Genomic DNA, 55,204 nt, shown 5'->3' on the forward strand with positions numbered 1-55,204 from the left:
AGTGGGAGCAGGACTGGTTTGCTGCGGTTGACACCTTGGTTGGCTGCGATTTCAGCCGAACCGGACTCACGCCGGAGCATTCAGCACAACTTCTTTCTGCAGCCACTGGATGGGACATCAGTGCTGACGAATTCCTGAGAATTGGTGAGCGAGTTTGGAACTTAACACGAATGTTTAATGTCCGCGAGGGCTTCACACGGAAGGATGATGACCTGCCTAGACGATTTAAGGAGGAGCCGCTACCCTTCGGACCAGCAAAAGGGCACATGGTCAGTTCCAGCGATCTGAACCGGATGCTTGATGATTATTACAAGTTAAGGAAATGGGACTCGAACGGAGTGCCGACAAAGGAGAAGCTGGCGGAGCTGGGCCTTGAGGAGTTCCTGTGAGGTAGGTCCTATGCCAATCAAGCTGGAAATTCACCCGGAAAAATGCGTTGGCTGCAGGTCATGTGAGCTGGCTTGTTCCTTCAAAAAGACCGGCGTGTTTAGCCCGAGTCAGTCGCGGATATCGGTCACGATCAGCAACCCTCGGACAATAATGTATCCTGTGGCCTGCATCCAGTGCGTCGAGCAGTCATGCGTCAAGGCCTGTCCGGTTGGGGCGCTAAGAAAAGACGAGGTCACCAACGCCATTGTCTTTGACCGCGATATCTGTACGGGCTGCGGCCTGTGTGTGAAAAGCTGTCCGTATTCAGCGATAAGGATGGATGAAAGGAGCAGAAAGCCCCTGATTTGCGATCTTTGCGGCGGTGATCCCGAGTGTGTAAAGTGGTGCCCCACTGCCGCTCTTGAAGCCAAAAGAGTTTGAAGTTCTAGTTGTTCGCTCAGTCTAGTTCAGATATTTCCTTCCCAAATATCTCTTAGCAATGCCTTGATATTTTCTAGCGTAATTACTGCAGGATTGATATCGGGCAGTCCGTAGTTGTACTGTTGTTCCTTGGCGATGAAAGCGGCCAGTTCATCCAAGTCTTCACGTGGGACGTTTAACTCCTTCAGACTGATGGGCATGTTGAGGTCTAGGAGCAGCTCCTTGAGTCCCTCGACCACTTGAAGCGCTCTTTTTTTCACATCTTTCGCCGGTTCATCGGTGAAGAATTGTGCCAGCGAGGCGACCCTCTCCGGCCAAGCGGCGATATTGAATTTAGTTATATAAGGCAGAACCAAGCCGCAGGCGGCTCCATGAGGTATGTGGTAACGGGGACCAATGGTTTCACCAAGACAGTGGCCAATGTTGACGGCAGCAGGTGTGGTTATCGCGATGCCTCCGTAGGTGGCTGCCAAGGCCATGCCTGCTCTCGCGACCAGATCTTTTCCGTGATGATAGGCCCTTCTCAGATGCCTAGCGGCGAGTTCCACAGCCCGGTAGGCGTAGGTGTCTGAGAACATGTTAGCCGTGAATGAAAGAACGGCCTCAACTCCATGGGAGAGGGCATCAAGTCCGGTGTGCGCAGTCAGTTTCGGTGGCATCGACTGAGAAAGAGTTGGGTCAACAATGGCTACTTCCGAGACGATTTTTGGACTCATCACGAAACCCTTGTAGCCCTTCTCTTCAATAACCACCGCGTAACCCGAGGCCTCGCTGCCGGTACCGGCGGTGGTGGGGATGAGTATCTTGGGGACTGGTTGCACCTTTATGCTGTCCTGAAGGTAGGTGATGTAGTCTTTCATTGGTCCCGGGTTGGTGACGGCAGCGGAGGCAAATTTAGCCATATCTAGAGCACTGCCGCCTCCAAAGCCGATGACCAAGGCTGGCTTTTCGGCTCTAGCCTTTTCAGCAACCTTCTCCACCATGCTTATGGTGGGTTCTTGCGTGGCTTGGTCATAAACGGTCAGGGTGTATTTTTCTTCCTCCAGTGGTTTTAGGATCCTGTTCACCAGCCCTATGTTGATTAGGTTCTTGTCGGTTACGATCAGGATTTTAGAACCCTTCAGAGCTAAGGGCTCTATTTCGCGGCAAATGTTATCAACCGCATTTGGTCCAAAGATATACTTTTTTGGGTAATTGAACTCCACATATCCAATATTTGAGATTTCCTCAGACATGGGTGAAGTTCACACGTTAGTAAATAAAAATGTTTTGTCCAAATTTTTTGAAATTTTTAATCGGACTAAATAAGAACAGGCACGCCTAGATCTATTATTTTCTTTTTCACGTTATTATACAGTTCAGTGTATTCTTTAGTTGGTACCACACGCTTGATGTCGTAACATTCTTGGAATTTTTTACCCAGCGGGGCGTCTTTGATCTTCCCCTCGTATTCTTTCAAGAGTTTCTTAGCTAACTCGTTTGTCTCATCCCTCTTTAATCCCGCCTTGGCTGCAGCGCGGCCTACCTCACAGGCCATTCTTGCTTCCACAGGGGTGGTCCTATCTTTGTATTTATTCCTTGCTGCAAAAAATTCCCAGAGGTTAGCACCGGAGACGGTGCTTACTAAACCATGGGTGGCGGCCTCAAGGAGTACCATCTCTGTGCATGGTCCAGCAGCGCCGATACCGTTTGACATGCTAAGGAAGGGAGAATTTCTTGCTAAAGCTTGATAGACCAAGCTGATCATCCAAAGAAGATTTCTTGAGGTATTATTGAGTTGATTTATATCAAAGGGGAAAAACGTGTCGAGGTGTCCTTGATTCACCATTAATCCCTGTAAATGAGTCGCCACGCTAACTATTGCTGTGCCTTCTACACCACCGGCATATCCGCCAACCATCGGACCAAATAATGACATGATGATGTATCCGCATTTGTGGAAGTTGACCATTCTGTTAAGACCTCCCCAGTCGATCTTCAGTTCTGATATCGTTCCGACCATTCTGCCATCGGTAGTCCTAACGCCCCATTCGGGATTGCTCACAGAGATTTGGGCGGTGTCCGACAGCGCGGTTTGAACATCCGCCAAGTATATGTTTGGCCTGCCCACTCGCCTCACCGCTTCCCTTATCATCAAGGCATGTGCTCCAGCTCCAGCAACATCAGTTGGTGCTTTTGACCTTACCTTTTCACCCCACAGTTCATCAAGCACTCCCGCCCCGACGCCATCCGCAAGCGGTTCCAGCGCGTAGGCCATTTCAACGATGGCGAAAAGTTCCTCGGAAAAAGGCAGGCTCGGGCTGAACACGCAAAAAGGTCTTCTTCTGTCTTCAATATCCCTGTGATATACTTCCCTTCTTTCCGTTCCAGATCCGACCACAATTTTTTCCGGAAAGCTGATCAAGGCTTCCTTTATCTCTTCTTCGGTAAACATGATTCTTCTGGAGGTCTCGAGGCACAGGGTCCCCGTGTGCAGGTAGAGTTCTAAGCCTGCCTTCCAGAGATCGTCTGCCAAGCTGTTGTCCGATGGAATAATGGTTTCACCATCGAACTTTATATCATACTCCTTTATCAACTCCTTAATCTTTGGAAACAGTATTTTTGTATCGAAGTCTTTTTCCATACACAAGGGGCCGTTTTCAGATCTTCTTAAAACTTCAGGTATTCTCCAGGGTGGTGCCATTTCACGCTCCTCCTTTTAACATTAGTTCTTTAGCTATATTCACACCCTTAACGGCAGAATCCGCCCATCCATCAGCACCTATCTCCTCCGCCCACTCCTTAGTTACAGGTGCGCCCCCAATCAGAACGAGGAATTTCTCCTTCTGCGAGATGCCCTTTAAGATTTCGATGACCTCCCTTTGGGAGGGCATGGATGTCGTCATTAGTGCCGATAGAGCGATGATGTCTGCTTTTGTTTCGTTTGCCCTTTTGACCACTTCTAGAGAGGGCACATCTCTTCCGAGATCGTAAACCTCAAATCCGTTTACTTTAAGGAGAAAAGCCACAATGTTTTTCCCAATATCGTGGATGTCACCAGCAACTGTAGCGATTACCACCTTTCCGAATTTTCTTTCCGCGGCCATCAATTTTCTCTTTTCAATTTCTGACATTATCACGTCAGACGCAGCTTTCATGACATCCGCGATTAGCATTAGCTCAGGTAAAAATAGCTCTCCGTTTTCATATTTCTCTCCCAAAGTTTTCGCTATGGAAGCAAACTCATCAAAAATTTTAGTTGGCTCAATATTTTTGTTTAAAATCTCTACAACAACAGACTTAGCGACATCTTCATTATACTCAAAGATACTTTGTCTCAGTTTTTCGAACAGTTCATCATTACTCATTTCTTTCCCTTTGCGCCTGCTTTCTCAAGTTTACTGATTCCAACGTATAGAACGACAGATATTGCCATTCCTATTACTGCATTTTCAATCCAGTTGAATATGTAGATATATTCCAAATAGATGTAGATGATATAGGTTACTATAATCGAGATCAGCGCCCCGTTTCTCGTACCTCCCTCCTTCCAAAATAGTCTCAAAAATAGCGGCCCGGTTAGAACCGCAGCCAAGCCTGTTGAGCCAATGATCGCCAGATATGCAAGCAGCTCCGGTGGCCTAGTAATCACCCAAGTGAGGCTGCACAGAGCGAGAATTATCACCAATAATCTTGACACCCAGAACCGTGTACGGTCAGAAACTTTGTATTTTTCCCACACTGGTTTTAGCGCCGTTTCAAAATTTGCGCATGAAGCTATCAGATAGGAGTCCACGCTTGAAATTATTGCGTTTACAATACCAAGGGAGCCAAAGACCATAAGAGCCTCTGGCAAGTAGCGGCTAAACATTTCCGGCAAGGCTGTATCTGGATCGGCTAGTCCAGGTAAAACCACTCTTGCCGTTAGACCAACCAATACCGGAAAAGAGGTTAATAGTGTTAGCAAGGAAACAATTGTCGCTACGGTCGCTCTTCTTGTTGCAGGCATCTCGGCAACGGAGATATATTTCTGTGAGAATGACGGCGCAAATTGGAAGGCCGTATATGCGATCACGATAGCTACAAAGGTCCAAGGAACGGTGCTTGCATATGGCACTCCGGTTGTTGGATAGACCAGTTCAGGATCTATAGCAGCAGCTCTTTCAAAAAGAGGGCCGAAACCGCCGACTGCGGCAAAGATTATGTATATGCATAAAAAGCAAGCAGCAATCATCCATACTATTGAAACTACATCGGTGTACATGACTGCTCTGAGACCGCCTTGCGTCACGTAGATTATGGTAATAATCATAAACACTAAAATGGCAAACAGAGTCGGAATTCCAAGCATTCTGGACAAAATTGCACCTGCGGCTTTAAATTGTGCAGTGACGAACATCATGTACATTATGAAAATAAGTGCAGCAACTAAAGCTCTTAAGGCGTTGCTATCTCCATGAGTGTAACCAATTAGGTCGCCGATTGACGTGGCTTTATATTTTGCGATCCAGCTCTTGTAATACGGCACGGCAAAATAGACGACTAAAAATATTCCCGGAATCCACGCTATTGGTGTGGATAATAGTTCGATGACTCCGTAAGAATATCCGACGCCAGGGGCCCCTATATAAGCCCACCCACTTGCGGAGGCAGCGGCAAGAGAGCAGGCAAACAAATAGGGTGATAATCTCCAGCCACCGGTAAAAAACTCCTCCCTCGTCATCGTTCTTCGCATCGCCAAAGTTCCCAGACCTATCATCAATATTATGAACGCTATTAAACCGATCCAAGCAATCATATCAATTCACCCTTATTTTTTGCCTTCCTCCTGTTTTCTTGCGATGAGATAGCAGATAACCCCCACCAAAAACCATACTGGAAAAGAGACCCAAATCGAAGCACCTATGGAAACAAAACTTGCGGTGACAAACACAATTATTATACCGATCAACGTAACAAGAAAGTACAACATTTCTTCTTTCATCACTATCAATAAAAAAATTGAAAATCGATTTTTATAAAAAGTTTGGAATCACAGGTACTAAATTTTAATTCTAACCTGAAATTCAAAAACGATTTTATTGATTCAAGAGAGGAAATTCGATGTCAAAATTGGATGATATCCTTAGTGTATTTGATGATGGTAAAGTGCATGGAGTAGAGGAGATCATCAAAAGATTTTCACTACCCGGTGATGTGGTTTTAAAGGTGCTTTATTTTTTAGCCGAGTTTGGGTTCATTAATTTTGATGGAACCCAAGGAAAAAGTACGGACTTTTCTAAAAAATGATTTCTATTAAAGCTGAAGAAGATTCTGAATTTCATTATATTTTTTCAAAAACTCATTTCCCTTCTCAGTGACCGACCATTTAATCGGGTGGGTTTTTTCAATCTTTATCAGCCCCATCCTAAGTAACTCATCCAGATATTTTTGGCATCGGTTGAAGTTCAGATTGGCGCGGTAGACAATGTGGCTTTTTCTTGAGCAAGTTCCTATGGCATTTAAAATATCTACATATAAGGTGATTATATTTCTCCTTTTCCTATCGGAGTTGACCTCCTTCAATTTGCCCGCCTTCTCAGATGTGTTTCTGCTGGCACACATCCATGGTTGAGTTTACTTAGTGGTGTATAAAAAGGTAACAATCGACTGGCCCATTTGCAATTGGCCAATGCCTGAAGAAAAGAATTAACTTGGGTTCACCTGTGGTCGGAATCTAAATCTTTTTCAGGATTTGGTTTTAATTCAGACCCTTCTCCATGGACAACGATCTGCAGCTTTTTCTTCAGCTGCTCCCGGATCTGATCCATGATTAAAAAATCCGTCTCAATCCTCTTTTTCAGGGCTTGCATTTTTTTCTCCAGTCTTTCAAGTTCTTCCATTTCACGTTGAAGATTTTCTAAAGTTGAGCCCAGCCTTGCTAAGACATGTAACTGTTCGTAGGCGTCGCTAGGGTTGTTCAACATTCCACGTTTCGATGCATCCGCCATGTTGTCTTTTATCTGATTTAACAGTTTTTCCATCTTGGTTAGCTTTTCTTTGGGGATTATCATTGAGTCTAGCGTTGTCGTAATCTCTGCCCACAGTTTAGCGATTTCCTCAGTGCCCAACCGTGCACCCGAGAAGAAGACCCTAGGGCCCGAAAAAATGCTTTTCTTATTTTTAATCTATCTAATTTCGACACAAAAATTGATATATTTAGAAGGATGTTGATAGTACAGTGGTAAAGATGTCAGAGAGTTCTGGAAGAAAAGATGGCGCCGGTAGCAGCTTAGTTCATAAACTGGTCAAAAGTGAGCTGGAGTACCTCTTTTTGGCTTTGCTAATGAGGCGGCCGATGTGCGGCACCGACATCATTAAGGAAATCCATGTAAAGTTCGGTCTGTTGCTCAGCCCAGGCACGGTTTATCCATTGTTACATGATTTGGAGACAAGAGGATTGATACAACATGAGCCGGGGACGAAGATAAAGATCTATAGTACGGTCAAAGGGATGAGGCAGAAAATCAAAGACATGTTGGAACAGCGAATCAGTGACCTGAAGCAGGTTATTGAATTTCTCCTGCAGGGCGAATGAGATCAGGCATTTAGTCAATCAGGTCCTTTGGATGGACTCAAGAAGATATCTCTGGGCGGCGATGAAATCATTTATCCTGCTCTCCGCCAGCGCTCGACCCTGCTCGGTGAGGACATAAATCTTGGACCGCATTGATTCTCCCTTCATTATCGTGACCAGACCCCGGGCCTCAAGTGAATAGAGAAGGGAGTAAACAGTTCCTTGGCTAAGCGAGGTGTAGTAGCGCTGGTAGATGGTCTTGATGACGTCATAGCCGCACATAGGGCGCTCGCTCAGCATAGAGAGTACAATGGTTTCCAGATGCCGCTTGACGAAGTGCTCTAGGGATTCCTTCGGGGCCAGCTCGAGTTCGGGGATTTCTCTTCGGGACCTGAAGTTCAGCGCTAGGGTGTTTGTTCCATCAACTGTGGAGATCATTACGTTCCTGTTAATTTCAAGCAGCGTTTTGATTTCCTCCTCATTTAGTGATTCTAGATTGAACGCTACTATTGCCGTGCGCAAAATTGGCTGTCTTTTTCTCTCCTGCGGCGGCGTGAAGAACTCTTCCTTCCTAGCCATCAGTTCCTTCAGAAAAGTGAACGCTTTACCGAAACTGTGTCGGGTGAGAAGGGCACCGAAATCTACCAAGACTCTGGCTGCGCATTTTTCGGAGCGGGACCTAGCGCACAGCTCTTTCAGCTTTTCACCCAGCTCCTCGATTTCCTTGGGAAGATATCCCTTGCCCAATGGGAACTTCAACAGCCTGCCACTGGACAGGGCCTCGCCGAAGATCGTCTCCAGCTGCAGCTTATTGTTTGACTCGTCGTACGCGTAGAGGCAGGTTTCGCCATTAGCTAGGCCGCTGTCAATGAAGGAGCCAAAAGACCGCCAGACATCCACCCCTGGGCTGTAAAGGAGCAGCGAGCATTCGTTGACCAAGAGTTCGTTGACTAGTAGCACCTTTTTATCGAGCGGAATCGTGGCTGCGTTCCTAGGTATCGCCATAACCACCCACCTGCCTTTTCCGATTGGTCATCGTGATTTTCCCTTCCTTATTAAACCCAGTCTCTGTCTTGACGTTTAAGCTGTTTGAAAGTCTCATTAAATCTCCTCCTCGACTTGAATTACCTCCATGAAGCGTCTCATCATCTCCAGCTGCTTGGGCTCGAGGGCCAGCGGCGACACGGGGACGATGAGCCTAGCGCGATTAACTACGGTGATTTCCCTAATGTCGTGCATCATCTTCAGCGTCAGATCAAAGCCATTAGTGGTAATCAGGTATTCTAGGCCCTCGAGCATGACGACCGCATTCTCCTTTTTAGAGACAAATGCCGAGATCCGGTCCCTGATGATTCCGAGGTTCGATGGGGAAATCGCGTCTTCCACCTCCACTTTGGAAAGCCAGAGTATGGTGATGCGTTCAGGAATGTTGTGTTCTCTCCTAGCGTGTGCTGGATGTGATGTAGTTATGATGAGCCCTGGGTTTCCAAAACGCACCAAATCGAAGAACATCCTGAAGGCGTGTTTTGAACTCTTTCCTTCCACAAGATAGCACTTTCCCGCAATTAGGGGAAGATAGGTACCTGAAATTTGAACACCTTTAGGAATAGCTTCGATGATCCCATAGTGCTGCAGAAAACCGCCGTACCTGCGCAGCAGTTCGGAGAAAATCTCCGATCCTATCTCCGAGGCTTTTTTTATACCCAGATCGCTTTTGGCAGCATCATAACAGATGTTAGCAGCGATCGAAAATGCTCTCACAATTTCTTGCATGCCCTCTTTGAACTTTGCTTTAGATAGATATCGGTAAAGTTTGCTCAGGTCGAACTTTCCCTCATCAGAAAGTATAATTCTGCCTAGAACCGGGTTCTTGCTCGCCAGTTCACTTAACTTCTTTTTCATCTCAATTTTCGACGACTTCTTGCATTTGCTCAACAACAATTCCAGATAGCGTTTGAATAGGATGTAGGCGAAGTTGCTGGCTTTGTCCGCGTCAGCTACCCCTTCAGGCAGCCCGATGACTAAATCCCTTTCGTAAACAGCCTCGTTGTATTTACCCAGAGGAACTCCCGCCTTCCAGAGTGCTATATCGTCCCGGTATAGTTCCGCCTCGGTGGCCACCAGGTAGTTCGCTTGATTCGGTGAGGTGAGCACTGCGTAGAGGTCTATAATGGTGGTATTTAGGTCGGAAAAAGCGTTGAAAAGTTCTTGGGTTCTTTCGCTCTCGTGAATTCGTTTGCTGTTTTTTATTAACTGGTCTACGTTGAGCAATCCACTCTCGATAATTTTGTCCCCGAAAAGTATGGGGTGTTCTTCAATGCACTGAGATATGGTATCCTCGACACCAGAGGCGCCGATGACAGGTATAATGTGCGCCAGAAATCTGTTCGTTAGGTTTGAATAAGCCACTAAGGTTTGGATGTCGTTCTGGACCATTTTAGCTTCTAGGATTTTCAGAGATGGAGTACTCGAAACTAGGAAGAGTTTCCTTTCCGCGATGACTAAGCAAACAAACACAACTATCCAAATAGTCTCGCTTCCGACGCTGTACCAGTTGAACCCCTCAGTAACCGTTTGAAAGAAAAATAGCAGATAAATGGGTATTCCTAAGAGCAGTACAACCGTTCCAATTAAAGACCACTTGGAACTCGATAGACTTAGCACATTCCGCAGAGAGCCGTAGATTTTTTTAAATGAATTGATTTTCCAAGCTTGGCCCATTGAAATTAAGACCGTTCCGGCCACCCAAAGTAGTGCCGCCGTGTAAGCTAGTTCGTTGATGTAATTTAAAAAAATGACCACGGCCATGGACGCCATTGAAAGCAAGAAACAGGTTGCCCCTACAGTGGTCATGATCAGGGCCGCGGAATATCTGGTCCTCTTCATGTTTTCAATGGAGTAGATTACAAAGACTAGCGCTAGGATTAAGAGTACCATACCGAGGAACAGAGCAAAAAATTCTGGGGGGCTCATTTCTCGCGAACCTCCATTACCCTCTCAAGCGCAAGAGCTTGCTCCTCGGTAAGCTTTTTTGGGTCAATTGAGAGTATCAGGATCAACCTCTTTTTAACGCACAGGTCTTTTAGTTCCCTGAGGAATTCAAGAGCTACCTTAAAACTATTGACCAGCTTTATCTCGTTGAAACAGTCAAACATCACCACCGAGCCAAGGTCAATCTTTGAGACCAAGAACTTCAGCCCCTCTAAATCATCAGGCAGTATCGATTTTTCCTTAGTTTTGCTGAAAGTCAGCCAGACGATTTGGACGTTTTTCACCCTGTATCTATGTTTTACCTTGTTCGGTTCGAGTTTGCTCACCCAGAGGACCTTAAATGAGTATTGAACCGCTTCCCTTATCATCGCATAGCTTTTTTCCGGTTTTTCCTCTTGCAGAAGATGCACCGAACCCGGACGCATCATTTCAAAAATTGGCGGCAGTTTGGTATTTTTAGATAGTTTCCCAATAACGCTGTAAGCGGAGAGAAGACCGCCGTGATCTCGTAGCATCTGGCGCAACCAAATATCTGCGGCCGGTGAACTTGATTTGAATTCCAGATAGGTTTCGACGAACAAATCCTTGTAAGGCTCAGAAAGATTAGGTTCCATCTGATCGCCGAGATAAACGAGAATTTTTCTTACAGTTTCGGGCAGATTTAGAGAGCTTAGAGTAGATGTGTTCAATAAAATATTTCCCTTTTCGTCCAAGTGAACTGTATCACTGAGGTCAACGTTTTTAAGAAATTTTTGGAATTCTATAACATTTTCTCCCAGCTCCTTTCCAGGTAGGCTCAGCAGTAACTCTCGCAGGAACGATTTCAAAGTTGATATGGATGGTACTTCGGAAGTAGGTTTCTCCATATCTGTCCCTCGCCAATTATCGAGAGCAGTCTTTTTTTCTAAAGTGAGGCCTTGCCATAGATTCTTTCGCCCTCGCTACTTGTGGGTAGGGATTTTTCCTTTGTCTCTCCCTCGAATTTTAGTGATAAGGCCCATGCAATGGCAATGAAGGCAAGGGTACTTATTATCCCGCCTAGAGGCGGATAGTTAACATACTGGACTAAAAGCATGTTAGTAATCGAGACGGCGACGACATAGAAGACAAAGTAACTGATCAGCAGAAGCCTGTATTTTTTTCTCAGCAGTTCTGTCGTGGCGGCTCTAATTAAATTGATCCCCACGATCAAATTTGCCAAAATGTAGATCAAATTGAAAAAGACAGCGATTGCGAAATACCAAGTTGTGGCATACCCGTAGCTCCAGCCAAATTCAGTCCAAAAAATTTTGAAAGGCATGGTTGAAAGGGTAATTACGTCCATAATTAAGGCCGGGGTCAATACTAACAGGTTTTTCCAGGTTTGTTTTTTTAGCATAAGGAAAGTGATTAGTAAAAAGGCTGGAAAAGTGAAGCCAAAAACAGCGCCTAGGGTGATGAAATCAGCGGACAGCTCGGCAGTAGGGGCATTTCTATGTAAAAAAGCCATCAGAATCCATAGCCCGGCGAAGAGCCCGTAAAGAAAGAAAGATCGGTAGATCCAACTTTTTGGATTCCTCATGATTAGGAAAAATGAAACCACGAAAATCAGACCGCTACCGATTAGGTATTGGAGGGTGATTGGAATGAAATACCAGTCAGCCAAGTTTACACGCTCCTAAGCATTTCGATGTCATCGCTTTTATCGCTACTGGCTATTTTTGGTGGCTTTATATTTCCGATTGGGACTCCCTCCTTCATTTTTTTCATAGAATACCTCATGAAGGCGCCCTTTTTAAGGTACTGAACTTCGATTATTTCATGAGGTTCCTTAATCCCGAAATCATCCACGTAATTTTTAAACTCTGGATTTATCCGGTAAAGGGCATTGAATAAGGCCTCCGCGGTTTTTTTCTCAGAGTAATCCCAATCCGGCTCCATCAAAAGGAGCAGGTGTTCCTTCGGGTCGGTCGCCTTTGCCAAGCACCACCTGTCGGTTTCCTTAAGGCCGGCCTCAAAGAGGGCTTTGACCGCAATGGCCTGCGAGACCCTGAAGTAACCATAGATATCGATGACCTCGTTTTTTCTGCCCTCAAATTCAAAGATGGGCAGACCGTCGTCCCTAAAGTCCACGACCTTGAATTTATCCTCGATATTGTACCTCATCAGCATGGTTCCGAAAGGCGTGCCGACGAGTTCGTATATTTCTCCCTTTTTCAGTTCGTCGATCTTTTTTATCTCCCCTGATTCGGTTAAAAACTCAAAATACATGTTGCGCAGGTCAGGAATCAAGTCCAGCTTTCTGTCGGCATGTCCGTACATTACCATCCCGAATTCCGTACTGCCATAGGCGTTGGTGGGGATGACCCCAAATTCCTCCTTGATATGGTCGAGATACAGTCGCGTGTCATATCCACCTAGACCGATTCCCTTTACTGGCAGCACCTCTCTCGCTTTGTTGTATTTTTTCCCCTTAATTTTGCACTGGAGATACTTCAAAAAGAGCAGGAATTTTGTTACCCCCAAGTTCATCGATTGGTAATAGTCCTTGAAAAATTCATCGGGTTTAGTGAAATATTGTGCCATCATGTAGAAGGTGGAGGCAATTCCCCCGGCGATGTCGATTCTGGCCCCCTTTTCAATTTCCTTGATGATGATCCACATCTTCTTCCGCATGTTGCTGATGTTGTCGGTAACTGTGCGAGGCGGAATCGGCCTGAGTAGCTTTTCAATTGGATGCATCTGATAGCCTGAAGCGTAAGGCGCCGGCGCTACTATGTTAAGATAAGTGTCCCCCCTGCGTAGCTTGGTGTCACCAGGTTTCTCGCTACAAGTTATTATTAGGTAAGTGGTTAGGCTTTCCCATTCTCCGCGGAAGCTCTTTCCATAGGCCAACCATTTGCTTTTTCCGCTACTACCAGAGGTCTTGGCGCAGAAGTCGAACTCTTCAGGCAACCACCCGTCGAGCATTGGGGCAACCATCCGGCTTATTCGCTGATAGTAGTCCCACCAGAGTTCCCCATTCTGCCTAGGTACGGTCCTGCTGAGCAGCTCCACCTTTTCACCGAACTCATGTAGAATGGGATAATCCTCATAGGTCGTCAGCGGTACCTCTTCAAAGCTCTTGACACCCTGAGGACAAAGCTTCGCGGCCATTTTTGTCTGCTGCCATCTTTTAAAGTATTCATCCCGGGCTTGGAGATTGAATTCCAGCTGTTCGGAAAATGATTTTTCAAGGAAAGAGCAATGCTCCTTCCACAGCTCCTCGCCTTCCCCCATAGAGACCATATCTCCCGAAAGTCCGGGCGTTATTTAAGGTAATGTTTTAGTTTCTGAAACTTCCCCTTTATAAATCGCTGTGGGCGCTGAAAAATTGCCTTATCTATCAAAGTTTTCCAAAAATCATTTTGAAATTCGGGACTACTCATAAACCGGTCCGAGGACTTCTAATCCACCCTCATTGACCAAAAGCTGGTGCTTCTTCATGGAGTGCCTGCAGGCGCGCATCTTCCTGATCTGAATGTATCTGGTGACGAGTTCCGGGGTCTCAATCACACCCAGTTCGATGACCCCATCAGCGAGATAGGATTCCGGAATATGTCTTCTTCCCTCACCCACAACCTGAGCCTCTTGAATGATGAATGAGGTCAAGCCGCTGTCCCTAAGCAGGTTGAAAAAGTGGTAACTTTCTCTCCTCAGGTTATCCGTCTTAGCTAGGGTCTGCAGGGCATTCAGGGAGTCAAGGCAGAAGACGGTGAACTTTTCCTTCATCTCCTCCTTGTAGAACTTGATCACGTCTTCAGTGATGCTCAGCATATTTAGCGACGGTTCTTCTTCCCGCCACTCCTTACGGATGTCTTGATAGTCAAAGATCTGAAGATGATCCGGTTTCTTGATTCCCAAGCTTTCCATGTTTCTCAGGTGACTTTCCTTCGACTCTTCAAGTGTAACATATACTCCGAACTCATCCCTGTGTTTATTCAGGTAGTTAGAGAGAACGTTGTAAACAAAGCTGGATTTCATCGATCCCACTCCACCGGTCACCAGTATCACGTAGCCCTTGGGTATATCATTCCTCAAGACGTTATCCAGCCCTTTTACAGTGTCACGGAGCATGGGTTCGCCACTAATGGCTTTTCAATGTGATTATAAACCCTTTTCTTTCAGCCCTTGCAACAAATCCGGTGGTTCAGAACTCGCCATGTGGATAGCGGCCGGATTTTCGACGCTTTTTCAGCTTTGCCCGAACAGGCAGTATCAGCAGGGCGCCGGCAACGAACCCACCTATGTGTGCCCAGTAGGCGACGCCCTCTGAGATTCCGGTTAACCAAGTCACCGAGGCTGAGAACACCTGTAGCAGGAACCAGAATCCTAGGAAGAAAATCGCCGGGACCATGATTATCCTCCAGAAAAGATAGATTCCTACCGCCGTGTAGACCCGGGCTCTGGGGTAGAGCACGAGATAGGCTCCCAGCACCCCTGAAATGGCCCCCGAGGCGCCTATAGTGGGTATCTCTGAGCTAGGGTCGGTCAGAGCGTGAATGAGGCTTGCAATTACACCCGTTCCCAGATAGAAAGCCAGAAATTTGCCGTGGCCTAGGGCATCCTCAACGTTATCGCCGAAGATGTAGAGGTAAAGCATGTTCCCCAAGATGTGTAGGATTCCGCCGTGGAGAAACATCGAGATGAACAGCGTTTCAAGCCTTTTGCCCGCGAGCACCTCGGTTGGTCTCATCCCATAGAGCTCAATAGTGCTTTCAAACGTCCCGGTGAGCAGCGTGAGCACGAATATGGCAATGTTGATTACAATCAGCGCGATATTAACGTAGGGAAACCGCGAGCTGGGATTTTCATCCTTAAGGGGAAACACCGCAATTCACCGCTGCTTTCTCCCAGGGTTCACCACGATGACGGCCTCCCTAAATTTCTGATTGGGCACGATGATTAGTCTGCCGTCCGGGATCCTTAGCTTTGTGACCGTCAGCGAGATTTCCACGACCGTTCCCCGTTTCCCCTCTATTTCAACTTCAGTCCCCACTTTGATGTTTTTATCCCCTATCAGCGAGATTCCGGCGAGGATGTTGGATATCCACACATCCTTAACGGCGAAAAGTAGAACGGCGCTGATGGTGCTGAAGGCTAGGAATAGCTCTACTATCGCTTGAATTACCCCCCAGACGTTGAGGAGGTAAAGAAAGACCACGATGGTGAAGATCATTGATAGGGAATTTGACAACCGCTGGTGCCCCACCATTATCTTTAGCTTTCTCCGGAATAGGCTACCCAGAACTGCCCAGAATATAACGATGATAGCGACAACAATGAGAGTGGTCAGAATCTGTGACTCCCACATGCTCTCCCAGTGTTTATTGTTAGGTTAAATATAAATCGGTGAAAGTCTTTCTGGATTTCCATGTTGAATTTGATCGTCGCGGACGCCGAGGTTGAAACGGTTCCAGAGGAGATCGCCAATCATCGCGTTATCAGGTGGTACGCTAGGCAGAAGGGAAGACGGCCAGTTGAAATTATTCTCAACTCTGGGTTACATCATGCGGCGATGAGGAAGCTTGCTGATGGCGACCGGCGCGGCAGGCCTGACATCGCCCACATGTGTCTGTTGTTGGCCTTGGACGCGCCGCTGAACCGTGAGGGACTTCTCCGCGTTTACGTCCACACGAGGCAAAATATGGTTATTACCGTTGATCCGTCCACTCGGTTACCTAGGATGCTCAACCGCTTTGAAGGCCTCCTCGAGCAGCTCTTTCTTACTGGTGAGGCCCCACCGGGAAAACCGCTGCTGAGGTTGGAAAGAGCAACGCTGGGGGGACTGGTGAGCAGATTACGGCCTAAGAAGACCATTACCTTCAGTGACAAGGGCCAAATGAAACCGCTGGCTGAGGTTTTTTCTGGGCTTTGCATAAAGGACAATATCTGTGTTTTGGTCGGAGGATTCCCCAGCGGTGATTTTATCTCAGATATAGGCTCGATTTCCGATGAGCAGGTTTGTATAGACCCTGACCTCCTCACGGCCCCCACAGTAGTTTCCCGGGCAATTTATGCCTATGAAGAGGCGTTGGGAATCGTTAGGTCTAGATTGGGTAGATGAAGATGCCGCATCGAAAGAAACGCCGTGGTCAAAATAACGAATTCAGGGGACTGGCATTAGAGCGCGTGTCCCGCCTGTTTGACCACGCGGAAAGTATTTTCGCGAAGAACCCTGAGCTAGCCGACCGTTACATCAGGGCCGCGTGGAAGCTCAAGACGCGTTACAATTTGAGGTTGCCCCGGGACATCCGTTTAAAATTTTGTAGAAAGTGTTTGTGCTTTTGGAAGCCCGGGGTGACCTGTCGGGTTAGAGTTAAGCCCAAGATGATTGTTATTACCTGTTTGAGGTGCGGGCGGGTCAAACGGTTGCCCTATGGTTCAAAGAGGGGCTCTGTAACGGCCGCCGGGGCCTTGGGAAAAACGTTAATACTGCCTGCGACCAAAAAGTAGAGGATTAAATCAGGTTGGAATGGAAATGTCTGTCAGAGAAGTACAACCAACTGCACTGGTGAAGCGGCTGAGCGAGGAACTCAAAAAAATCGAGGCGATAAAGCCGCCCCAGTGGAGCATATTCGTCAAGACGGGCGTTCACAAGGAGAGACCGCCGGAGCAGGCTGACTGGTGGTACACTCGGGCGGCTTCACTGTTGCGGCGCCTCTACGTTGACGGCCCGGTAGGAGTTTCCAGATTGCGCACCTACTACGGGGGCCGGCAGAACCGGGGTCAGCCTCCGGAGCACTTTAGGAAAGCCGGGGGTAAGATCATCCGCGTTGCTTTGCAGCAGCTTGAGAAGGCCGGCTTAGTGACCAAGGCTGAGCGCAAGGGCAGGAAGCTCACCAGCAAGGGCGTGAGCATGGTGGAATCTCTTGCCCAGCAACTGAAGAATGAAATGAAGGCCTGATTTTATGGAGGAAGAAAGTGAGCTGGAAGCTTTGCGCAGGAAGAAGGCTCTAGAGCTACAGGCCCAGTATGAGGAGCAGCAGCGCCAAGCTGAGCTGAGGCGGCAGTTTGAGATCCAGAAGAAGGCGATACTCTCGCAGATATTGACCCCCGAGGCCCGGAGCCGGCTGGCCAACATCCGAGCGGTAAAGCCCGAGTTTGCCGAGCAGCTGGAGATTCAGCTGATGCAACTGGCTCAGGCGGGCAGAATTGGCGCCAAGATAACCGACTCCCAGCTTAAGGAGATACTTGATAAATTGCAGTCACGAAAGCGCGATATCAAAATAAGGAGGATTTGACATGGCAAGGAACAAGAGATTCCCAGTGAAAAAAAGGCTGGCTCGGGCGGCGAGAAAAACCAGAAGGGCCCCAGTCTGGGTGATGAGCAAAACTAAGGGTAAAATCCGCACCAGCGTTAAGCGGAGGAGCTGGCGCAGGTCGAGAATTAAACCATAGGTGGTCATATGCCTGAGGAAAAAATATTCGTCATTCCTTTAGGTGAAGTCAAAAGAGCCCCGCGCTACAGACGCGTTAACCGGGCGACAAGGCTGATTAGAGACTATCTGGTCAGGCACATGAAGTCGGAGAAGATAAAGTTGGATCCAAAGCTGAATGAGAAGCTCTGGGAGCGCGGTCAAGAGAAGCCACCATCTAAGATCAGGGTGAAGGCGGTCAAGGATGAGGATGGGATGGTTCACGCTTCTCCCGCCGAGTAGCTAAGGTGTAGGTGATGACGATAATCAGAATGGCCTTTAACAGAAATCCGTTTTTGGGGGCGTATTCCTTGTGCACCGATAAAATTGCTCTGTTGCCTTCCATCTTCCGATTTAATGAGAGGGAGGTGGAGGCAGCCCTAGGGGTGCCCGTAGTTAGAACAGACGTCGACCGGAGCCCGCTGATCGGTGTTTTGATGGCCGGCAACTCAAATGGTCTAATCTGTTCGGAACTTTTCGAGATCGGTTCAGGCGCAGGAAGCCTGAAGCCTGATGTGACGGTGGTTCCAATCCCCGGAAAGTTCAACGCTTTTGGCAACATTTTCCTAGTAAACGACTATGGAGCTGTAGCCAATCCGGATTTACCTGAGGAGATTTTAAAGCTGGTCGGTCAAAAGCTGCGGGTGCCGGTGGTGCGTGGGACGATAGCCGGGATAAAAAATGTGGGTGCAGTAGGAGTGGCCACCAATCGTGGTGTTTTAGTTCATCCCGATGTTACTAGCGATGAGGCCAAGCTCATCGAGAAGACATTGAATGTTCCGGTAGAGGTGGGTACAGCCTGCGCTGGAGTGAAGTTCGTCGGGCTCTGTATGGCGGCAAATTCTAAGGGAGCTATAGTCGGTATGACGACGACCGGACCCGAACTGGGACGCGTCGAAAGCGCGCTAGGGTTCATCTGAGGTGATAGAATGCAAATATATCGGATAAGCGGCTGGTTCAAACAGGGTCTCTTCAAGCAGAAGTTCAGGCGTGAAGTGGTGGCGCTGACAAAGGAGCAAGCCTTGGAAAGGGTCTACTCCCTTTTAGGGAGCAGGCATGGAATTACCAGAAACAGAATCCATATAGAGGAAGTTGTCGAGATAAATCCTGAGGAGATAACGGATCCGAGAGTTTTAGCGATGTTGGAGTGATGGTGATGGAGCCCTTAAAGGTCGAGGAAAGGGAGAGGCTGCAGCGCCTTCTTGCTGAGATGAATGATGGTCAGGCACTGGTGGAACTCTTGCGTCAGCAGGTCTCAGCGCTGGCAGGGTCCCTTTCCGAACTCAACATGACAGTTGGTGCGTTAAAGTCGCTCAAGGAAATGCCGCCTTCAACAGACATTCTGGTTCCGCTAGGTTCAGATACCTTTGTCCCGGCCAAGCTGTCGTCTGCCGAAAGGGTGCTAGTCGGGCTGGGCGCTGATGTCATGGTTGAAAGAACCGCTGAAGAGGCGATAAAGTTCTTGGAAGCTAGGATTGCAGAGATCGAAAAGGCCGTCGAGCAGACCAAGACAGAGCTGAAAAAGGTTGAGGACCGGATCGAGGCCATCAGGCCCGAGGCGGAAAAGTTATTGGTCAAGGCGCGGGGAGCGACCAGTAAATAGAGGCCGCACCGATGTTTGAGAAGCTCAAGCAGAAGCTGAAGCAGGTAAAGGAGCGCATAACTAAAAAAATAGCTCCTGAGCCGATGGGCGAGGAAACTCCTGAGATCACAGCAGGGACCCAGCCGGAAGCTTTGTCCGTGGAGGAGGTCAAGCCTGAAATTAAACTTGAGATCAGCGCAGAGGAGCGGGTTAGGCTTGAAGTACCTGAGAAGAAACCAGTGGTCGAGGTCAAGCGTAAAGTCCCTGAAATAGAAGCGGAGAGGAAACCGGTTGGGAAAGTCAAGGCAGGAGTTATCCTTCCTGAGAAGCCAAAGCGTGGTTTTATCAGGGCGGTCAAGCGAGTGGCCGGCCGGGAGCTGACGGCTAAGGATATTGATGATATTCTCTGGGAGCTCCAGGTGGCCATGCTTGAGAGCGATGTTGCCGTGCCAGTCGCCGACCAGATAGTTGAGCGGGTGAAGATGGGTCTGGTGGGAAAGAGGGTGGGCATTAGAGCTGACTTGAAAAAAATGGCCGATGAGGTTCTCAGTGATGCCATAAAGGAAGTGCTAAGGAGCGAGCATGAGGTCGATTTAATCAAGATAATTAAGGAGAAGAGGGCGAAGGGTGATCCGGCGGTGTTGGTGTTTGTGGGCATCAATGGTCATGGTAAGACGACTACCATTGCCAAGCTGGCCAGATATCTTACCAAGCGTGGCTTCAAGGTGGTCCTCGCTGCGGGCGACACCTTCCGAGCGGCAGGCATAGAGCAGCTTGAGATACATGCCAAGCGCTTGGGGGTGGACATAGTAAAGCAGAGAAGAGGAGCCGACTCCGCCGCTGTGGCTTACGATGCGATAGAGCACGCAAGAGCTCGGAACCTTGATGTGGTGCTGGTGGACACCGCTGGAAGAATGCAGACTGATGTCAATCTGATGGATGAGATGAAGAAGATCGTGAGGGTGGCCAAGCCCGATGCAGTTATTTTTGTCGGTGATGCCCTCACCGGAAATGACGCGGTGGAACAGGCTAGGTCCTTTGATCAGGCGGTTGGCATCACCGGGACCATCCTATGCAAGATGGACGCCGACGCTCGGGGGGGCGCAGCTCTCTCGATAACCCAAGTTACTGGCAAGCCCATCTTGTTTTTAGGTACCGGGCAGGGGTACGATGACTTGGTGGAATTCAAGCCGGAGATAATCCTCAATGCATTGTTTGGTGATTGATTTTCTGCTTTCGGAGTGGTATTTAATCTACTAAGGGTTCAAGACTATTTATCCCCATTTAGGCCAACAAATTTAATCCCCACTGCTGGTACCTTGTATCTTCCGGTCAGTTTGATGAGAAGGGCCGTCACCGGTTCCACTAGCCGGCTGTTGCAGAGGCGACCTCCGTCGATGGCCCGCAGATTAGCGATTTTTTCCACATAGCTCATGGTCTGACGTCTGGCTTGGGCATCGTCACCGCAGACCACGGTATCTCCCTCGATGGGGCGGTCAATTCTCTGTAGTTCTTGAGCGCCGATCGTTTGAAGTGCCGAGCAGACTCGCACCCTATCTCCAACCAACTTGGCGACGGTTTCGGCGGCAGAACCGGCCGGAGGTGAGTAGCAGGTGAGCAGGCCTTCGGTCAGCTTGAGCGGCACCATGGCGCTCAGCATTATTTTATCCATGGAGAGGGCTGGCGCCACCTCCTCCAGTATCTTTTCACACCCCTCAAAGGGAACACTCATAACGATGAAATCGGCACTCCTCGTCGCTTCCAAGTTGGTTTCGCCAAGGATGGTTTTGCCTACTTTCAAGCTCAGTTCTTGGGCAATCCTTTCGGCTTTTTCTTTCGATCGTGATCCGATAATTACCTTTTCGCCCGCCATCGCCCAGCGCATGGCAAGGCCTTGTCCTAGATCTCCGGTTCCTCCTAAGATGGCGATCATAGCATCAGCAAAATCATTTTCTCTCGGTCTTGAAAAGGCTTGTTGTTTAGGTAGAGGATTTACGTGATAATCGACTCGATTTTTACCTGTGGGACAATTATCATGTAAGTGGCAGATTACCCAGGGGAAAGTTAAATACCCGAATAAAATTTAATTATAATCGGCACGAATGATGTCAAGACATCGTCTGAGCAAGGCGATGATAAGAATGATGGGCGGACTGACGTGCTTTAAATTCCATAAGTAATTACTCGAGCACCATGGCCGCAGTACTTCAACTGTCGGCAACTTCTACAGAGCGCATAAAGAGCTTCTAGGTCACCCCGTTTGCCCAGCTCGATTGCCGGGTCGCAGGCGTCGGTTCTGAACTCCTTGCCCGTTCCAAAGGCGACAAGCGTCAGCGTTTTGACGATGCCCTCGATGGTGTGGATTTTCTCGGGTATCACTTTGACCAGCTTTTCAAAAGAGTCGGTTTCCACCTTGGCCACAATGGCATACGGTCCGGCCACCGTGTAAGCTTCCGCAACCTCATCTACATTTAACAATCTGTTCAGGACGTCATCAATCCGCCCCAGCTTTGTCTCCACAAGGACGAAGGCAACTGGCATTTTTACCCCTACTCAAAGGCGAACATGGTCAAAGTGTTTTTGACCCCATCCACCAGCTGGATCTTTCTAGTTACGGCTTCAGCGACTTTTTCGAACTTATCCGCCTGTAGCTTTACCACGATGTCGTGAGGACCGGCTACGGTGTAGGCCTCGACAACACCCTCTGTTCGTCTGAGCTGACCTAGGATTTCGCGGATTTTGCCCACATCGGCGTCAATTAAAACAAATGCTACGGGCATGTTTTTTATCACCTCATACTTTGGGTATCTTGGCGATGGCTTCCTTGACCAGCTTTTCCGGATACTCATAGTCGACCAGCTTGCCGCGCAGGAAGGCGTCGTAGGCCGCTAGGTCGAAGTGCCCGTGCCCGCTGTTGTTGAAAAGTATCACCCTTTCCTCCCCAGTCTCCCTGCATCTCAATGCTTCATCTACCACTCCCTTTATAGCATGTGAGGTTTCAGGGGCAGGTATAAAGCCCTCCGTTTCCGCGAAGAGCTTGGCTGCGTTGAAAACTTCCGTTTGATGATAGGCTGCGGCCTCCATGTATCCTTCATGGGTGAGCTTGCAGAGAAGTGGGGCATCTCCATGATATCTCAAACCACCGGCATGGATTGGGGGTGGCACGAAACAGTGGCCCAGTGTGTACATCTTCAACAACGGAGTCATCGCCGCCGTGTCACCGAAGTCGTACATGTAGGGTCCTTTGGTCAGAGTAGGGCAGGCTTTAGGTTCACAGGATACCGCTCGCAGTTCAGGTTTTTTCCCGGTTAGTTTATCGGCGAGAAACGGGAAGACAAGTCCGGAGAAATTGCTACCTCCGCCGACGCAACCGAAGATCACGTCGGGATAATCGCCGGCCAGTTCAAGTTGTTTTTTGGCTTCAAGACCGATAACTGTTTGATGCAATAGCACATGGTTAAGCACGCTACCTAAGGAATACTTAGTATCGTCGTGAGTAGCAGCGTCCTCGATGGCCTCAGAAATCGCGATCCCCAAACTTCCCGGGTTGTTTGGGTCTTCCTTCAAGACCCTTCGACCGTACTCCGTTCTGTTGCTGGGACTGGGGACGCATTCAGCCCCCCAAGTTTCCATCAAGATGCGGCGATAGGGTTTCTGGTCGTAGCTGACCCGAACCATGTACACAGTGCATTTGAGCCCGAAGAGCATCGTGCCAAAGGCCAGTGCACTCCCCCATTGCCCAGCCCCAGTTTCTGTGGCCAGCCTCTGCACCCCCTCTTTCATGTTGTAATAGGCTTGAGCAACCGCGGTGTTCGGCTTATGGCTTCCAGGTGGGCTGACTCCCTCCCACTTGTAGTAAATTCTCGCAGGAGTCTTCAGCGCCTTCTCGAGCCGGAGTGCCCGGTAGAGGGGTGTTGGGCGCCAGATTCGGTATACGTCCCTGACTTCTTCAGGAATTGGTATCCAGCGTTCTTGGCTCACCTCTTGCTTTATCAGCTCCATGGGGAAGATCCGGGCCAAATCTTGGGGCCCGATCGGTTCCTTGGTCGCCGGGTTGATTGGCGGGTCCAAGGGGGATGGCAGATCCGCTTGGATGTTGTACCAAGCCTTAGGAATCTCTTCTTCATCCAGAAGGTATTTCATCTGCTTCATTTTTTCGACCACCTCTAATATTACCGTGCCCTTTATAAGCTTTGTGCTATTAAGTTCATCAAGGTACAAAATGATACAAACACTAATTCAGCTGCCAATAGGGTTCATCATCGGGCTCTCCGGTTCGCTAATCCCTGGACCGCTTCTGGCCTACACCATGGCGAAATCGCCAGCGTACGGTGCCCGCACGGGGCCGCTGGCTGTGGCTGGGCACGTTTTGGTGGAGCTGGCAATCCTTTCCCTGATTGCACTGGGCTTGGATGTCATCCTCCAGGCGAGTGCCTTTCAGCTGGGCTTCGGTCTCTTTGGAGGCGTGATGTTAATAATTCTGGGTCTCGATGGAGTTTCCAAGTTGCGGAACAGCCCGGCTCCCAAGAAAATGGTGGCCACCAAACACCATCCAGTTCTCGGCGGCATTCTCTACAGCACCCTCTTGAATCCCACCGTCATCTTCTGGTGGGCTACTATTGGGGTGGCCACTATCATGGAGGCCTATTTGGTTGCCTCCTTGGCCGGGGTCACCCTCTGGTTGATCGGTCACTTTTTTTCTGATCTGACGTGGTTCTCGCTGGTTTCGGTTTCGGTGGTGAAGGGTAAGAAAGTGATTGGGGTCCGGGGCTACCGGGCAATCCTGCTCTTCTGCACACTGCTGCTACTTGTCCTGGGAGTCTATTTCATTATCAAGTACGGCCAGCAACTGTTTTAGAACCTCCAGCGTTTTGGTGCCTGTTCCGGTTTTTTTCAATTTCAGCAAATCTTCCGGTTCGTCTACATCGAAGGATACCGTAGTTGACCGGTAGATGTGGGGCTTAATCCCAGCGCGCACCGCTTCGGCCAAGTGCTGGGGAAAGCTTTCTCCACCGAACTTTGGGTCCATGAGATCTGGTGGCCTGATAAATAACGCGTTAGTTCCATTTGCCTTTGAGGGGGCGATGACCACATCGCGTTCGGCGGTTGCCATGGCGACGATGTTCTCGATGTCAACAGTCCTGATTAGTGGTAGATCTCCTGGGAGCAACAGCACAGCCTTGGCCCCGGAGGCGACAGCGTGGGACATCGCCAGTTGAAAAGCCCCGTTAAGATCGAGTCCTGGATCCTTAACACCCTCGGCATGCCTGGCTTGGGCGAAGCCAAGCACTTCGTTGTCAGGGGAAACGACAGCTGTTTTGAATATTGATGGTGCTTCACCAATCGCGTGAAGCATGTCGGCTAGCATAGCTAGGACTAAACTACGGCGGGTCACTTGGTCCAAAACTCGAGCAAGGCTGGACTTCGCCTCGTCCAGATGCTTTACCGGAATGATGGCCCAGATGCTCATGATAGCAGGCATATTTATGTTGTTCCTGTTTTATGGTTCTGTCGAGGTGGTGCCCCGTGTCTTTTAAAAGGGAGATCAGCTACTCTCGCAACGTCTTTTTACCTGTGACCAACCTCTGTCGTAATCGTTGCTTTTACTGCGGCTTCAGGAAGGATCCTGGTGATGGCGCGTGGTTCATGTCACCTGAGGAGGTCTTGCAGTTGGCTAGGTTGGGCAAGAGGGCTGGCTGCACTGAGGCCCTGATTACCCTTGGCGAACACCCTGAGGTTTACCCGCTAGCGAGAGAAAAGCTGGACGAACTTGGTTATCGCACTACTGTGGATTATCTTGTTGACCTCTGCAAGCAGATACTTGAAATCGGACTACTACCCCACACTAACGCCGGAGTCCTGAAGCCGTCGGAATTGCAGCGCCTGCGTCGGTACAATGCCAGCATGGGATTGATGCTCGAGACCACTGCTCATCTCCCTGCCCACTCGATGAGCCCGGGCAAGGAACCGAAGCTGAGGCTGGCGACCATCGAAGCCGCGGGAAAACTGAACATACCCTTTACCACAGGCTTATTGGTAGGAATTGGTGAGGGTCCTGACGACCGCCTTCAATCCCTTTTGGAGATTAAGAAGCTCCATGAGAGATACAGGCATATCCAGGAGATAATCATCCAGCCATTTGATCCCAAGCCAGGCACATTGATGCAGTCGTGGCAGTCCCCGGATGAGAAAACCCTATTGACCACGGTGGCCCTAGCTCGAGCTACTCTCACCGACGTTAGCGTTCAGGTGCCCCCCAATCTATTGAGCTTAAATGGATCAGTAGCGCAGCCGGGGGGCCCTGAGTTCAACGCGGCCGTTTCTAGGGCGATCTCGGCCGGTGCCTCTGATTTTGGCGGCATTTCGCCAGTAACCCCAGATTTCATCAACTTTGATCATCCCTGGCCTAGTTTAGCCCAGCTTCGTGCCGCCATAGCGTCTGCTGGCCGCATACCTAGGGAGAGGTTACCCATCTACCCACGCTTCATAAATGAGGAGAGGTTTATGTCAAGTGAGGTGAAGAAGCTTGTCCTTGAGCTTGCCGATGAGGAAGGCTATCGTGCTGAAGCGGTCTAGATTTTGGGAGTTGCTACAGCGCGCGATGGCCGGTGAGGAGCTAAGCGCGGAAGAAGGAGCGCTGCTCCTGAAGGCCGAGGGCAAGAAACTGCAGGCACTAATTCAAACTGCTGACGAAGTGAGAAGGCGCAGAGTCGGAGATATAGTCACCTATGTAAAGAACCGAAACATAAACTTCACCAATGTGTGCATAGGAAGCTGTAAGTTCTGCGCTTTTCGTCGCAATCCTGAAGACCCTCAAGCTTACGTACTTTCACCAGAACAAATTGAGTCGAAGGTCAATGAGGCGCTCGAGGCGAATGTCACTGAAATCTGCATCCAAGGTGGGTTGCATCCCGATTTTGGTTTAGAAGACTACCTTGAGATTATTCAAACGGTGAAAAAGACGGCCCCCGGAATACATGTCCACGCCTTTTCGCCCGCGGAGATCAACTACATCGCTGAGAAGGAGGACATGGGATTGGAGGAGGTGATCGTTAGACTCAAGGAAGCAGGGTTGGATTCGGTTCCCGGGACAGCAGCTGAGATTTTAGTTGATAGGGTTCGTTCGATAATCTGTCCCGAGAAAATTTCCACGGAACAATGGATCAAAACGATCAAGGCCTGTCACCGCTTGGGACTGCCTACAACCGCAACGATGATGTATGGGCATGTGGAGACGCCCCTAGAGCAGGCACGGCACATTTCCATCATCCGGGAGATCCAGAAAGAGACCCATGGCTTCACCGAGTTTGTTTTGTTGGGGTTCGTCTCTCGAAACACCCTCCTGGGCCGAGAATTTAATTTGAGACCATATCCTGACTTGGTCCATAGTTTGCGCCTGCATGCGGTGGCTAGGCTGATGCTCGCTGGCTACATTGACAACATTCAGACCTCGTGGGTGAAACTTGGACCTAGAGGTGCCCAGCTCATGCTCAAGGCAGGTGCAAACGATTTGGGTGGGACGCTCATGGAGGAGAACATAACAAAAGCCGCCGGCGGGAGCCTATGCAGCATGACCGCAGCGCAGCTAGAACACCTGATTCTGGAAATAGGTCGGATACCGCGGCAGCGGACCACAACTTATGATTTAATTTAACTCACTTTCAGCCTGACCGAAATTTAGCTTTGATTCCGGCGAATGTTAAGACCGATCGCGCCAGTTTAACTCTGGAAGGAAGGTCTGGCATCAGCAGATCAGTGGAAAATACCGCTATACCAAGATCTTCGATCTTAGGCCTCAGTGTTTCGTCCCTTCTGTCAATAACCAGCCCGCTGATGAAATCACAGTAGTATTGTGCCACACCCAGTGGGCTGATTTCATAGCCTAGCCCTCTCATTAGGGCTCCGGCCGGTCCGCTTACCGGGGAACCACCAATGATCGGTGAAACAGCAATGACTTTTTCTCGTAATTTTTTTAGGGCCGACCTGATCTCTCTAATTGCCACGATGGGTCCAATGCTGGTCACTGGATTGCTGGGGCCGATGATGATGGCCTCGCCGTCTTCTATTGCCTCTAGGACCCCTGGCGCGGCCCGGGCCAATTCAGCACCATCAAAAAGGACGGATTTCACCCGGTCCTGAGCCCGCCTAGCGACCCAGAACTCGTGGAAGGTCATGGTCCCGACTTCAGTATGAATCCGCGTGGTAACTCTATCATCAGACATGGGCATGACGTTGGCGAGGACATCAAACCTTCTGCAGAGTTCTCTTGTAACGGCGGAGAGCGGTTCTCCCGTTTTCAAGAGGATGGTGCGGAGTTGTTTAACTTTGCGGTCAAGATCCCCAATGCGGAGCAGCTCTGATTTCCCCTCTTGCTTGAGCTTTTCATGCTCCTCAAACGTGTCTTCTCTTAATCCATACCATGTTTCCTCGTTGACCACACCGGCGAGCGTGTACATGACAGTATCAATGTCCGGCGAGACATAAAGGCCGGAAATTTCTAGGTCCTCTCCGGTGTTAACGATGATGGACAAGTTTTCCTGACCCACAAGATGAACTAGGCCTTGGAGTAGCTTGGGAGTACCGGTTCCCCCGGACAATACCGTCAGCAACTCATCACCTAAAAAGATCCAGTTCGGGCGCCCGGATCACTTCACAAATAGTCCCGTTGCCTTTTTCGTATTTTGCTCCCTTGATCAGCACGGCGGGAATGCCTTCGTTCGATTCCCCCATTATCATGACAGCTGCAGCCGCCAGCGAATCTGCGGGACAGGTAACGGTTACCTTTAGTTCCTTTCCGTACAGATCCCGCCAGCCGCGCATGTCCAACAGAGGTTTCATACCTGCGACGCCTATGGCCAGACCGATGCAGCCACAGCGAAAGGGTCTTCCCTGAGTGTCGGTTATGATTACCGCGATGTCAACGCCCAGCCTTTTTTTGACGGTTTCCCTGATTTTGGCAGCGCTGGCGTCAGGGTCGCTGGGCAATACCGTCACGTGTTCATGGTCAACATTGGAGCGGTCCACGCCCGCGTTAGCGCAGACGAAACCTTGCTTGGTCCTCGTAATTATCACGTGGCCCAACCTTACAATCTCTGAAGACTGCTGGAGGATGACCTCGACCATGCGCGGATCTTTATCGATTTTTTTCGCGATCTCAATAGCTCGTGGGCTGGGCGTGATGGTGCGCAGGTCGACGATTTCTCCCTCAGCCTTTGAGATTATTGTCTGGGCCACGGCTAGCACATCTCCATCCTCAATTCTTAAGTGTTGTTTTTCCGCCGCCGCTACTATCAGTTCACCAATATCGTCGCCACGTTTTACCATCGGGATACCAATTATCGCGAAAAGCTGCACACTTAACACCGATGGGGATTATTAGTGTGAATGGTTTAAATCAGATGGTGGTGGGCATGAAGTTCGGAGTGGAATTCGTCCCCTATCTCAACTTGGGCACCATGGTGGCTCTGGCGAAGGAGGTTGAGCAGCTAGGGTTCCAGCAGATCTGGGTCTGCGATCACTACCACAACCGTTACGTGCATTCGGTCCTAGCCCAGCTGGCACTAGAGACGCGCCGGGTTCAACTGGGTCCCGGAGTGACCAACCCCTATCTGGCCCATCCAGCGGTAACGGCGGCCGCGGTGGCCACGCTTAATGAGATGTCAAAAGGCCGGGCGCTTCTTGGGATGTCTTCCGGAGATCCCTTTTTTTTGGAGACGGTGGGGATAGAGCAGACCAAGCCACTCACCAGCGTTCGTGAAGCCGTATTCATAATCAGAAAGCTGTTTGCTGGGGAGAAGGTGGACTTTGAGGGCGAGTGCTTTACCTGTCGGGGGGCCAGGCTTAGGTTCAAACCGCTGAATCGAATCCCGATTTATGTTGGTGGCCGAAGGAGAAAGATGCTTAGGCTGGCGGGTGAAGTTGCCGACGGTGCCCTCATTAACGCTTCTCATCCGGTAGATATCGAGGACTCGGTTAAAAGCATTAAGGAAGGTTTAAGGCAAAGAGTGAGCCACATTAATGATTTTGACTTTGTAGCCTACATGGCGGTCTCGGTTGACAACGATGAAAGAAGGGCTCGTGATGCGGCCCGGGGTGTGGTTGCCTTTGTGGCTTCATCAGCCCCGGAGGATTCCTTATCTCACCGGGCAATTTCTGCTGAGGATGTGGAGGAGGTGAGGAGATATCTGCGCCGAGGTGAGCTGGCAAAAGCAAGAGAGGCGGTGACTGACGAGATGTTGGATGAATTTTCGGTGTGCGGAAAGGCCGACAATTTGGTCGACCGCGTCTTGGAACTGGAGAAAATTGGAGTCACTAGAGTGGTAATCGGTTCTCCGATAGGGCCAGATCCGCTCAAATCGCTGAAGCTGGTGGCGGAAAAACTTTTGGATCAGGGTTGATCTCAGGATTGCCCAGATTCGGCAGATATCAATCGCAGAACTTTCTAGAGAGCATTTTTACTTCATCTAGAAACTTGATGATTGAATTATCGGTAATTCGATAGAATATCTTTTTACCCTCCCGCCGAGTATTCACGATTTTACACTTTCTCATTTCCCGGAGGTGGTGTGAGACCAAGGATTGTTCAAGCTTGGTTTCATTCACGATGTCGTAAACGCATCGCTCTCCCTTTTTTAATAAATGTAAAATTTCAAGCCGCGTTTTATCACTGACGCATTTCAGGAGCTTTAGTTGTTCGTCTGTTCCCATTCTAACACCATTTCTAAATCAAATTTGGCTGCCTTAAAAAAGCAAGTTTCTAGTCAAAGTAGGCCCGAGTTTGTTTGCAGAGCCAGACCAGAAAGAGCATCAGAGGAACCTCAGTTAGGACCCCGACCACCGTGGCCAGCGCAGCTCCTGATTGTACTCCAAACAAGGTAATCGCTACTGCGACGGCAACTTCAAAATGGTTGCTGCCGGCGATTATCGCCACCGGGGCAGCGTCTTCGTAGGAGAGATGGATCCTTTTGGAGATTATGTAAGGAATCGCGAAGATGATGAGAATATTGGCGAAGATGCCGATGGTTATCATGCCGATTATTATTGGAATGGCGAGGAGAAGTTGTCCCTGATAGGAGAAGAGCACGACTAGGGTGATCAGGAGGGCAGCGATGGCGATCTTGCCGAGTGGCGGTATAAGTTTTTTCTGGAACCAGTCGAGTCCCTTTCTTTCAATCGCTATTTTTCTTGTGTAGTAACCGGCTACGAGCGGGGTGACGATATATATAGTGACGGTCAGGGCGATGGTGGCCCACGGTACGACGATGCCCGAGATTCCAAGCAGAAAAGTTGCCAGTGGGGCGTAGAGGACAACCATAGTCAGGGAGTTTATCGCTGTCATCACCAACGTGTGAGCGACATTTGCCTTGGCTAGATAGCTCCACATCAAAACCATCGCCGTGCATGGAGCCACTCCGAGCAGTATCATGCCGGCCCGGTATTGCTGGATTTGTTCGGGTGTCAGAAACTGGCCGAAGACAATGCTGAGGAAAAACCAGGCAAAGAAGGCCATCGTGAAGGGTTTTATCGCCCAGTTCATGAAAAGTGTGAGACCTACTGGTTTTGGTGACCTGATGGCTTTCTTAACCTCTTTGAAGTCAATCTGGACCATGATGGGATAGATCATGAAAAACAGACAGACGGCTATGGGTATGGAAACTTGGGCGACCTCGAATTCAGCTAGGATTTGCGAAATCTGGGGAAAAGTTCTTCCCAAGAGTATGCCAACTACAATGCAGAGTGTCACCCACAGAGTAAGATATTTCTCCCATAGGCTGAGCTTTCTTTCCACTTTCATGATATTACCATCATATGAATTTATATTCATAATAGTTCGTGATCTATATAAGGGTGTTGTCGGTCGAGAGGTTGGCTCTAAAGGGCGGGAAAGGAAGTAAGGATTAACTTTCGATATCCTTCAATACTTTTCTCCCAAGGTTGGTCAGCCTGTAGATTAAAAAGTTTCTTTCCTTCCGAAACTCCACGAGTCCGGCATCTTTCAGTATCTTTAAGTGGTAGGAGAGCTTGGAATATTTTATTTTCATCAGATTGACGAAAACACAAACACATAACTCGTTGATCCCTAAGGCCCGCAGGATACGCAGTCGGGTAGGATGCGATATTGCCTGCAAAAATTTTAGGGTTTTTTTGGTCTCGGCTTCCACAATATCTCTTACTTTTTCCAGCACATCTGCGGAAATACTGTAGTCCGGTGGAAGCTTAGAACTTAGCCGTTCAAGTGATTTGTCCCGCATGATTTCACTAGATTAATGTTGGCACTGAATAATAAATTGTTTTATAATCCGGCTTCCTTCAGAGCATTTTCCAAAGTTTCCATGCTCGGAGCCAGACCAATGATTCTGATGTCGTGATCGATAACTATGGCAGGAGTTCTCTCTATCCCATATTCCTTGACCTTTTCATTCATGCCCTCATAGATTTTTATTTCGACTCGGTCCCCGTACTTCTCAGAAATTTCGCGCATCATCTTTTTAACCATTCTTCCTCCAGAACAGGGGGGAAGTGAAGCAAATACCTCTACGAGTACTTTCATACTCCAGCCTCCCAAAGAGCAGTTTTCAATGTCTTCTCACTCGGACAAACACCCATTATTTTTATCTTTTCTTCAACGACTACTGCAGGAACAACGGTTATGCCGTACTTTGTGAATTCGTCACAAGGTCCGATGTGTTTTATGACCTCGACCTTATCGCCGTATTCCGCTTTTATCCTGTCAGCGAGTTCAAGAAGTTTCAAACATCCGGGGCAGGGAGGTTCGGCGGTGAAAACTTCCAATTTTACCATTTCATGCACCCTTTCTGATTTTTTCGATGGCGCGCTTGATCTCTTCTTTGGTTGGGACGCCACCAACCTTTACAATTGTTTTGTCAATTACCACTGTAGGCGTCATCATAACGCCCATTTTTGCAGCCTCTTCTGATAAGGCATCTTCTTTAGTCACTTCTATGTCAGTATAGCCTAGTTCCTCCACCGTTTCTCTTACCACCTTTTCTGCCGCTTTGCACTTCATACAGGGGGGCACTGTGCCAAAAATTCTTATTCTCATCAAACCACCATTTCAATTTTATTTGAAATTCTGAATATTTAAACTTTCTTAAGCGGAGGATGATTTTCAATTACTTCAATTTTTGGAGTATTTCGTTGGCAAGGAAGCGCATCGCCTTTTTGAAGACGAATCCCTTATCCCTTATTAAGTCCAGCAGCAGCATTTTTGGCCGAAGATAAAATTTCATGTAGGCCGTTCTCAAGGCTTTGGTTATCTGATCGGCCGTGAGGTATTTCAACTTCATCACGGGATCTAGGGTGGTGAACTTTCTCCAGTTCATGGTGACTAGTATCTTTTCCTTCAGGGCGTATGTCCACAGCCTTGTCCCCGGATATGGGGTGGCGATGGTGAACTGGGCGAGATCAACGCCGACTTTTTTAGAAAATTTTATCGTTGTTTCAATTTCTTCCGGGCTTTCTTCTGGAAAGCCGATGACAAAGGACCCTAGTGCGTGAAGCCCAGCTTTTTTGGCGTTTCTTACCGCCCACTCAGACTTTGCCGGCGTAATCCCCTTTCCGATGAAATCCAGCGTTTTCTGCGATCCCGATTCAATTCCAAAGTAAACGGTATGAGCTCCCGCTTTCTTCATCGCGCAGGCCACTTCCGGGGAAAAGGTATCGACCCTTGACGAAGCCGTCCAGGTAATATCCAGCCCCTCTTTTCTGATTTCGTCGGCAAGGGCAATAGCTCGCGACCTTTGCAGAGTAAAAGTGTCATCCAGAAATTCAATCTCCCTTTTTCCATACTCTTTTCTGAGTACTGACAGCTCCTCCAACGTCCTAGCGACGCTGTGTCCGCGCCATTTTTTACCGAATTGGAGCGAGGATGAACAGAAGATGCAGTTGAATGAGCAACCACGGCTCGTGATTACAGTACCGAATTCTATTTTCCCCGCCCGGTATTTTTTCATTGGGAGCAGGTCGTAAGCGGGCATTGGGATATCGTCAACGTTTTCTACCGGCCCTCTTGGCGGGTTGTTTATTACTCTTCCATTATGTTGAAATGACAAACCGAGTATGTCTTTCAGGTCCTTTTTCTTTTCTAAGGAATCTACCAATTCTTTAAAGGTGTGCTCCCCCTCACCCCTCACGATGAAGTCCACCTGCGGGCATTCCTGCATAGTTACTTCAGGCAGAAAAGTTACATGGGGACCACCAAGGACGATTTTCACATTTTCGTTGATTTTCTTGGCAACTTTGACGGTTTCGTAGGCGTCGGGCATCATGGAGGTAGTCGCGGTTAAGCCAATCAGTTCTGGATCATAGCTCCTTATTATCCTGCCTAAGTTTTCTAGATCATATCCTTCAGCAACTGCGTCGACGATTTTCACATCGTGATCCCCTCTGATCATTGAGGCAAGATAAGCTAGACCGAGCGGAGGACCGGTGGTGCCCATGACCTTAGTTATGGCGCTCTCATTAGGTGGAGAGATGAGCAGCACCCTCATCTTTCAGTCACCCACATAAGTAAATAGTTCATAAAATACTATAGTCATATCATTTAAGCGCAGTTTTGACTTTGAAGGATAGCCAACTTGGAAAAGAACATTTTTTCTTTCTATTTTGACTTTAAAAATAGAAGTAGCTCGCAGGATAGTTTTGAAAAGATTTTTGATCCTTCCAGAATTGGGTGATTTAACAGCGTGGCCTTCATTAGCGACCATCTGGTATGAAAGTAAATGCTGATAAGCTTGCTTTGAGCGAGACATAGGTATCGCTTTTTTTGACAAATACTTCAGAATCTCGATGATCGAGGGCAGAAAGCGGCCGGGAAAGCCAAGGATGGCCTCATTCATCCCGATATCCGTTGCATCCCTGCAGCCGTAGCAGCCGAATGAGTAATTCAGTCGATTCTCTAAGTAGGGTATGATTGTGGCATCGACGCAAGCGGCTTGGAGCACGGCCGTGGAGGCTTGCACACGTTCGCCACCCTTCATGTTCAAGTATGCCAGAACAATCCACATGAGTTTTTCCACTTCGTCTTCCACGATTACTACGTCGGGATTGTAGTCGAACCTGTCCAAGGGAAAAAGATGTATCTGTTTGATCAGCCCAGGTTGCAGTTTCGGCATACCGGCGAACATCCTCTGTCCCACGGCCTCATCGGAGACGATGCCAAAGCCGACGAGGGCTTTGCCTGATTTTAGGTTGTCCGTCAATTCCCGAAAACCGCAAGATGAAGCCGCCGCTGGGCAGGAAAGTTCATCCTTCTTAAGCAAGACGTTGTACCCCTTTCTGGCTTTCATTACCGCTTGGCAATATCGGTGCTTTGTTAATACTTCGGCGTTAGGTACATCTTTCTCAGCCGCCATCAGCCGAACTCCTACGGGCGACCACTTCAGATCAAGGATGTTTTTCATCCCCTCGCCAAGCTTTCTAAACTCCACAGCCATGTCTATACCGCCCCGCCCAGCCTTTTTTTAATGTATCCGATACATATGAGGTTCTTTGCTATTACCGGCAAGAGTTCGGCAGGAATTCCAATTATCACGCCATCATCTAGGTACCCCAGTCCCAGCTCCTTTGCTTTATTTCTCGAAAATTCGCAGGCGAACGTTACGTTGAGACTTCCAAGATAAGGTCTAGCTGTCGAGTAAGAGCATATCTGGCGCGGCGCTGAGATCCAGCTTTCGACTTTTCCACCTTTTTCAAATATGGTGGCTTGTACTAATTCTAAGGCCCTTCGGGGCATGGTTTCTGCGATTATCACGTCCGGTTTTAGTGGCGTGGTTTCTAGTGGGGAGAGAAGTATTGCGTACACGCTTTTGGGCCTTAAGCATGGGGCCGCCTCAAAATATCTCCTTGCGGCCATCTTTGAGCTACATGAGTCCCTGCTGAAGTAGAATTCACCAGTAATTTCTTCCTCAGGCGGTTCCGTGAGTCCTAAGGCCGACGCACCCCTTTTACATTCATGAAGCCGCTCCGTCGCATAGAAAGTATTGCCGGCCATGGCATACTTTACCATAACACAGTAGAACATTGGTCTGTCGAGTTCTTTAACGCCCGCTGGGATATCCCCTGGTTTGTTCAGTAAACTCACAGCCACTAATGGAGATTTAAGTGCTAGTATTTCTCGAAGCCTACGACCGATTTCTCGATACTGCTCAAGCTCGATCAAATAACGCTGCCTCCATTTTTCACGTATTCATTCTGCGCTTGATACGTCACGAGAATCATACCAAGCCTCCGTAGAGCATACCGATCATGGTGGCGACAATGACCACCAGCACTATATACACACCGGCTTTTCTCCACCCGACCATCCTCATCAGCACGACCATGCTGGGTAGGCTCAGGGCTGGCCCAGCTAGCAGCAGGGCAAGGGCAGGGCCAGGTGCCATGAGCCCGGAGCTGTAACCGAAAAGAGTCCCTATAATTGGAACCTCGAGCAGCGTCGGCATATACAGCAGCGCGCCAACGACTGACGCCAGCAGGCAGGCGAAGAACGAGTTGTCTCCGAGATAAGGTTTGGTCAGCTCCCCCACAGCTATCGACGGATCATGGGATGGTGAGAAATTTGCCGCGATTCCACCGATCACTCCAACTACAAAAACGCCGACCAGCAGGACGGGGAATATCTTTTTTACGATCCACCATGTTTCATGACCCCAGTTTTTGACCTCGTCCTTTGTGTAATAGAATATTAATATCACAGCGACCGCGATGGTTAGCAAGTAAACAACCGCCAGCCTGAACAACAGTGAAATCAGTCCGGAGGCGCCGACGACCAGTATCGCGACCAAGAGAATGAAAAATATTGGAGAAACGTATTTGGGTCTGGTGCCAGTGGACGTTTCAACTTGAGTGACTTGATTAATGGCTAAAACCTCTTTTTTTGCCCCCCGTTCAAAAATTGCTTCCATAATGAGGCCGATGATAATCGCCATAGACACCGAACTCACTGCTCGGGCAATGCCTAGGTCAAAGCCTAGCACGCTGGCCGTGAAGACTATTGCCAAGACGTTGATGGCCGGTCCCGAAAATAAAAAGGAGAAGGCAGGACCTATTCCAGCGCCGCGCTTGTAAATGCCTTGGAATATGGGCAATATCGTGCAGCTGCATACCGCCAAGATGGCTCCAGAGATAGAGGCAACGCTGTAGGAGAGCCATTTCTTGGTCCCGGACCCAAAATACTTGATCACGGATTGCTTGCTGACGAGAGCTGCTATTGCACCGGAGATGAAAAAGGCGGGCACTAGGCAGGTGATCACGTGAGCCGAGAGATACTCAATCAAGGCGTCGATTCCTGGTCTGATGATATCATACATAGTATTTCAAAATTATTTGAACTACTATTTAAAGATTAAGTCAGCCACGGTTAGAAGAAGCAGCTGGTCGTAATCTATTCTATACGTGGCAAATGCCTTTGTCCGACTCGATTGGCTCGGTTATGGTTTCACTTGGAGGTTGCTCCATCCAAACCGGCAACATCTTTTTCTCCCTTCTCAGAGTCTCGATGGTTTGAGCCGCTAAGGTTCTCTTCTTCAACGCTTCCTGCCTTATGGCTTCCAAACCGGGTCGCACGCTGGCAAGATCAATTACGGAAAATTTGCCCAGTTTTCCCGCTTCAGCGAAAGCTTCTTCCCCCAGTTCCGTCCTGATTAACACCGTCGATCTTCCTGCAGGTGAGCCCAAATATCCAATTGAGATGTCGGCCATTTCAGCTGAGAAGTTCGAGCAGATTCGGCAAGGCAGGTCAATGTATTTTCTTACTTCAGCGAGCGGGAGTTCCCGGGACGGGCCGTGCTTTAAGTAAATGATTAATTTCTCGTTTTTCAGGTCAAACTTGTTCACCGAAGCCAATGGTATCTGGAGGCTCTTTTCAACGATATTTTTGAAAAAGTCTCCATACTTGAAGACACCACTGCAGAACAGACCTATTCTCAACTTTATCGCGTCCGAGATGTGCTCATTCTTGGGCGTTGAAAGCCCCATTCTTCTCGAGGCCACTATCTGGCAGGGTGTTCCGACTACGGCGACTTTTTTTCGATAATACATGTTCACCGCTTCGCGGAGCCCGAGTGATATCGGCCCCCGTGAGTATTTGGTTCCGGCGCACTCTAGCACCTCTTGTGGGGTTATAGCTACTTTAGCTACAGGATACCATGGAGTTTCAGCAGTTCCAGTGACAATCGCCGCGTCTATGAACCCGATCTCAAGCAATGAGCTGAGCAGAGCGGTCACCGCGCCACCATCTTGAGCACGGATTTTAGTGCTTGAATCATTAGCCTCCACCGAGAGGGCGTGCCTGTAAGTGCCGATCAGTTCGTCTTGGGGTGGGGCGCCAAAGACGGGGATCTGCAGGCTGTTGGGGTCAACGACCTCAGGACAGGTGCCGTAACAGATGCCGCAGTTAATACAGACACCCTTCAGCGCTGGTTTTTCATTAACCCTTTCCAGAGCCTGCACCGGACAGGTCGCCACACAGCTACCGCAGCCTATGCAGTAATCAGGATTTACAACATCTTTGGCTAGATGCTGCCAGACCTTCACCATATTATTTCCTCTTAAACCCGTACTGTTCGGGATTATAAAAGGGCCAATCCACAACTTCGGCTTTCCTTTTTCTGCCGTGGATTTCTACCCCGAGGGTATCGCCCACCTTAACCTCGGGAAGCACATAGCCCATCGCGATCCCTATCTTCAAAAGGGGTGAGAAGGTTCCAGAAGACACCCAGCCGATCTTTTCGCCATTCCGGAAGATGCCGTAGCCTTGTCTAGGTATCCCAGGCTCGAGCATTCGTAGCCCAATTCTAATTTTCTTCAATCCTGATTTCTTTTGTTCCAGCAATGCCGCCCGCCCGACGAAGTCCCCCTTGTCAAGCTTGACCGCAAATTCTATTCTGGCCTCAAGGGGTGATATCTCCTCCGTGAGGTCGTTTCCATACAAACACAGGCCGGCTTCAAGGCGTAAGGTATCACGGGCCCCGAGTCCGCAGGGTTTGACCCCATATTCCTTACCAGCCTCCAGGATGGCCTTCCACAGACGCTCAGCCCGTTTAGGGTTGGCCTGCGGTTCGTCCAGCAGGAAAACTTCTAGACCATCTTCACCAGTATAACCGGTCCTGCTGATGAGTGCTTCTGTGCCGGCGACATTTACCCAGCTGGCCTTGAATCTCTTTATCTTGGCGAGATCAAAGTCGGTTAACTTTTGCAGCGTTGGTATCGCTTTTGGTCCTTGTAAAGCAAAAAGCGTCGTCGTCATAGTTATGTCCTTAATTTCCACATCAAACTTGTTCTTCTGGGTGAACCAATTTCCTATTTTTTCAACGTTAGCGGCGTTGCAGACCACTAGATAGTCGTTTTCAGCAAGGCGGTAGACCAGAATGTCGTCGCGAGTTCCCCCTTGTTCGTTGGTCACCGTTGAATACTGGCTCCCTAGTATTTCAAGCTTGGAGACATCGTTGGTCGTCACCATTTGAAGAAATCCCAGTGCTTCTCGTCCGCTCACTTTAAACTCTCCCATGTGGCTGACGTCAAAAAGTCCCGCCGCTTCCCGCACAGCCGTATGTTCTTCTGCCAAACTCGTGTAGCTCAGTGGCATCTCCCATCCTGCAAACTCGATCAGCTTTGCACCCAGCGAGCGATGGATGTGGGCTATGTGGAGCTGTTTCATGTTATCCCATCACACCTCTTTACTCTTCTTTATTAGCTTTCTGTTTTAACTTTGGTTTCTTCCAACTAATTCTTTAATAATTTCTCAAGACGATTTTAGGCTACTGAAGGGGACGTTTTCAATGCCTTTTTTTCACAGCCTTTTTGGTGACCTCGCTTAGCCTCGCTTGCACATCCTTGGCTAGGGAGGTTGGTTCTTGTTCCTTCAAGATCTTTTGCCATCTCCCCTAACCCTTTGCGCCATGCCCTTTCTGACCCCTATCAAATTTCCCTTCGGTCATTTGGCACGTTTTTTAGATTGGAAGTTATTTGGGTAAGGGCCAAAAACTCGAAATTCCAAAGAATTCAGAACCCTTCAGCTGATGGAGGTTTAGCATTTGGTGGATGGTGCTTAAGGCAGAGAGACGGGAGAATCTTTTTTATTTAAGCAGCTTTTTATTATTATGTAAGGATTGAGATGGTAGGTTGAATGCGGCAGAGTATAGCACGGGACTTGATTAATCACGAGCTTTCCAGAATCAGGAAAGAGATTGAAATGAGTGGCCTGTCCAAATGGTCATCTCGGTTCTTTAATAAAAAAATAGGGTGATAAAAAATGGATATAGATCTCTCTTTAAAGCTGGCTGGATTGGAGTTAAAAAACCCGATAATAGTGGCTGCCTCTGAGTTTTCCAGAAATGGGGCCACGATAAAGAAACTCTCGGAGTATGGTCCCGCCGCAATTGTGACCAAGACCATTGTCGCTCAACCAGTCCCCCACGTCAGGCCATGTTACGCGATGATTGAGGGTGGATTCATAAACTGTGTTTCTGGGAGCGACCTTTCTGCCGATCAGTGGTTCAAAGAGGAGATCAAGGTAGCTAAAGAAGGCGAGGCAAAGATAATAGCGAGCATAGCTGGTAGATTTCTTGAGGAGAGCATAGAACTGGCGAAAAGAGCTGAAGAAGCCGGAGCTGACATGATAGAATATGCAACCGCCTGTCCTCACTTAGCCGAAATATACAATACCATGTTTCCGGGGTCGATGGGGCCACCAGAGGTCCACAATCCAGAGCCGCTGGCTAAGACGCTGTCGGAAATAAAAAAGGCCGTTAGCGTGCCGATAATGCCGAAATTTAGTTCCATATTTTTCGTAGATGCAGTGAAGTGGGCAAAAGCATCAGAAAAAGCGGGCGCGGATGCTATTGCAGCGGCCGATGCTTTAGGGCCGATTCTGCAGATAGACATAGAAACAGGCCAACCTGTCCTCGGCGGACCAAAAGGTAGCGGCGGACTAACCGGTCCCGCAATCAAGCCCCTCGTCTTGAAAATGGTGCTGGACATGGCTGAAAATATTAATATTCCGATAGTTGGTGTGGGGGGCGTTAGCAGTTGGAGGGACGCGATAGAGTACTTTATGGCTGGGGCAACTTGCGTTGGACTGGCTTCTGCCGTTCACCTGAGGGGGCCCAAAGTTATTCAACAAATCTTGGATGGCATCAAAAAATTCATGGTGGACAAAGGTTACTCTTCACTAAGCGAAATCAGGGGCCTCACCCATCGAAGGATAAAGGAGAGAGAAAGCAAAGGTAAACAGCTGATCACGACTTCTAAGGTGCCAGAAATCGATGTCGATAAGTGCAATGCGTGTGGACTCTGTCAAAGAGCCTGCATATATGAAGCCATAAAGATCGATGAGTTTGCTAGGATAGATCCGGTGAAATGTTTTGGCTGCAGACTGTGTGTGACAGTTTGTCCAACTAAGGCGTTGTCGCTGGATTATTATTGATGAATTTGGCAAATTTTCTTCGCATTGGAAACATTGCGTATACACTTCTGACTAGAGAACCGCTTAAAGGGCAAAGGGTCTGCTTTTCGTATAAAATGGGGTGATTAAAAAGAGCATTGTTTGACTAGGCTTGCGTTTTTGCATGCTTCAGTTTATTTTGATAGAACAACGGCATACAAACGGGTTATCTTAATCTGGGAGCTTTTCAAAATAATGTAGGGGCGAGGTTTAAGTAAACCTCCTAGCTCGATATCTAGAGTTAACTATTTTGGCTGTCTGATTTAGTATAATAAAGGGACAAATATTCTAAATTTCCCCTTCGTACAAGTATTTATTCAACGTTTTTAGGTCCCAAGACGGATCTATTCCCATTTTTTCTACAGTTCTGCCGATGCTTCTGAAATCCCTATCCAGCAAAGCCTCGGCTATCGTAATCTCTGCATCAACCACTGGCGTCGGGACGTTCAGCATGTCGCCCAGAGAAGAGAAAGTTACTAGCCCGTATGGTATATCCTCGAGCAAATGTCGCGTGTCAAGCCTGAACGGACCCTCGCACATCTCTAAGAAAGGCGTGTGAATCGCCTCATATAGTGGAAGCACATAGTCCTCGCCGTGTGGATTCCATTTCACGTGAAGAATTTCCTCCTCCAGAGTGTAGGCCCTTATTCCGAGAGCTTTGGACAACGCCATTCTTTCCCGATCTACTCTCTCGGTTAGTCTGACTACTGAGGGTGTCAAGGCATCTTTCCCGAAAAGATGGAAGCTCTTATCTCCTGATTCAATTCTGCCCGCGTTACATAGCATTGGTGGCGGGTGGGTGATAGCATTGTAGTCAACAAGAACTGTTTCCAGTGGGCTTTGGGCTTTTCTCACTGAGTACATGGGGTAGGCTTTCTTCACCATTTCGACGACCTTATCGGTATTTTTATCCGGAAATGCGGTCGTTATTATCTCCCAAGTTCTCGACTCCAGTCTTACGACGTTATCCCCCATGTACGAGGCTCCGTAGGGCAGCGTGTTGGTATCGCCCAAGTAAACTTCCTTTTTAACGCCTAGTTCTTTAAACACTCTGTAATACTCGATCGCACCACCGCCTTTACCAAAATAGACTAGCGTTTGCCCGTCCTCTATGTGCGGAGCTACCAGTTTGGCATAATTCCGCACACCAAAAAATGGTAACGGATTCACGATTAGATCAGCCCCCGAAATGGCTTCCTTTATATCTGTGGTTATCAGCGAAATCTTTGCGAATTCACCTGGTAGCTCTTCTTTTTTACCTATGAGTTTAATTCCTCCCTTCTCAATCACAGGTTTGAATCTCTCTCCAGTTCTCGAGTAAAAGCGGACCTCATGACCTCGCAGCGAAAAATCGGCCGCACACATGAAGCCCCCACTTCCCGAACCCAAAACAGCTATTTTTATTTTATCACCCCTATTTTGTCAGCAATTGTTTCATATATATTCTTTTTCCTTTCTTGCTTCTAAGGGCTTCTTTCTATCTGCGAGAGCTAGGGATCAAGATTAAACACTTTTACCTACCCAAGTTGATATAACTCAATTCAATTTTTGTGTTATCTTATTTCCTAGTGCGTTTTTAAAGGGGCTTTTTCAATTAGGTATGGGCAAATCCATGAATAAAAATTTGAACTATTTCAAAAATTCTGAAATAGTTTTTCAGTGGGGAGCGATTGAATATGTGCGTAAACTGGAAGGCAAACGGGCGGCGATTTTGACTGACATGTCATCGATGGGAAAACTGGGATTTGTTAAAAAAATCTCCTCATTTCTTAGAGACTCAAATATTGATTCAAGGACAATTGCAAGTATTGAAAAGGGAGCCCACGATAGATGAAATTTACCTTGGAGCAAAATCTCTCTTGGAATTTCAGCCTGATTTGATAATCGCTCTTGGTGGTGGATCAGTTATAGACGCTGCCAAGGCGATGTGGATATTGTACGAATATCCAACAATTGATCGAGAAAAAATTTTCATTCCTTTCGCAATCCCGCCGCTTCGTAATAAGGCAAGGCTGGTAGCCATACCCTCTACCAGCGGCACGGGTTCAGAAACCTCCTGTGCTGCGGTTTTCATCGAGCCAAATAAAAAGACAAAGCACCTGATTCTTTCTCGAGAGATAATACCCGATCTAGCCATCTTGGATCCAGAAATTCCGATGACCATGCCGCCAAGAATAACAGCCTCTAGCGGAATGGATGCCTTGAGTCACGCACTGGAGTCCTATGTTTTCACACTTTCCAATGATTTTTCCGAAGCCGCGGCGTTGAAAGCAATAAAGTTGATATTTGAAAATTTGGAAAGAGCCTACAAAAACGGCAAAGATCAAACAGCCCGAGAAAAAATGCACTATGCGGCGACGTTGGCAGGAATTGCGATAAACAATTCCGGCACTGGACTTGCTCATGCCATGGATCACATAGGTCCCCAGTTCAACATCCCCCATGGTGTTGCATGCGCAATTCTGTTGCCCTATGTAATGGAATTTAATTTGGGTTCAGAAAGGGCGAGGAAGAAATACGCCGAAATTGCGAGATTCGTCGGTCTGAATGGTAGAAACGAGGACGAACTCTCCAAAGGTCTGATAGAAGAGGTAAGAAGGCTCCAGTCGGCTCTTAATTTACCAGTCACTATCAAAGCTGCAGGGGTAACTGAGGAAGAATTTTTCAGTGTTTTGGAACTTATGGTCAAACATTCTTCGGAAAATTTCAGCGCTAAATTAAATCCAAGAGCATCAACTCCGTCAGATATCAGAGAACTGTATTTGAAGGCTTTTCACGGTTAGAAAAGCCGTTATAATAGACTTGTTATGCTTTAAGAAGCAAAGACCAACCTTTTAATACTTGGTCCTGTCTTGAAGATTGCCCAACAATAAGGTTTGCCTTTTTCTGGGACTCAAAAAGGAAGATTTTTAAAGTTAGTTCTTTTATTTAAACTGGAGGACTGAAAAAGTGAAAAAAGGAGAACTAGCCAAAGAACTGGGTGTTTGGGAAGCTTTCTTGCTCTCTGTCGGTGGCATGATCGGCGCTGCAATCTTTGTTCTCGGTGCTCAAACGGGCATGATCGCTGGTCCCTCGGCAATATTGGCTTGGGCGCTTGCTGGACTGCTGATGTTCATTATCGCCTTGGTGCTGGTGGAACAGGCGACGGTATTTCCTAGGGCCGGAGCGATACCAGCCTACGCCATGGAAACGTTTGGGAAGAGCTTTGCTGTAAGATCTTTCGCCAGCTTCTTAGGTGGATGGGGTTCATTAATAGGACAATGGTTCGGCGTTCCTTTTAGTGCTATGTACGTCGGAGGTTACGTGGTTTCCATAATTCCCAGTCTGGCAGGATACGAAACAATTATCACTTGGTTGGTCTTGACATTTGCGTTCCTGCTGAACATTTCAGGAATATCGATCACTGGAAAGGCTAACGCGGCGCTCACAGCATTATTGCTGGTGCTTATGCTCGCATTCTTCTTCAGAGGTGCCCCAGCAGTTAACCTTAATAACTACTCACCGTTTTTCGCCACCGGAGGCATAAACTTCCTGAAAGCGATCCCAATAGCGGCTTTGGGCTTCGGTGCTTGGCTGTCTATCCTAGCTGCGGCTGAGGAGATCAAAAACCCTGAAAAGACGCTCCCGAAGGCAATAGGTCTATCAATTCTAGTGACGACCGTATTTTACCTACTGATACTCTTCCCACTATATGGAACAGTAAACTGGCAGGAATTCACCCCGGAAAACCCATTCGCCTTTTGGGCGCCACTTTCCTATGCTGCGGTGAAATTTGCCCCTGCTGAATCTTGGGTACAACTGGTAATTTCTCTGGCAGCTATCTTGGCATTGATAACGACGGTCATAGCTCTGATGTTGTTGGCCAGCAGAGTAATATATGGTATGGGTAAGATAGGAATCTTCCCGTCCGGCTGTGGCTACGTCTGGGCGAGGAGGAGGACTCCAGCGGTAGCATTGATAATCGTGTACGTGGTTTCGATGATCCTAGGTTCAAACCCAGATTGGGTGATGGCAATAATCGTCATAGGTACAGTAATGTACGCGATAGGTTTCTTAGTCGGAATCCTTTCGCATATCGGGCTTAGGATAAACAGAAAAGACATCAAGGCACCTTTCCGGGTTCCGGGTGGCATCGGTTTCTCAATAATAGCATTCGTGGCGTTGGCACTGCTACTCATCAATGTTTCAACGCTTGAGATCTGGTATTCGCTGCTCGCTGTAGTGGTAGGCATAGTGTACTTCGTAATAAGATATGCCTCCAGAACGGGAGTTTTCGCCAAGAAACCCAGTTAATTAAATCTTTTTTGTTTTTTGTCTTACTCATTCGGCTAGTTGTATTTAGGCATAGCTTTGCCGAGGTTTAAAAATTTCCTAAAACAAAACTAAAAAAAGCTAATTGGAAGTCACGGATAAAATTGCAATTTCATCTTAAGGAAAAATTAAATTTTGACCAAAATGGTAGCATTAAATAGATTTCAGACCTAGGTCAAAGGCCTTCAAGTTCATATCTACTGTTTTTCGGGGCACGTTTTCCGTTATGACTTGTCTTAGCGTTTCCGTTGAGAATGGCAACTTTCCGGTGGCTGCTAGAGCGCCGAGCATGACAACGTTGAGTGTTCTAACATTACCAGCCTGTTGGGCGAGGGAAGTACCGTCAATTTCGATTATTTTACCGCCCAGCTTAGCCACAGCGTCTCTTATTTGCTCCATGTTTGGATATTTCGCCCGGCCTATGTTAACGTTCACAGGCAACCATTCATGGGTGTTCGTCAAGAGAAGCCCTCCTTTCGCCATAAAATCAACAACATTTCGTAATCCCTCCAAAGGTTCCATCGCCAGAACTATTTCAGCACCACCGCGGGGAACCAGCGGAGCGTTTACATCCTCACCTATCCGGACATGGCTGGCGACAGCACCTCCACGCATAGCAGCGCCGAAGGTCTCGCCTACTCGAGCTCTGAGGCCGTCCCTAATTGCAGCCATTGCCACCATATGCGAAGCCAAGACACTGCCTTGGCCTCCAACCCCCGCTATGATTAAGTTTAAGTTTTTCATTCATTCACCTACCTTTATAGCGTTAACGGGGCAAACTTGAGCACAGATTCCGCACCCCACACAGATGATGGGATCAATGCCCGCTTTATTTTCGTCAACGTTAAACGTTATCGCTGGGCAGCCAATGGAAACACAGAGTCGACAACCGGTGCAAGTATCCTTGTCTAAGGTCATCTTCTTACCTGAGTACTGTTTTAGTCTAATGGCCTGTAAAGTGCATATCCTTCTAGTGACCACGATGGCGAACTTGTCGCTTTTCAAACCTTCTTCGATTGCAGATTGCGTGGCCTTAAGGTCGAACGGATCCACGACCCTAATAAACTCAACTCCCAACGCCTTTGCAACGTCCTCAACGCGGAGTGACTTTGTTTCACTTCCGGTTGCAGTTATCCCCGTTACCGGGTTCGGCTGGTGTCCGGTCATTGCCGTCCATGAGTTATCCATGACAATGAACAATCCCTTGGATTTGTTATAAACAGCGTTGACAACAGCGGGCAGACAAGCGTGGAAGAATGTTGAGTCACCTGCCACGGCGACAACCGAGCCGTCACGATAACCTGCATGATATTCGCCTTGCATCAGGCCGACTCCACCACCCATGATATAGTTAGTGTCCAGCGTTTCGTATGGCGCTTCTATTTTGTAACGGACCGATTCTGTGGAAAAACTTGGTTTGTACTCCTTACCGGCAATTCCGTAGCCGCCTTGTTCGTAACAACCGATGTCACCATTAACTATTGGCACCGTTCCACCGGATGTCAAGAGTGCTCTCTTCAGGGCCCAGTAGGTTCCTAGATGAGGACAGCCTGCGCAAAGTGTCGACGACCGCGGCACAACGAGCTTTCTGACTTCTTCTCTTGTTTTTTCAATTTGGGGATCAACAGGAATTTCTCTCCCCAAAATTTTGGAGACAGCGCTTGCCACCACGTCGATGTTGATTTCTCCAACTTGTGGCATTTCTCCGGTGAGTTTACCCAATATCTTAACTTTGGGGTTAGTGTCTTTGGCCAGCGTTTTTACCAGCAGCTCAACCAACGGTTCACCCTCTTCAACCACCAAGACCGTGTCAACGGCTTTCAATAATCTTGCCACAAGTTTTTCCGGTAGTGGTGTAGGTGTGCCTATCTTCAGAAAGGCTACCTTTCCCTCCAACCCAAGCAATTTTATCGCGTCGCTGGCATAGCTGGCACCTATTCCTGACGCAATTACTCCAAAATTTTGTCCATCTTTTAATTCCAGTCTGTTCCATGGGAGCTGTTCTACTATTTCTTTAATCTTGGGCATCCGGCTGTGTAGCCATTCGTGCTTCTTAACGGCGCTTGGTGGGCCATAAACGTTCCATCGCCATGCCATCTTCCAATGCTTGTCGAATACTGGTTTGCGGTCCCGCTTCTCAATTTTTCCCAGCTCAACATCTCCGGAGGCATGGGAGATCCTAGTAACCGAACGGAGAAAAACTGGCAGTTCTAGTTGCTCCGATAGCTCAAAGGCATAACGTGCCATATCCTTGGCTTCCTGAGCGTCTGCTGGCTCGAGACAGGGAATTTCACCATAGAAGGCGGCGAATCGAGTGTCTTGTTCGTTAGAGGAATAATGGGCATCAGGATCGTCTGCAACAACGATGAGAAAACCGCCTCTGACCCCACCGTAGACAAGAGTCATGAACATGTCCATAACCCAGTTGAGCCCAGCGTTTTTCATAGAAGTCATGGAGCGAACTCCAGTGATGGCTGCCCCAGCCGCTACTTCAAATGCCACTTTCTCGTTGGTGGACCATTCAACGTGGAAACCTAATTTAGGTGCAGCCTCAGCCAACGTTTCTAGGATCTCCGATGAAGGCGTCCCAGGATATGAGGCCGCGAGACCTACCCCAGCCTCAATTGCTCCCCGAGCTATGGCCTCATTGCCCATGAGGAGCACCCGTTTTCCTGGTGAGTCCTCAATTATTATTTCAGATTTTCCCATTTCAACGACCTTTTTTTCTTATTCACTTTTAACTTAAAAAACTGATTACTAACGTTATTTTTCAAAATTTTAAGTTTATCTTGATGTGCCTGTTTTAGATATACCAAGAAATAAATTACGTTTTGATCGCGTTCGGCCGAGCGTCCAACTTTTTGCGTTTTTTGAGGCATTTTTGACAATCATCGATCTCGAATAAAAATTAGCTCAAAATGAAGGTGGCATGACAGATAGTTTTTAAAGGGCTGAAAATACTTAAGTGGTGAGGTGAATTGAATTGGAATTTTGGGAGGTAGCGAGGAGGGCTGAAGTCGGCCCCATGATGAAAGAAAGCGATTTTGACATGAAAATCTCGATGACCGCAATGGAGCTGGCTAAGGAGCACGATATCGTTTACGATCCGAGTGTCTACGTTTCAAGCGACGACAGCATGGCAGATGACGTTTGGCAGGCAGGTCTAGAACTGTTGCTCAGGTGTGGAGTCTATAACGTTAGCAACAAACGGGTGATAACTTTTGCGGAGGATGAGGTCAAAAATGCTTTGAGGCATGTTGTTGCGGAATTTGAGATTGGAAAAGGCAAGGACAGGATTAAGATTCGGTCAAGAAAAGTTGAGGACAGAACCAAGCCCACCATATTTTCAGGAGCGTTCGGAGTTGAGACGACATTGGACATGTTTGTGCCGTTTAATCAGGCCTTTGTTCAGGAGCCCTTGATAGATGTGCTCTTTCATGGAGGACACATTCAGAGCATAGATGGGATTACCACCATAAGAGCCAACTCGGCATTTGAAGTGATCGCCGCGAGAATTTATGCGGAGCTTATGAATCAGGCCTTGATTCTCGGCGGAAGGCCATTCATGCCCATCGTGTGGGGAGTTGCCGCAGGAGTTTCCAGCCTTAACGAGTTAGGAGCTGACAGCATCATGCCGCGGAATCCAGAAGACATTCTAAGGGCCGTGATGTTTTTACCTGAACTAAAATTGGACGATGTTCTGCTCTCCAAAACAGCGCATTTTATGAATTATGGATACCCTCTCTATGCAGGAACGACACCAGTGATTGGTGGATATGCAGGAGATGCTAACACAGCGGCCATTGTAGCGGTCGCAGAACAGATTGCTACTAACTTAGTATTTGGCGCGTTGGTTAACCACATAGGGCCTCAGCATATGAGATATCGTTCACAGACGAACCCCGCGTCGCTATGGATGAACAGCGTTATGGGCCAAGCCGTGGCGAGAAATTCCAACCTAATAACCACAACCAGCGTCACCACGGCTGGAAGACCCGGAAGCATGCAGATGCATCTTGAAGGAGCCGCCATGGCGATATCTTCAGTAGTTTCCGGTAGAAATCTGCTGGGCCCGCGACCAGCGCAGCCCTTGTATCCGAATCACCACAACCCCCTACACTCACGTCTTTTTGCTGAAGTAGCGCATGCGGCTACAAAGCTTAAGCGCGAGGAGGCAAACGAGATTGTTGCGAAACTGGTTTTGACTTATAAAGATACACTTGATTTTGACAAGTCGCCTAAGGGTAAGCCCTTCGAGCAGAGCTACGATGTAAAGACTTTAAAGCCCACTGAGGAGAACCTAAACCTATATAGAGAGGCAAAGGCTAAACTTATCGACTTAGGCTTGGAGTTGGAAATATGAGCATGTCAAAGGAAGAGATTCTTAAAGAATTGCGTGAGGGAGTGTTAAACTACGATGAGGAACGGGTTAAACGGGCCGCCAAAAAGGCATTGGAAGACGGAATAGATCCCTATGTGGCAATTACTGAGGGGCTCACACCGGCGATAAGAGAGATAGGTGAAAAATTCGAGCGAATGGAGATCTTCCTACCTCAGTTAACAATAGCCGCAAAGGCTATGGAGGCGGGAGTGGCAGTTTTGGAGCCCTCGTTGGATAAAGCGCAAGGTCAAAAGGTGAAGCAAGGAAAAGTTGTCATAGGCACGGTGCAAGGAGATATTCACAGCATTGGGAAAAACATAGTTGCCACGATGCTCAAAGCCGCAGGCTTCGAGGTTATTGATCTAGGCGTCGATGTTGCAGTAGATAAGTTTATCGAAGCGGCCGAGCGGTCGAATGCAGACATCATAGCGGCTTCGGCTTTAATGTCGTTCACCAAGGTAATGCAGCGCGATCTGGTTGAGTATATGAAGTCAGTGGGTACAAGGGACAAGTATAAACTTATGGTTGGCGGTGGTCCGGTGAACGAGGAGTGGGCACGCGAAATAGGAGCCGATGGTTACGCTGAGGATGCGATCAAGGCAGTTAAGGTGGCTAAGGAACTCGTTGAGAAAAAGCTTTGAAGAAAGAAGCGGAGCCAGTCTATAAAAAATAATTTTTCAACATAGCTGTTTGTTTTTCCATAGTTAACCGACCATGTATCTGGCCTTGAGTGGGGAAAATCATCCTTTTGAATTTTGAAACTAAATTTAACGAAAAATTAAAAAGCACAGGGAAGCTTAAATACTGCGTGATGGAGGCAATTTGATGGTGCAAACAGGTCTTTATGGGAAACATTGGGTGGCTCCTGAGCTTGAGTGGACGCTTGAGGAGCTTGAAACGGTTCTTGACGTGGCGTTTGATCTTAAGAAAAAATATGCTCAAGGAATACCCCATCGTTACCTCGAAGGAAAATCTTTGTTCATGATTTTCTACAACCCATCTACCAGGACTAGAAACTCCTTTGAATGTGGCATGACCCAATTGGGTGGCCATGCTAACTTTCTAGATCTCACCACCACTTGGATAGAATCTGAGGATATCAAGGACACAGCAGCGGTTTTATCTCGTTATGGACATGGTATCGCTGTCAGATGTTGTCCAGCAGGAAAAGAATACGGTACAGGGCACAACGTTATCCGTGCTTATCAAAAAGCTTCTACGGTCCCGGTCATAAATATGGAGGATGATAAGTTTCATCCTTGCCAAGGCATGGCCGATATAATGACCATCAAGGAGAAGATGAGAAAGTTTGAGGGAAAGAAGTTCGCCATGTGCTGGGCGCCAGGGCACGTAAGAGCGCCACTGGCTGTGGCCCAGACCAGCATATTGTTGATGACCCGTTTTGGCATGGATGTGACTTTGGCTCATCCTCCGGAGTATGATCTGGACCCAGAGATCATCAAAAAAGCGAAGGAGTATTCCGAAGAGGCGGGAACAGAGTTCACGATCACGAACAACGTAGAGGAGGCTTACCAAGGAGCCGACGTAGTTTATCCGAAATCCTGGATAAGTTGGAAACTATACCGGGAGGGCGGTTTCACCGAAAAGTTGTTACCTGCTCACAGAAACAAATACTTGAACTGGACATGTAAACCTGAATTGATTGATCTTTGTAATAAAAAATCCATCTACATGCACTGCCTGCCTGCCGTTAGAGGTGAAGAGGTAGTAAACGAAGTTATTGATGGCCCCCATTCTGTGGTTATTGACCAAGCTGAAAATAGATTACACGCACAAAAGGCCATAATGGCACTGACGATGGGTGGCTCGAGGTAATCGTGTAAGAAAGGTATGCTGAATGTTGGTGGACACGGCGATAAAAAATTGTAGGATAGTTGGGGTTGACGGTACAGTTGCTGGCGGAATTGCTATTGACAACGGAAAAATTATAGCTATAGCAAAAGATCCGAATCTTCCGAGCGCAGATAGATATATAGATGCAAAGGGAAGGTTTGTAATCCCTGGTGTCATAGATCCCCATGTTCACTATTCTCTTTACCGTCCGTTCGAGGAGGATTGCAAAAGTGAAACCAAGGCCGCAGTGGCTGGCGGAATTACTACTGAGGCGCTGATGACTTGGGGAGGAATGGATAAGCTACTGGCACCATACAAGGAAAAATTTGACGAAGCTAAAAACACCGTTGAAAGACATGCACTGGCTAACGTGGTTTTCATTGCTTGTCTCTTCACAGACCAACATATACAAGAGATACCGGAATATGCTCGAGATTTGGGCATTACTCAGTTCAAACATTGTATGTTTCTAAAGGGCCGCGATGCCGAGGCCCTAGGTCTGCCTTCATTTGATGATGCCAAACTATACTCTGGACTTGAGATAGCGTCAACTTTGGGCCCTCCTGCAATATCGATGATTCACGCCGAAAATGTGGAGATATACTATGGGCTGAAAGAAAAGCTGCTGAAGGCGGGAAGGAAGGATCTTAGGGCATGGACTGAAGCCAAGTCGAGTCTCTGCGAGGCCGAGGCGGTAAGTCGGGTGATTGCCGTTTCCGATTACTTAGGGGCCCCGATTTATCTGGTCCACATAAGTTCTAGGGAATCCCTCGACATCGCCGTTCAAGCCCAAGCAAGGGGCAGCAAGCTTACTGTGGAAACGTGTCCCCATTATTTGTCTCTTTCTTACAAAGATTTCCCCGACGATTGTGTATTGGCGAAGTGCAATCCACCGTTGAGAGACGAAAGAGATATAGAAAGACTTTGGTGGGGAATTCAAAGGGGGCACGTGCATTGTATAGGAACTGATCACTGTGCTTCTACTGGTAAAGGCGCCCTCGATATTTGGTCGGCGCCCGCAGGTTTGCCGGGTTTAGAGACGCTTCTCCCAGTGATGTTAAGCGAAGGGGTGAATAAGGGCAGGATTTCGATGGAAAAATTGGTTGAAGTCTGTTGTTACAATCCAGCGAAAGTGCTGGGAATCCTCCCCCAAAAGGGCACCATTGTGGTTGGTTCAGACGCTGATCTGGTGATAGTGGATTCGGATGAGAGTAAAATAGTGAAAGCGGAGAACCTGTGCACCGCTTCGGACTTTACACCCTACGAGGGAAGAGAGCTTAAAGGCTGGCCGGTTCTCACCATGGTGGGGGGCAATGTCGTCATGGAAGACGGCGAGATTATTGGAAAACCCGGTATTGGAAAATACATACCGCGGAAGCTTTTCTAAACGAATGGCGAGTTTGACCGCAGATCTAGCTAAAATTGTTAAATTGTAGCATCATATTTTTAAGTGAGAAATTTTAAGGACAATGGGAACAAAATGAGCAAAAATTATTTGGAGAAAAAAATTTTGAGGATAGATCTTTCGAATAGGAGGATAAAAGAACAGACGGTTCCGCAGGACTGGTTTAAAAAATACATCGGTGGCATGGGATTCGGTATAAAGATTCTATTCGATGAGGTGAATCCAAAGGTCGATGCTCTTTCCTCTGAAAATAAACTGATTTTCTCGATTGGCCCGTTGACGGGAACAATGGCCCCGATGTTCGCCCAGACCTGTGTGGTGACAAAATCACCGCTCACCAACGGCGCCCTGAACACCTATGCTGGAGGATTTCTGGGAGCTGAAATCAGCCGCACCAACTATAGCACCATCGTAATCGAGGGCCGCGCGGAGAAGCCTTGCTACATCCGAGTTGATGAGGATGGGGCAGAAATCATCGATGCCGGGAGCCTGTGGGGAATGAACACTATTCAAACACAGGAGGCTATAAAAAAGGACCTAGGGAACAAGGCCCAAGTAGCATGTATTGGCCCGGCTGGCGAGAATCTAGTTAGGTTTTCCTCGATCATAGCCGGCAGGCGGGCTTTCGGAAGAGGTGGGGCCGGTTCTGTGATGGGATCTAAAAAACTCAAAGCGATTGCCGTTAGCGGCGGTGAGAAATCCCCAGAAAATGAAAAACTGAACGAAGCCATCAAAGAAGCAAGGGAGATCTTGAAGAAGGCACTTTCTCAGGAATGGAACTTGATAACACTGTTCTCTAAATATGGGACAAACGCTGCCATGCCGGCATTAAATGAAAAGGGGATGCTTTCGACAAGGAACCATCAGGAAGGGGTCTTTGAGGGAGTGAATAAAATAAGCGCGGAATATTTCGGTAAAAATCTCTTCGTGAAAAATGTAGCTTGCTTTGCTTGCCCGGTTGCCTGTGGAAGGTTCTCTGTGGTGAAAAGCGGACCGTATGCAGGAACGGAGACAGAGGGACCGGAATACGAAACGATATATGCTCTCGGCTCAAACTGCGGAATTGACAGTGCAGAGGCAATAGCGAGGGCAGATCAGTTATGTGATGAGTATGGCATGGACACGCTTTCCACTGGAGTCACCGTCTCTTTCGCGATGGAATGTTTTGAGCGCGGAATAATAAATAAAAAGGACACTGCCGGGCTGGAACTCAGGTTCGGAAACCACGAAGCCATGGTGAAGCTAGTGGAAATGATTGCCAAGCGTGAAGGTATAGGAGACCTTCTGGCTGAAGGTACTAAGAGGGCTTCGGAAAGGTTAAATAAGGGATCAGAAGTTTTTGCGATGCAAGTTAAGGGAATGGAATTCGCAGCTTGGATGCCTGAAGCGATGAAGGGAATAGCCTGCACATTCGCGACATCTAATCGTGGGGCATGCCATAAGCGAGCAATCATCGGGGATGAGTTTTCAGGCAGGGCTGATCCTCTTGCCTACGAGGGAAAGGGCAAATTGACCAAGGAGATCCAAGACAAGGTAAATGCGATTTTCACCCTGATAGGCTGTAGATTTTCTGAGTTTACTTATCCCCTCGAGATGTATCCCAAATTGTTAAACGCTGCGACCGGGATGAACTTCTCCGACAGGGAGTTTGTTTTGGTGGGTGAAAGGATCTGGAACATGGAGAGAATTTTCAGCGGGTTTACCAGAAAGGATGATGTACTGCCTGAAAGATGCTACACACATCCCATTCCATCAGGACCGCTCGCTGGAACACTAGTTGACAGAGAAAAGTTTGAAAGAATGCTCGATGAATATTATGAGGCAAGAGGGTGGAATAAAGAAGGAAGACCCACTGGGGCTAAGTTGAGAGAGTTGTCGATTTTAATCTAGCCGAGCAATGGGGAAAAATTCCCAATTAAAATCTACCACTGTCTCAGTGTAGATCATTTTAAGGCTTTAAGAGTTGGTTTAACCCCTGTTAAAAAATATAACTTTAGCTATTGAATGTTGTTTTTTCATTAGCAACGTGTTGCAATTATCTTCAGGCAAATTTATACAATGGGCCCATAAGTTGAGGGTTCTATTTTTAATATGCTGCAAATATATACACCTAAAAACCATTTCTTCTCGTCAAGTTTTGGTGTTGTTTAGTTCAAATCACATCAGAGAATTTTAAAAAAAATTTATATAGTAGGTATTCTAAACCCTAACACATGACCGACCTAAGTGTTAGCTTTATGGGAAAGGAGTTGAAGAGCCCGATTCTCCTGGCGCCGGCGATGTACAACACTTTTGTGGGATGGTTCCCGAAATTTGCCCACAAAATCGCCAAAGCTGGCTGGGGGGGAATTGTGGCGAAAAATATAGTTACGGACGACGTTCGAGTGGGATTCTGCAGTGAGCCGGCGTTGTGGACCACTCGGATGGATACTCCGG

The 55,204-nt window shown here is 48.1% G+C and carries 64 protein-coding genes (2 of these 64 cut by a window edge); 28 read left to right on the plus strand and 36 right to left on the minus strand.

What is annotated here, in order from left to right; genetic code table 11:
* A protein-coding gene (locus QXT02_RS01985) for an aldehyde ferredoxin oxidoreductase family protein (RefSeq protein ID WP_342811646.1) crosses the window boundary here: on the plus strand, window positions 1-389 show its 3' portion. 1,462 nt of this gene lie to the left of the window's left edge; 389 of the gene's 1,851 nt are visible here — the last part of the coding sequence; its start codon lies off the left edge, out of view; the stop codon is at window positions 387-389.
* 10 nt (window positions 390-399) lie between these two features.
* Window positions 400-810 carry a 4Fe-4S dicluster domain-containing protein gene (locus tag QXT02_RS01990; protein ID WP_342811647.1) on the plus strand — a complete coding sequence of 137 codons (411 nt, stop codon included), beginning with the start codon at window positions 400-402 and terminating at the stop codon, window positions 808-810.
* A 26-nt stretch (window positions 811-836) separates the two neighbouring features.
* Here the strand turns inward: QXT02_RS01990 and QXT02_RS01995 are convergent, their stop codons facing one another.
* The 4 genes from QXT02_RS01995 to QXT02_RS02010 form a co-directional block, all read right to left on the minus strand.
* A complete protein-coding gene (locus QXT02_RS01995) occupies window positions 837-2,045 on the minus strand; it encodes an iron-containing alcohol dehydrogenase (protein ID WP_342811648.1) in 1,209 nt (402 codons plus the stop codon).
* A 65-nt stretch (window positions 2,046-2,110) separates the two neighbouring features.
* Window positions 2,111-3,493 carry a monomethylamine:corrinoid methyltransferase gene (locus tag QXT02_RS02000; RefSeq protein ID WP_342811649.1) on the minus strand — a complete coding sequence of 461 codons (1,383 nt, stop codon included), beginning with the start codon at window positions 3,491-3,493 and terminating at the stop codon, window positions 2,111-2,113.
* Between the two features lies 1 nt (window position 3,494).
* Complete coding sequence (locus QXT02_RS02005) at window positions 3,495-4,157, minus strand: B12-binding domain-containing protein (protein WP_342811650.1); 663 nt, start codon at window positions 4,155-4,157, stop codon at window positions 3,495-3,497.
* Window positions 4,154-5,587, minus strand: coding sequence for a sodium:solute symporter family protein (locus QXT02_RS02010; RefSeq protein ID WP_342811651.1), 1,434 nt, complete (start codon window positions 5,585-5,587; stop codon window positions 4,154-4,156). Before QXT02_RS02010 ends, QXT02_RS02005 begins: the two co-directional genes overlap by 4 nt.
* A gap of 305 nt (window positions 5,588-5,892) precedes the next feature.
* Between QXT02_RS02010 and QXT02_RS02015 the strand changes: the two genes are divergently transcribed.
* The gene (locus tag QXT02_RS02015) at window positions 5,893-6,078 is read left to right on the plus strand and encodes a hypothetical protein (protein ID WP_342811652.1); all 186 of its coding nucleotides are present in this window, start codon (window positions 5,893-5,895) and stop codon (window positions 6,076-6,078) included.
* A gap of 6 nt (window positions 6,079-6,084) precedes the next feature.
* On the opposite strand, the gene QXT02_RS02020 is transcribed toward QXT02_RS02015, so the two are convergent.
* Window positions 6,085-6,393 carry a winged helix-turn-helix domain-containing protein gene (locus QXT02_RS02020; protein ID WP_342811653.1) on the minus strand — a complete coding sequence of 103 codons (309 nt, stop codon included), beginning with the start codon at window positions 6,391-6,393 and terminating at the stop codon, window positions 6,085-6,087.
* Window positions 6,394-6,488: 95 nt separating this feature from the next.
* The gene (locus QXT02_RS02025) at window positions 6,489-6,899 is read right to left on the minus strand and encodes a hypothetical protein (protein WP_342811654.1); all 411 of its coding nucleotides are present in this window, start codon (window positions 6,897-6,899) and stop codon (window positions 6,489-6,491) included.
* Between the two features lie 119 nt (window positions 6,900-7,018).
* Between QXT02_RS02025 and QXT02_RS02030 the strand changes: the two genes are divergently transcribed.
* Window positions 7,019-7,366, plus strand: a complete 348-nt coding sequence (locus QXT02_RS02030) for a PadR family transcriptional regulator (RefSeq protein WP_342811655.1) — start codon at window positions 7,019-7,021, stop codon at window positions 7,364-7,366.
* Between the two features lie 18 nt (window positions 7,367-7,384).
* Here QXT02_RS02030 and QXT02_RS02035 read toward each other — a convergent pair whose 3' ends face one another.
* From QXT02_RS02035 to QXT02_RS02070, 8 genes are all read right to left on the minus strand, one after another.
* On the minus strand, window positions 7,385-8,350 hold the full coding sequence (locus QXT02_RS02035; RefSeq protein WP_342811656.1) for a helix-turn-helix transcriptional regulator: 966 nt from the start codon (window positions 8,348-8,350) through the stop codon (window positions 7,385-7,387).
* Window positions 8,351-8,446: 96 nt separating this feature from the next.
* Window positions 8,447-10,282 (minus strand): DUF835 domain-containing protein, encoded by a 1,836-nt coding sequence (locus tag QXT02_RS02040; RefSeq protein ID WP_342811657.1) that lies wholly within the window; start codon window positions 10,280-10,282, stop codon window positions 8,447-8,449.
* Window positions 10,283-10,314: 32 nt separating this feature from the next.
* Window positions 10,315-11,202, minus strand: a complete 888-nt coding sequence (locus QXT02_RS02045) for a DUF835 domain-containing protein (protein WP_342811658.1) — start codon at window positions 11,200-11,202, stop codon at window positions 10,315-10,317.
* Window positions 11,203-11,240: 38 nt separating this feature from the next.
* Window positions 11,241-11,660 carry a hypothetical protein gene (locus QXT02_RS02050; RefSeq protein ID WP_342811659.1) on the minus strand — a complete coding sequence of 140 codons (420 nt, stop codon included), beginning with the start codon at window positions 11,658-11,660 and terminating at the stop codon, window positions 11,241-11,243.
* 323 nt (window positions 11,661-11,983) lie between these two features.
* Window positions 11,984-13,594: a GH3 family domain-containing protein gene (locus QXT02_RS02055; protein ID WP_342811660.1), complete on the minus strand. Its 1,611-nt coding sequence runs from the start codon at window positions 13,592-13,594 to the stop codon at window positions 11,984-11,986.
* A gap of 141 nt (window positions 13,595-13,735) precedes the next feature.
* Entirely contained in the window at window positions 13,736-14,431 is a 696-nt protein-coding gene (locus tag QXT02_RS02060; protein ID WP_342811661.1) for an RAD55 family ATPase, read from the minus strand.
* 73 nt (window positions 14,432-14,504) lie between these two features.
* The gene (locus QXT02_RS02065) at window positions 14,505-15,185 is read right to left on the minus strand and encodes a rhomboid family intramembrane serine protease (protein WP_342811662.1); all 681 of its coding nucleotides are present in this window, start codon (window positions 15,183-15,185) and stop codon (window positions 14,505-14,507) included.
* Between the two features lie 6 nt (window positions 15,186-15,191).
* A complete protein-coding gene (locus QXT02_RS02070) occupies window positions 15,192-15,668 on the minus strand; it encodes a mechanosensitive ion channel family protein (RefSeq protein WP_342811663.1) in 477 nt (158 codons plus the stop codon).
* Window positions 15,669-15,728: 60 nt separating this feature from the next.
* Between QXT02_RS02070 and QXT02_RS02075 the strand changes: the two genes are divergently transcribed.
* Genes QXT02_RS02075 through ftsY form a run of 10 tightly spaced genes read left to right on the plus strand, consistent with a single transcriptional unit; the run spans window position 15,729 to window position 20,580 of the window.
* Complete coding sequence (locus tag QXT02_RS02075) at window positions 15,729-16,421, plus strand: 16S rRNA methyltransferase (protein ID WP_342811664.1); 693 nt, start codon at window positions 15,729-15,731, stop codon at window positions 16,419-16,421.
* On the plus strand, window positions 16,418-16,810 hold the full coding sequence (locus QXT02_RS02080) for a ribonuclease P (RefSeq protein WP_342811665.1): 393 nt from the start codon (window positions 16,418-16,420) through the stop codon (window positions 16,808-16,810). Before QXT02_RS02075 ends, QXT02_RS02080 begins: the two co-directional genes overlap by 4 nt.
* A 19-nt stretch (window positions 16,811-16,829) precedes the next feature.
* A complete protein-coding gene (locus tag QXT02_RS02085; protein WP_404980415.1) occupies window positions 16,830-17,261 on the plus strand; it encodes a 30S ribosomal protein S19e in 432 nt (143 codons plus the stop codon).
* Between the two features lie 4 nt (window positions 17,262-17,265).
* Entirely contained in the window at window positions 17,266-17,598 is a 333-nt protein-coding gene (locus QXT02_RS02090) for a DNA-binding protein (protein WP_342811666.1), read from the plus strand.
* 1 nt (window position 17,599) lies between these two features.
* Complete coding sequence (rpl39e, locus tag QXT02_RS02095) at window positions 17,600-17,755, plus strand: 50S ribosomal protein L39e (protein WP_342811667.1); 156 nt, start codon at window positions 17,600-17,602, stop codon at window positions 17,753-17,755.
* 8 nt (window positions 17,756-17,763) lie between these two features.
* The gene (locus tag QXT02_RS02100; RefSeq protein WP_342811668.1) at window positions 17,764-18,015 is read left to right on the plus strand and encodes a 50S ribosomal protein L31e; all 252 of its coding nucleotides are present in this window, start codon (window positions 17,764-17,766) and stop codon (window positions 18,013-18,015) included.
* A 14-nt stretch (window positions 18,016-18,029) separates the two neighbouring features.
* Window positions 18,030-18,692, plus strand: coding sequence for a translation initiation factor IF-6 (locus QXT02_RS02105; protein ID WP_342811669.1), 663 nt, complete (start codon window positions 18,030-18,032; stop codon window positions 18,690-18,692).
* Window positions 18,693-18,701: 9 nt separating this feature from the next.
* Entirely contained in the window at window positions 18,702-18,923 is a 222-nt protein-coding gene (rpl18a, locus tag QXT02_RS02110) for a 50S ribosomal protein L18Ae (RefSeq protein ID WP_342811670.1), read from the plus strand.
* Window positions 18,923-19,375 (plus strand): prefoldin subunit alpha, encoded by a 453-nt coding sequence (pfdA, locus tag QXT02_RS02115; protein WP_342811671.1) that lies wholly within the window; start codon window positions 18,923-18,925, stop codon window positions 19,373-19,375. The genes rpl18a and pfdA overlap by 1 nt, the downstream gene beginning before the upstream one ends.
* An 11-nt stretch (window positions 19,376-19,386) precedes the next feature.
* Window positions 19,387-20,580 carry a signal recognition particle-docking protein FtsY gene (ftsY, locus tag QXT02_RS02120; protein ID WP_342811672.1) on the plus strand — a complete coding sequence of 398 codons (1,194 nt, stop codon included), beginning with the start codon at window positions 19,387-19,389 and terminating at the stop codon, window positions 20,578-20,580.
* A 44-nt stretch (window positions 20,581-20,624) separates the two neighbouring features.
* Here the strand turns inward: ftsY and npdG are convergent, their stop codons facing one another.
* The 4 genes from npdG to QXT02_RS02140 form a co-directional block, all read right to left on the minus strand.
* Window positions 20,625-21,287: an NADPH-dependent F420 reductase gene (gene npdG, locus QXT02_RS02125; protein ID WP_342811673.1), complete on the minus strand. Its 663-nt coding sequence runs from the start codon at window positions 21,285-21,287 to the stop codon at window positions 20,625-20,627.
* 230 nt (window positions 21,288-21,517) lie between these two features.
* Window positions 21,518-21,895, minus strand: coding sequence for an Lrp/AsnC ligand binding domain-containing protein (locus tag QXT02_RS02130; RefSeq protein ID WP_342811674.1), 378 nt, complete (start codon window positions 21,893-21,895; stop codon window positions 21,518-21,520).
* Between the two features lie 8 nt (window positions 21,896-21,903).
* Complete coding sequence (locus QXT02_RS02135) at window positions 21,904-22,134, minus strand: Lrp/AsnC ligand binding domain-containing protein (protein WP_342811675.1); 231 nt, start codon at window positions 22,132-22,134, stop codon at window positions 21,904-21,906.
* A gap of 13 nt (window positions 22,135-22,147) precedes the next feature.
* A complete protein-coding gene (locus tag QXT02_RS02140; protein WP_342811676.1) occupies window positions 22,148-23,506 on the minus strand; it encodes a TrpB-like pyridoxal phosphate-dependent enzyme in 1,359 nt (452 codons plus the stop codon).
* A 70-nt stretch (window positions 23,507-23,576) separates the two neighbouring features.
* On the opposite strand from QXT02_RS02140, the gene QXT02_RS02145 reads away from it, so the two are divergent.
* Entirely contained in the window at window positions 23,577-24,212 is a 636-nt protein-coding gene (locus tag QXT02_RS02145) for a LysE family transporter (protein WP_342811677.1), read from the plus strand.
* Here QXT02_RS02145 and cofC read toward each other — a convergent pair.
* A complete protein-coding gene (gene cofC / locus QXT02_RS02150) occupies window positions 24,159-24,824 on the minus strand; it encodes a 2-phospho-L-lactate guanylyltransferase (RefSeq protein ID WP_342811678.1) in 666 nt (221 codons plus the stop codon). The two genes, QXT02_RS02145 and cofC, sit on opposite strands and share 54 nt — an antisense overlap.
* A 56-nt stretch (window positions 24,825-24,880) precedes the next feature.
* On the opposite strand from cofC, the gene cofG reads away from it, so the two are divergent.
* Window positions 24,881-25,930 carry a 7,8-didemethyl-8-hydroxy-5-deazariboflavin synthase subunit CofG gene (cofG, locus tag QXT02_RS02155; protein ID WP_342811679.1) on the plus strand — a complete coding sequence of 350 codons (1,050 nt, stop codon included), beginning with the start codon at window positions 24,881-24,883 and terminating at the stop codon, window positions 25,928-25,930.
* Window positions 25,881-27,008, plus strand: coding sequence for a 7,8-didemethyl-8-hydroxy-5-deazariboflavin synthase subunit CofH (cofH, locus tag QXT02_RS02160; protein ID WP_342811680.1), 1,128 nt, complete (start codon window positions 25,881-25,883; stop codon window positions 27,006-27,008). Before cofG ends, cofH begins: the two co-directional genes overlap by 50 nt.
* Before the next feature lie 7 nt (window positions 27,009-27,015).
* Here cofH and cofD read toward each other — a convergent pair whose 3' ends face one another.
* Window positions 27,016-27,963 (minus strand): 2-phospho-L-lactate transferase, encoded by a 948-nt coding sequence (gene cofD / locus QXT02_RS02165; RefSeq protein ID WP_342811681.1) that lies wholly within the window; start codon window positions 27,961-27,963, stop codon window positions 27,016-27,018.
* A gap of 4 nt (window positions 27,964-27,967) precedes the next feature.
* Window positions 27,968-28,717, minus strand: coding sequence for a coenzyme F420-0:L-glutamate ligase (cofE, locus tag QXT02_RS02170; protein WP_342811682.1), 750 nt, complete (start codon window positions 28,715-28,717; stop codon window positions 27,968-27,970).
* Between the two features lie 47 nt (window positions 28,718-28,764).
* Between cofE and QXT02_RS02175 the strand changes: the two genes are divergently transcribed.
* Window positions 28,765-29,751: a 5,10-methylenetetrahydromethanopterin reductase gene (locus QXT02_RS02175; RefSeq protein ID WP_342811683.1), complete on the plus strand. Its 987-nt coding sequence runs from the start codon at window positions 28,765-28,767 to the stop codon at window positions 29,749-29,751.
* 28 nt (window positions 29,752-29,779) lie between these two features.
* On the opposite strand, the gene QXT02_RS02180 is transcribed toward QXT02_RS02175, so the two are convergent.
* The 12 genes from QXT02_RS02180 to gcvT form a co-directional block, all read right to left on the minus strand.
* Window positions 29,780-30,061, minus strand: coding sequence for a metalloregulator ArsR/SmtB family transcription factor (locus QXT02_RS02180; protein ID WP_342811684.1), 282 nt, complete (start codon window positions 30,059-30,061; stop codon window positions 29,780-29,782).
* 49 nt (window positions 30,062-30,110) lie between these two features.
* Window positions 30,111-31,148: an ACR3 family arsenite efflux transporter gene (gene arsB / locus QXT02_RS02185; RefSeq protein ID WP_342811685.1), complete on the minus strand. Its 1,038-nt coding sequence runs from the start codon at window positions 31,146-31,148 to the stop codon at window positions 30,111-30,113.
* 103 nt (window positions 31,149-31,251) lie between these two features.
* Complete coding sequence (locus QXT02_RS02190) at window positions 31,252-31,605, minus strand: metalloregulator ArsR/SmtB family transcription factor (protein WP_342811686.1); 354 nt, start codon at window positions 31,603-31,605, stop codon at window positions 31,252-31,254.
* Window positions 31,606-31,646: 41 nt separating this feature from the next.
* Entirely contained in the window at window positions 31,647-31,904 is a 258-nt protein-coding gene (locus QXT02_RS02195) for a thioredoxin family protein (RefSeq protein WP_342811687.1), read from the minus strand.
* Window positions 31,901-32,155, minus strand: coding sequence for a thioredoxin family protein (locus QXT02_RS02200; RefSeq protein ID WP_342811688.1), 255 nt, complete (start codon window positions 32,153-32,155; stop codon window positions 31,901-31,903). Before QXT02_RS02200 ends, QXT02_RS02195 begins: the two co-directional genes overlap by 4 nt.
* Window position 32,156: 1 nt before the next feature.
* A complete protein-coding gene (locus tag QXT02_RS02205; protein WP_342811689.1) occupies window positions 32,157-32,417 on the minus strand; it encodes a thioredoxin family protein in 261 nt (86 codons plus the stop codon).
* A 70-nt stretch (window positions 32,418-32,487) separates the two neighbouring features.
* On the minus strand, window positions 32,488-33,864 hold the full coding sequence (locus QXT02_RS02210; RefSeq protein WP_342811690.1) for a B12-binding domain-containing radical SAM protein: 1,377 nt from the start codon (window positions 33,862-33,864) through the stop codon (window positions 32,488-32,490).
* 3 nt (window positions 33,865-33,867) lie between these two features.
* Window positions 33,868-34,809: a DUF169 domain-containing protein gene (locus tag QXT02_RS02215; protein WP_342811691.1), complete on the minus strand. Its 942-nt coding sequence runs from the start codon at window positions 34,807-34,809 to the stop codon at window positions 33,868-33,870.
* Between the two features lie 2 nt (window positions 34,810-34,811).
* Window positions 34,812-35,534, minus strand: coding sequence for a DUF169 domain-containing protein (locus tag QXT02_RS02220; protein ID WP_342811692.1), 723 nt, complete (start codon window positions 35,532-35,534; stop codon window positions 34,812-34,814).
* A 55-nt stretch (window positions 35,535-35,589) separates the two neighbouring features.
* On the minus strand, window positions 35,590-36,684 hold the full coding sequence (locus QXT02_RS02225; RefSeq protein WP_342811693.1) for a permease: 1,095 nt from the start codon (window positions 36,682-36,684) through the stop codon (window positions 35,590-35,592).
* A 79-nt stretch (window positions 36,685-36,763) separates the two neighbouring features.
* The gene (locus tag QXT02_RS02230) at window positions 36,764-37,912 is read right to left on the minus strand and encodes a Coenzyme F420 hydrogenase/dehydrogenase, beta subunit C-terminal domain (protein WP_342811694.1); all 1,149 of its coding nucleotides are present in this window, start codon (window positions 37,910-37,912) and stop codon (window positions 36,764-36,766) included.
* 1 nt (window position 37,913) lies between these two features.
* Window positions 37,914-39,032 (minus strand): glycine cleavage system aminomethyltransferase GcvT, encoded by a 1,119-nt coding sequence (gene gcvT / locus QXT02_RS02235; RefSeq protein ID WP_342811695.1) that lies wholly within the window; start codon window positions 39,030-39,032, stop codon window positions 37,914-37,916.
* A gap of 594 nt (window positions 39,033-39,626) precedes the next feature.
* Here gcvT and QXT02_RS02240 point away from each other — a divergent pair.
* Entirely contained in the window at window positions 39,627-40,799 is a 1,173-nt protein-coding gene (locus QXT02_RS02240) for a 4Fe-4S binding protein (protein WP_342811696.1), read from the plus strand.
* Between the two features lie 306 nt (window positions 40,800-41,105).
* On the opposite strand, the gene QXT02_RS02245 is transcribed toward QXT02_RS02240, so the two are convergent.
* Window positions 41,106-42,206 carry an NAD/NADP octopine/nopaline dehydrogenase family protein gene (locus tag QXT02_RS02245; protein ID WP_342811697.1) on the minus strand — a complete coding sequence of 367 codons (1,101 nt, stop codon included), beginning with the start codon at window positions 42,204-42,206 and terminating at the stop codon, window positions 41,106-41,108.
* A gap of 223 nt (window positions 42,207-42,429) precedes the next feature.
* Here QXT02_RS02245 and QXT02_RS02250 point away from each other — a divergent pair, with 223 nt between their 5' ends.
* The 3 genes from QXT02_RS02250 to QXT02_RS02260 all read left to right on the plus strand — a co-directional run bounded on the left by QXT02_RS02250 (window position 42,430) and on the right by QXT02_RS02260 (window position 45,110).
* Window positions 42,430-42,651 carry a hypothetical protein gene (locus QXT02_RS02250; RefSeq protein ID WP_342811698.1) on the plus strand — a complete coding sequence of 74 codons (222 nt, stop codon included), beginning with the start codon at window positions 42,430-42,432 and terminating at the stop codon, window positions 42,649-42,651.
* The gene (locus tag QXT02_RS02255; RefSeq protein ID WP_342811699.1) at window positions 42,626-43,600 is read left to right on the plus strand and encodes an iron-containing alcohol dehydrogenase; all 975 of its coding nucleotides are present in this window, start codon (window positions 42,626-42,628) and stop codon (window positions 43,598-43,600) included. Before QXT02_RS02250 ends, QXT02_RS02255 begins: the two co-directional genes overlap by 26 nt.
* Window positions 43,601-43,766: 166 nt before the next feature.
* Window positions 43,767-45,110, plus strand: a complete 1,344-nt coding sequence (locus QXT02_RS02260; protein ID WP_342811700.1) for an APC family permease — start codon at window positions 43,767-43,769, stop codon at window positions 45,108-45,110.
* A 171-nt stretch (window positions 45,111-45,281) separates the two neighbouring features.
* Here the strand turns inward: QXT02_RS02260 and QXT02_RS02265 are convergent, their stop codons facing one another.
* On the minus strand, window positions 45,282-45,872 hold the full coding sequence (locus tag QXT02_RS02265) for an indolepyruvate oxidoreductase subunit beta (RefSeq protein WP_342811701.1): 591 nt from the start codon (window positions 45,870-45,872) through the stop codon (window positions 45,282-45,284).
* Complete coding sequence (locus QXT02_RS02270; protein ID WP_342811702.1) at window positions 45,873-47,837, minus strand: thiamine pyrophosphate-dependent enzyme; 1,965 nt, start codon at window positions 47,835-47,837, stop codon at window positions 45,873-45,875. It abuts the gene before it with no gap.
* Window positions 47,838-48,111: 274 nt separating this feature from the next.
* Between QXT02_RS02270 and QXT02_RS02275 the strand changes: the two genes are divergently transcribed.
* From QXT02_RS02275 to QXT02_RS02300, 6 genes are all read left to right on the plus strand, one after another.
* Entirely contained in the window at window positions 48,112-49,491 is a 1,380-nt protein-coding gene (locus tag QXT02_RS02275; RefSeq protein ID WP_342811703.1) for a monomethylamine:corrinoid methyltransferase, read from the plus strand.
* Entirely contained in the window at window positions 49,488-50,150 is a 663-nt protein-coding gene (locus QXT02_RS02280) for a corrinoid protein (RefSeq protein WP_342811704.1), read from the plus strand. The genes QXT02_RS02275 and QXT02_RS02280 overlap by 4 nt, the downstream gene beginning before the upstream one ends.
* Before the next feature lie 184 nt (window positions 50,151-50,334).
* Window positions 50,335-51,345, plus strand: coding sequence for an ornithine carbamoyltransferase (locus QXT02_RS02285; protein ID WP_342811705.1), 1,011 nt, complete (start codon window positions 50,335-50,337; stop codon window positions 51,343-51,345).
* 22 nt (window positions 51,346-51,367) lie between these two features.
* Window positions 51,368-52,750 carry a dihydroorotase gene (locus QXT02_RS02290; RefSeq protein ID WP_342811706.1) on the plus strand — a complete coding sequence of 461 codons (1,383 nt, stop codon included), beginning with the start codon at window positions 51,368-51,370 and terminating at the stop codon, window positions 52,748-52,750.
* 93 nt (window positions 52,751-52,843) lie between these two features.
* Window positions 52,844-54,658: an aldehyde ferredoxin oxidoreductase family protein gene (locus tag QXT02_RS02295; RefSeq protein WP_342811707.1), complete on the plus strand. Its 1,815-nt coding sequence runs from the start codon at window positions 52,844-52,846 to the stop codon at window positions 54,656-54,658.
* 347 nt (window positions 54,659-55,005) lie between these two features.
* Window positions 55,006-55,204 carry the 5' end (the start) of a 4Fe-4S dicluster-binding protein gene (locus QXT02_RS02300; RefSeq protein ID WP_342811708.1) on the plus strand. It continues 1,100 nt past the right edge of the window, so 199 of the gene's 1,299 nt are visible here — the first part of the coding sequence; it begins with the start codon at window positions 55,006-55,008; the stop codon falls past the right edge of the window.

Source organism: Hadarchaeum sp. (SeqCode) (genome assembly GCF_038871235.1).
In the GTDB taxonomy this organism is placed as follows: domain Archaea; phylum Hadarchaeota; class Hadarchaeia; order Hadarchaeales; family Hadarchaeaceae; genus Hadarchaeum.

What these genes read in the sequence shown, in the direction of transcription:
- QXT02_RS02030 (WP_342811655.1), top strand. Translation starts at nt 7,019, where the DNA reads ATGTCAGAGAGTTCTGGAAGAAAAGATGGCGCCGGTAGCAGCTTAGTT.
- QXT02_RS02205 (WP_342811689.1), bottom strand. Translation starts at nt 32,417, where the DNA reads ATGAGAATAAGAATTTTTGGCACAGTGCCCCCCTGTATGAAGTGCAAA.
- QXT02_RS01990 (WP_342811647.1), top strand. Translation starts at nt 400, where the DNA reads ATGCCAATCAAGCTGGAAATTCACCCGGAAAAATGCGTTGGCTGCAGG.
- QXT02_RS02040 (WP_342811657.1), bottom strand. Translation starts at nt 10,282, where the DNA reads ATGGTACTCTTAATCCTAGCGCTAGTCTTTGTAATCTACTCCATTGAA.
- QXT02_RS02285 (WP_342811705.1), top strand. Translation starts at nt 50,335, where the DNA reads ATGGTGCAAACAGGTCTTTATGGGAAACATTGGGTGGCTCCTGAGCTT.
- QXT02_RS02210 (WP_342811690.1), bottom strand. Translation starts at nt 33,864, where the DNA reads ATGAGGGTGCTGCTCATCTCTCCACCTAATGAGAGCGCCATAACTAAG.
- QXT02_RS02145 (WP_342811677.1), top strand. Translation starts at nt 23,577, where the DNA reads ATGATACAAACACTAATTCAGCTGCCAATAGGGTTCATCATCGGGCTC.
- QXT02_RS02200 (WP_342811688.1), bottom strand. Translation starts at nt 32,155, where the DNA reads ATGGTAAAATTGGAAGTTTTCACCGCCGAACCTCCCTGCCCCGGATGT.
- QXT02_RS02075 (WP_342811664.1), top strand. Translation starts at nt 15,729, where the DNA reads ATGTTGAATTTGATCGTCGCGGACGCCGAGGTTGAAACGGTTCCAGAG.
- QXT02_RS02180 (WP_342811684.1), bottom strand. Translation starts at nt 30,061, where the DNA reads ATGGGAACAGACGAACAACTAAAGCTCCTGAAATGCGTCAGTGATAAA.
- QXT02_RS02230 (WP_342811694.1), bottom strand. Translation starts at nt 37,912, where the DNA reads ATGGTGAAGGTCTGGCAGCATCTAGCCAAAGATGTTGTAAATCCTGAT.
- npdG (WP_342811673.1), bottom strand. Translation starts at nt 21,287, where the DNA reads ATGATCGCCATCTTAGGAGGAACCGGAGATCTAGGACAAGGCCTTGCC.
- QXT02_RS02080 (WP_342811665.1), top strand. Translation starts at nt 16,418, where the DNA reads ATGAAGATGCCGCATCGAAAGAAACGCCGTGGTCAAAATAACGAATTC.
- QXT02_RS02240 (WP_342811696.1), top strand. Translation starts at nt 39,627, where the DNA reads ATGGATATAGATCTCTCTTTAAAGCTGGCTGGATTGGAGTTAAAAAAC.
- QXT02_RS02070 (WP_342811663.1), bottom strand. Translation starts at nt 15,668, where the DNA reads ATGTGGGAGTCACAGATTCTGACCACTCTCATTGTTGTCGCTATCATC.
- pfdA (WP_342811671.1), top strand. Translation starts at nt 18,923, where the DNA reads ATGGTGATGGAGCCCTTAAAGGTCGAGGAAAGGGAGAGGCTGCAGCGC.
- QXT02_RS02270 (WP_342811702.1), bottom strand. Translation starts at nt 47,837, where the DNA reads ATGGGAAAATCTGAAATAATAATTGAGGACTCACCAGGAAAACGGGTG.
- QXT02_RS02050 (WP_342811659.1), bottom strand. Translation starts at nt 11,660, where the DNA reads ATGGACGTAATTACCCTTTCAACCATGCCTTTCAAAATTTTTTGGACT.
- QXT02_RS02100 (WP_342811668.1), top strand. Translation starts at nt 17,764, where the DNA reads ATGCCTGAGGAAAAAATATTCGTCATTCCTTTAGGTGAAGTCAAAAGA.
- gcvT (WP_342811695.1), bottom strand. Translation starts at nt 39,032, where the DNA reads ATGAAACAGCTCCACATAGCCCACATCCATCGCTCGCTGGGTGCAAAG.
- QXT02_RS02135 (WP_342811675.1), bottom strand. Translation starts at nt 22,134, where the DNA reads ATGCCCGTAGCATTTGTTTTAATTGACGCCGATGTGGGCAAAATCCGC.
- QXT02_RS02090 (WP_342811666.1), top strand. Translation starts at nt 17,266, where the DNA reads ATGGAGGAAGAAAGTGAGCTGGAAGCTTTGCGCAGGAAGAAGGCTCTA.
- QXT02_RS02000 (WP_342811649.1), bottom strand. Translation starts at nt 3,493, where the DNA reads ATGGCACCACCCTGGAGAATACCTGAAGTTTTAAGAAGATCTGAAAAC.
- arsB (WP_342811685.1), bottom strand. Translation starts at nt 31,148, where the DNA reads ATGAAAGTGGAAAGAAAGCTCAGCCTATGGGAGAAATATCTTACTCTG.
- QXT02_RS02225 (WP_342811693.1), bottom strand. Translation starts at nt 36,684, where the DNA reads ATGTATGATATCATCAGACCAGGAATCGACGCCTTGATTGAGTATCTC.
- rpl18a (WP_342811670.1), top strand. Translation starts at nt 18,702, where the DNA reads ATGCAAATATATCGGATAAGCGGCTGGTTCAAACAGGGTCTCTTCAAG.
- QXT02_RS02055 (WP_342811660.1), bottom strand. Translation starts at nt 13,594, where the DNA reads ATGGGGGAAGGCGAGGAGCTGTGGAAGGAGCATTGCTCTTTCCTTGAA.
- QXT02_RS02140 (WP_342811676.1), bottom strand. Translation starts at nt 23,506, where the DNA reads ATGAAGCAGATGAAATACCTTCTGGATGAAGAAGAGATTCCTAAGGCT.
- ftsY (WP_342811672.1), top strand. Translation starts at nt 19,387, where the DNA reads ATGTTTGAGAAGCTCAAGCAGAAGCTGAAGCAGGTAAAGGAGCGCATA.
- QXT02_RS02085 (WP_404980415.1), top strand. Translation starts at nt 16,830, where the DNA reads ATGGAAATGTCTGTCAGAGAAGTACAACCAACTGCACTGGTGAAGCGG.
- rpl39e (WP_342811667.1), top strand. Translation starts at nt 17,600, where the DNA reads ATGGCAAGGAACAAGAGATTCCCAGTGAAAAAAAGGCTGGCTCGGGCG.
- QXT02_RS02105 (WP_342811669.1), top strand. Translation starts at nt 18,030, where the DNA reads ATGACGATAATCAGAATGGCCTTTAACAGAAATCCGTTTTTGGGGGCG.
- cofC (WP_342811678.1), bottom strand. Translation starts at nt 24,824, where the DNA reads ATGAGCATCTGGGCCATCATTCCGGTAAAGCATCTGGACGAGGCGAAG.
- QXT02_RS02290 (WP_342811706.1), top strand. Translation starts at nt 51,368, where the DNA reads ATGTTGGTGGACACGGCGATAAAAAATTGTAGGATAGTTGGGGTTGAC.
- QXT02_RS02010 (WP_342811651.1), bottom strand. Translation starts at nt 5,587, where the DNA reads ATGATTGCTTGGATCGGTTTAATAGCGTTCATAATATTGATGATAGGT.
- QXT02_RS02015 (WP_342811652.1), top strand. Translation starts at nt 5,893, where the DNA reads ATGTCAAAATTGGATGATATCCTTAGTGTATTTGATGATGGTAAAGTG.
- QXT02_RS02130 (WP_342811674.1), bottom strand. Translation starts at nt 21,895, where the DNA reads ATGCCAGTTGCCTTCGTCCTTGTGGAGACAAAGCTGGGGCGGATTGAT.
- QXT02_RS02295 (WP_342811707.1), top strand. Translation starts at nt 52,844, where the DNA reads ATGAGCAAAAATTATTTGGAGAAAAAAATTTTGAGGATAGATCTTTCG.
- QXT02_RS02175 (WP_342811683.1), top strand. Translation starts at nt 28,765, where the DNA reads ATGAAGTTCGGAGTGGAATTCGTCCCCTATCTCAACTTGGGCACCATG.
- QXT02_RS02005 (WP_342811650.1), bottom strand. Translation starts at nt 4,157, where the DNA reads ATGAGTAATGATGAACTGTTCGAAAAACTGAGACAAAGTATCTTTGAG.
- QXT02_RS02190 (WP_342811686.1), bottom strand. Translation starts at nt 31,605, where the DNA reads ATGCGGGACAAATCACTTGAACGGCTAAGTTCTAAGCTTCCACCGGAC.
- QXT02_RS02195 (WP_342811687.1), bottom strand. Translation starts at nt 31,904, where the DNA reads ATGAAAGTACTCGTAGAGGTATTTGCTTCACTTCCCCCCTGTTCTGGA.
- QXT02_RS02020 (WP_342811653.1), bottom strand. Translation starts at nt 6,393, where the DNA reads ATGTGTGCCAGCAGAAACACATCTGAGAAGGCGGGCAAATTGAAGGAG.
- QXT02_RS02045 (WP_342811658.1), bottom strand. Translation starts at nt 11,202, where the DNA reads ATGGAGAAACCTACTTCCGAAGTACCATCCATATCAACTTTGAAATCG.
- QXT02_RS02250 (WP_342811698.1), top strand. Translation starts at nt 42,430, where the DNA reads ATGAATAAAAATTTGAACTATTTCAAAAATTCTGAAATAGTTTTTCAG.
- QXT02_RS02280 (WP_342811704.1), top strand. Translation starts at nt 49,488, where the DNA reads ATGAGCATGTCAAAGGAAGAGATTCTTAAAGAATTGCGTGAGGGAGTG.
- QXT02_RS02215 (WP_342811691.1), bottom strand. Translation starts at nt 34,809, where the DNA reads ATGGCTGTGGAGTTTAGAAAGCTTGGCGAGGGGATGAAAAACATCCTT.
- QXT02_RS02265 (WP_342811701.1), bottom strand. Translation starts at nt 45,872, where the DNA reads ATGAAAAACTTAAACTTAATCATAGCGGGGGTTGGAGGCCAAGGCAGT.
- QXT02_RS01995 (WP_342811648.1), bottom strand. Translation starts at nt 2,045, where the DNA reads ATGTCTGAGGAAATCTCAAATATTGGATATGTGGAGTTCAATTACCCA.
- QXT02_RS02035 (WP_342811656.1), bottom strand. Translation starts at nt 8,350, where the DNA reads ATGGCGATACCTAGGAACGCAGCCACGATTCCGCTCGATAAAAAGGTG.
- QXT02_RS02060 (WP_342811661.1), bottom strand. Translation starts at nt 14,431, where the DNA reads ATGCTCCGTGACACTGTAAAAGGGCTGGATAACGTCTTGAGGAATGAT.